Genomic DNA, 56,104 nt, shown 5'->3' with positions numbered 1-56,104 from the left:
AGCTATAAAGCTGCACAGCGACGCACTAACAGCCTTCACCTCTCAAGGTTATCCGCTACTTGGTGAGCGAGTAGGCAATGACTTTGTTTACTATCCAAGCCGTGGGCTTGCCTTTCTACAGCGTGGCGCGCCACGCTTTGAACTCCCCGGCTACCAAGGGTTGGATAAAGGCGAAGTGGTTCGTATCGCGCTCTGGCCCGGTTTGGCCGCTTGGCAACTGGAAGCCTGGCTTGGAGATTCACGCGTTAAAGGCGCTGTTATCCAGCTTTGGGGAGCGGGCAATCTGCCTAACGATCCAGCCTTATTGAGTGTATTGGCTAGCGCAGCCGGTGAGGGAAAATTGCTAGCGGCGATAAGCCTTTGCCCTGAAGGCAGCGTTCATATGGGAGCGTACGCTGCGGGCGAGGGGTTAACAGATGCAGGCGTGCTCTCAGGCGATGCCATGACACCAGAAGCCACCTTTACCAAACTGGTCCATCTTTTGGCTCAACCGCTTGATGTAGAGACACAGCGGCAACGCTTCCTCGCTTCATTAGTCGGCGAACGCTAATAACCGTGGTGATATCCATAATCTACGCTATGTTTAATCAATGCTAACCAATTGGCGGAGCGCGTAATTATGGAAAAACCGGTACATCTTTTTAGTGATCTTTTCGAACAACTGGGCCTGCTATCAGACGCTGAGTCGATTGAAGTTTTCATCAAGCGCCATCGCCCTTTACCCAAGGAGATGGTGCTTTCCGATGCGCCCTGTTGGAATGAAGGCCAAGCGGAATTTCTTCGTGAAGCCATTGAAGACGACGCTGATTGGGCAGAGCTAGTCGACCGGTTGGATGCCGCCATGCACCATGGAAGCTAACGCGCTGGCGCCGCTTTCGAGCGGCGCCTGACCCAAGCACCGGCAAGCAATAGTACCGTAAGAGCAACAAGCGGTAGCAGCACCTCAAACTGAAGTGCATTTTCTTCCTCTAACGCTTCAAGCGCCCCATAAATAGCGCTGCTGTATACGCCCCACTTAATCGATAGGCCTAGCGTTGCCGCAAGAAGAAAAATCGGCAGTGGAACACGGCTTAGCCCAGCTGCAAAATTGATCACCGCGTGAGGAAAACCCGGCAAGACACGAAGTGCGCACTGGGTTAATAAATCTCCCCTGTCCTGAAGCGTTTGCATGACCTTTAGGGTTAGCCCTTTGGGCTGCCATGCGGTACGGGTACGTGCCGCTAACTGATGGCCACCAAACGCGCCCGCCACGCTCCCAAGTGTCAGCATAATGGTGGCAACTATAGGTGGGTAAAAGGGTGCGATTAGCCAAAAGCCAATACTCCCGGGCAACCCTGCGGCCAGGGTAACGGCCATAAGAACAACCACCCCAACCACTACTGCAGGATGATGCGTCCATTCGTCAACGGTATGCCTGACCGCCATTAAATCCGGCGAGTGCCAAAACCACACACACGCCAGTACGGCTATAATGCCAACGGCTATCGCCAAACGCCACACAAGACGAAAGGCATTACGCATTCAGCCTGGCCTCAACACGCTCAAGAATTTGCCGGCTCACTTTACCTACGAGCGGTTTCGCTGCTTTATTAACGGCTTTTTCCATAAAGCGATTATGAATTTCATAACCAAGCGTGAGCGATACTTCCGTTCCTTCTGGCACTTCACTCAGCCGGTAGCGCCCCTGATTTTTCACCCCATCAAGCGACTCCCAAGCCAGCGTGTGGGGTGCTTGGATCTCAGTCACTTCCACATCAAATGCCCAGTCCATACCTACTGCACGAACATGCCAACGATAGCGATCGTCCCCCAATACATCAATGGAACGTATTAAATCAGAATAATCAGCAAAATCTTCCACGCGGCGCAATAACTCAAATACGCGCTCAGGTGATGCTTTAACAATTTCACTGTGCTCTATGGTGGCCATGATTCCCTCGAACCGCTGAAAACTAACTGTTAACCGCTAAGCTACCCGTAAACCGAAGCACCCTCTGTAACCGCTGGAAACGATAAGCTTAGCAAAACAATGAGCGTAGCATGCTGCTCAATTTATCGGGAATGACGAATAAAGAGAGACGATCATTCAGACTACGGCTGGTCAGATACGTTCTCATTGCGTAAACTGCCGCCCTCCCGGACCGGACCCCGGCACTCCGTGCAGCCTTATCGCGCACGAAAAATTCTCCGACAGCGAGCACTATTTTATGTCCAGTACGTCTTCTCTCCCTCCTGCGTCACCGACAGCGACCGTGGTTATCTATTCCGGCGGCATGGACTCCTATACGGTGCTTCACCGCGCACTGCGTGAAGGGCTGGAGGTCCACGCGCTATCTTTTGACTATGGCCAACGTCACGCGCGCGAGTTGGATGTGGCCACGCAGGTGTGCCGGCAGTTGGGCATTCCTCACCAGGTGGTCGATATTCGAGCCATTCACGGTTTGATCGACAATTCTGCGCTGACCAACGCCGACCAAGCCATGCCGACGGGTGACTACGCAGATGATAATTTGCGTGCCACTGTCGTTCCCAATCGCAATATGATTTTACTGTCTCTGGCGATTGCCAAAGCGGTCAACATAGGCGCTGAGCGCGTGGATTATGGCGCCCATGGCGGTGACCATGTTTTATACCCGGATTGTCGTCCCGAGTTTGTCGATGCCATGAACCACGTGGCGGGCATTGCCAACTTTGAGCACGTTACGCTGCACGCCCCTTACCTACACTCATCAAAAGCGGATATTTTACGCGATGGCTTATCCATGGGGCTTGATTACCAGCATACCTGGACCTGCTATGAGGGCCGCGCATTAGCGTGTGGTCAGTGCGGCAGCTGCCGAGAGCGCTTGGGCGCCTTTGCCGCTAACAATGCCCTTGACCCCTTGGCTTACGATGCGACAGCTCAGGTGAACCGCTGATGTATCACGTTAAAGAAGCCTTTTACACGCTACAGGGCGAAGGCGCACAAGCAGGTCGTGCCAGCATTTTTTGCCGTTTTAGCGGCTGTAATTTGTGGTCAGGCCGTGAAGTGGATCGCGCTCATGCAAAATGTACCTTTTGCGATACCGATTTTATCGGCACTGACGGACAAAACGGCGGGCGATTCGCGACAGCGGCCGAGCTGGCTGCGCATATTAATGCGCTCTGGCCAAAAGGTAGCGCGAATGCCACCCCTTATGTGGTGTTTACCGGCGGTGAGCCGCTGCTCCAACTGGATACACCGTTAATTGACAAGCTACACCAGCAGGGCTTTGAAGTAGCCGTTGAAACGAACGGTACGTTGCTTCCCCCTCCCGGTATTGATTGGTTGTGCGTTAGCCCTAAAGGTAGTAATCCTTTGGCCATTACTCAGGGAAATGAATTAAAACTTGTTTATCCGCAGGCTAATGCTCTGCCTCCTGCATTTGAAGACCTTGCGTTTACTCACTTCTTTTTGCAGCCCATGGATGTAAGCCCGTTAGGGCTGCAGTCCGACACCATCGCTCAGGCAACGGATTACTGTATGGCTAACCCACAGTGGCGCCTTACGCTTCAAATTCACAAAATCGCAGGGTTTGACTAATGGCTTTATTTGTAAATCAGTTAACCCATATGGATGTCTCTGTTTGGTGCCCAACGCGCGGACTCATCGGCTGCAGCTGGCAAGTAGATGCGCTCCTTGAAGGCGCCTTGGGTGAAGACGGCATGCTATTTGATTTTGGCGAGGTAAAGCCCTGGATCAAACACACCCTGGACAGCGGTCTCGACCATACGCTTCTGGTGCCCACGCAGGCACCCGGTGTAAGCATTACTGATTGCGAGGAAGGCCTCTGCGTTCGCACCGAAACACCTTACCCCATGGAAGTACGTGGGCCTGCCGAAGCCTTTAGCCTGCTTCCCTGGGCATCTATTACGCTTGAACAGGTAGCGGCGTATTTAAGTGGCGAGTTGACCGCGCAGCGCCCCGTCAACGTTGACCGTGTCACGCTAACGTTAAGTGATGAAGCTACGACCGGAGCAGCCTATGGCTATAGCCATGGCCTTAAACGGCACCAGGGCAACTGCCAACGTATTGCCCACGGCCACCGCTCCAGGCTCTCTGTTTGGCAATCGGGCACGCGCCAACCTGAGCTGGAAGCTCGCTGGGCACACTGGCTGGATAACCGCTACCTACTTGAGCAAGCGGATATTGAACACCAGGACGATGTGTTCTTGACCTGTCGTTACCAGGCAGCCCAGGGAGACTTCGCCATTCGCCTGCCAACAGACCGCTGCGCGGTATTACCAGGCCCCACTACCGTAGAGAATATCGCCATCTGGCTGGCACGTAGCATCGCCGATGAAAGCGGCCACGCAACACATGTTCAAGCATTCGAGGGGATTAACAAAGGCGCCTTTGCGGAATTTACGCCATGAGTGAGGCAGGCATTATCGTTAAGCAAAGCGAAGGCTGCCGAGCGGGTTGTGGGGCGTGCTGTATAGCGCCATCCATCAGCTCACCGATTCCTGGGATGCCTCAAGGCAAGCCTGCCGGGGTTCGCTGCATTCAGCTGGATGAGCAGAATCTATGTCGGCTTTTTGGCGATACAAGCCGCCCCGCCGTATGCGCCAACTTTAACTTTGATGCCAGCGTTTGTGGCGAGCACCGTGATCAGGCACTCGCCACCCTTGCGCACCTCGAAACAGAAACTGGATACCCCTAACCTTCTACGCCCGCAGGCTGGGTCAAACGACGATCCAGCAGGCTCACCCAACGTACCAGCACCGGCGCATCACTATGACTAACATCATTCAGCAAATGCCGGAACGCCTCTTTGGCGTTAAGGTCGCCCGGCTCAATGTGCATCAACCATAACTCAAGGGCCGCCAGCTCCTGGTGGCGGTTCCCATTTTCTCGGGACTGGCTGATGGCCATCTCGGCAAGCGCCCTAACCTCGTTCGCTGGATGTCCAAGCTGGTGCCGAACGCTCGCCAACAGCGTCGCTAGCTCAGGCAAAAACAGCGTAGTACGCTCACGGGCGATCACAAGGCATTGATCCAAATAGTCTTCTGCGACATCAAGCTCACCCAGCTCAATACAGGCATCGATATACCATAATGAGGGGCGCTGGTAGCGGTCGCTCCCTTTAAGCTCGGTCATCCGCTCAAGGCTTTCGCGTATTTGTGCAAGCCCCCCTTGATCACCTGCCAATGCGCGCTGCCATCCCAACACCGCCTGGGCCGAGATTTGCCATAATTGCAAGTCGGGCGTGACGGTCATGGCTGCCGCCCTCTCCGCCTGGCGCGCCGCCAAGTGCACATGCCCTAACTGACGATAGAGTGAAGCCGCGAATAACAGCGACATTGCCAGCGTGCCTGGATGGCCAATTTTTTCCGCCAACCGAAGCGCTGCCGATACTTGCCGCTCTGCACGCTGATAGTCGCCCCGTAAACAGAGCGCCCAGCCTTGAAAACACGCTGCCGTTACCTGCGGGTGATCAGAGAACGGTAACCACTCAATCATCATTTGCGCATTGAACGGATCAATTTCATCCAGATGATCGTGGGCCTGCTGGATACGCCCTGCCCAGTACTCGCATTGAGCGCGTGCATAATCCGCTAAACGGCGATAGCGCGGGTCTTCCAGTCGCTCCGCGATATCCGCAAGCGTCGAGGCAAGCGCAAACGCATCGGCATGCGCATAGCGCTGGCTGCGCCCTACCCAGAGCCCCCACTTAACCAGAAAGACCTGCTCAAGCTCTTCAGGGTCATCCAACATATCGCTGCCGGACTCACGCAGTAGCTCTCGGGCGCGAACAAAACTTTCATGAGCGATGGGTGAGCCGTGTCCTTCCAAGGAAAATGCGGCCTGCCCACGTACCGTAAGCAGGCTAACCTCGCGCTCTATCTCATGCTCAACATGGCGCAAGCTTGCCAACCCTGCGTCGGCCATCCGCAACGCCGTTCGGTTAGCACTGACCTTTAGCGCCTCGCGAGCAGAAAGCTCAAAATAGCGTGCGCCGCGCGCGTAATGACCGCTTCTACGCAAGTGCGCAGCAAAGTCGCCAGGATGGCGACTAATCCACATGGGGAAACGCTCTTCAATTAGCGTGACGACCTGCTGATGCAGTTTGACGCGTACATCGCGCGGGCAGGAGAGATAGGCAGCTTCCTGAAGAAGCTGATGGCTAAACTGGTACTCTTGCTCACCGACTTCTTTATTAACGGGCTCAATGATCTCGAGCTGACGCATATGCTCGAGCGCTTGCGTTAGTCGAGCGGGCTCCCAGCCACTGCACTCCAGCAAAAAATCCAGCCGGAAACGTTTGCCAAGTACTGCCGCCACGTGGGCAATAATGCGGTCGGCCTCCAACTGATCAATACGGCTGGCTAGCAAGCCCAGCAACCCCTTCGGCAGCTCATCAAATTGGACACTACGTCCTTCGCGACGGTCCATGTCCAGGCGTCGGCAAATTTCCTGCATGTAAAGCGGCACGCCATCGCACCGCTCTATGATCTGGTTACGCAGCCGGGGGCTTAAATGTATGCGGTAGCGGCGTGACAGCTGTGAAAGCAGGCGTGACGATTGCTGGACATCCAACTTGCCCAAATTGATCTGCTGGTCCCAGTGAAGCTTAACCGGTAAGGGTTCACGTCCATGGTGACTGGCAATCAGCATAAACGCCGTATTGATAGGCAAGCGCGCCTGAAGGCCTGCCAGCACTTTAAAGGAGGGTTCATCAACCCATTGAAGATCATCAATCATTAGCGCCAGCGTACGTTCACTGGATTGCTGCTCAATCAAGCGATGTAACAACTGTACGACCAGCTCCGCCGCCTCGCCATTTTGCGCAAGCTGCGCCACCTCTTGAACGTCCCTAACCCCAAGCGCTTCTTCAAGTAGGTGCTGTCGGCTCTTTTCTAAAAGACCCAAGCCCAGCGTTGTTTGCATGGCATGCAAGGTATCCAGTGCAGGTGGCGCATTTAGATGCCAGGCCACCAGGCTGCGGGCAATGCCGTAAGGTTCAAGTACAGATAATCGCGTCGTTGGCTGCCAACAAATCGCGGCATCGCGACTTAATTCAAGCTGACGAAAGCCCACCATGAGCGCAGATTTCCCCATGCCCGAAGCACCTCGGACAAGCACGCTTTGGCGCAGCCCAATTCCCGCCCGCGCCAAGGCATCGCGGAGCGTACGCAGCGCGGCCTCACGCCCGACTAAACTCGGCGGTAGCGCATCACGCCCCCCTTCATTTTGACCCAAGACCAGCGCGCGCAGGCGAATACGCCCATCGCTTGCCACCAGCCGAGACACCAGGCGTGGCTGTAGATCAAGCGCGGGGGGCATGTGCTGGCTGGCCTCCTGAGAGATGACCAGCTCACTGCCCTCTGCCGCACTCATTAGCTCCAAGGCAACTTGCGTCACCTGACCAAGAGGGTCCGCTAGCTGACGCTCTGCCAAATAGACGACCCGCCCGCTATTTAAACCGGCGGCAAGCTCAAAGGCGGGCGGCTCACCTTCCCTGTCCCAATGACGCGCCGACTCTTGCGGCAGCGCATGTTGACAGTGTTCGTAAAGCGCTACCAGCTCCGCAAGCTGGTGTGCGGGCCCATGTGTACCAAAACAGGCGAGCCCGAGTCCTCCGGTTGCCCCAGGTAACCAGAATCCCCCCAGATGATGACACTGCTGCTCTAACCAACGCAGTAACTCCAGCTGCAAGGCCAGACAGCTACGCACTGCTGCACGCTCCTGCCAGTCGCCCTTCAAGCGCAGCCGAATAGCCATCACGGAGAGCTGGCGCAGCTCGATTTCATCGTCGCGTAGCGGCTTGCTGTCCGCTGCCAATACGCGCGAAAAAGCGCCCTGAGGGGACATAGCACGAGGATCATGCGGCCCATCCGACCAATAGCTTGCGAGCTGTAAAAAACTGGGCTCAGGCTGCTGCCCCGAAAGTGCTAATAACTGTAAATAACCATTGTATTGCTCGTGAGCAGCAGCGATTTGGTTCTGCTCGGCAAGCTGGCGCACCAAGCGCTCATGAAAAGGTGCGTAACCAGAAAAGCGGCTTACCAAGCCTTCAAGCATTACATCTGGCGCATCCTCATGGGCTTCCAGGACCTGCTCAGCAAAGCGAATGACACGCTGACGCCATTCGTTGCGCACTTGTACGAACCACCGCTGAAATTCGCTACAGTTGGTTAGCTGGAGCTCCTCAACGAGGTCTCCCTGATAGCAGGTCAGCACCGCTTCGAGCGTTGCTAATTCGCGGGGGCCTTCCAGCAGTTGCTGCAGTTCATGTAAATCGATGCGCCAAGTCGATGGCAGGTTAAAAGCGATGGTTTGGCGCGACACATTCAAGACTTGATCAGCGTTATCCCCGAGCGAATGACGCAGGCAGTGCAGGGCATGGCGCAAGTTAGTCCTGCCTGATGAAAGCCCCTGGTCAGGCCATAACAGCTCGGCGAGCACCGCACGGTTCACCGGCTGGCGGTGAAGCAGTAAGTAGACTAACAGCGCTTTGACTTTGTCATAGCTAAAGTGGGTTAGTACACCATCCCCCTGAGAGAGGGAAAAATGACCAAAGAGGATTAGCTGATCAGACTCACGAGTATCGCGCATGCTACATATCCTGCCTGGGCTAGTGGTGTATTAAGCGGGTACACCACTATGAAAACGAAAAGCCGTATCGGGTGACGTTATCAGCTCTGCTTCCCGGGCCACAAAAAAAGCAATTCTTTCATCAATGGAAGCGTTAGTTTGCTGCTGCGCAAGCAGTAGGTAGTCTTCAAAATGACGCCCTTCGGACTTAACCAGCGTGCGATAAAATTTAGCCAACTCTTCATCCAGGTAAGGAATCAAGCGAGCAAAACGCTCGCAGCTGCGTGCTTCTATTAAGGCGCCAATAATGAGGATATCAATAAGACGCTCTGGATCATTGCTGCGCACATGACGTCGCAAGCCCTCAGCGTACCGGGAAGCGGTTAAATGCTTGTATTCAACGCCGCGCTTTTCCATTAAACCCACAACTTGCTCAAAGTGCAGCAATTCTTCGCGGGCGAGCTGAGACATTTTGCTCAATAAAAGAGGCTGGTCTACATAACGATACAGCAAGCTCATGGCCGTCGAAGCGGCCTTTTTCTCACACTGAGCGTGGTCAACAAGCAGTATTTCGGGGTTATCTAGCGCCCATTTAAGCCAGCTGTCCGGCGTTATACAGGCAAGAAATTCATTTAAACTTTCGGGCAACAAGTCATCTGCTTGAAGTTTATGGTCTGCGGGTGTTAATTCCGGCAATTGCATTGACATAACGTTCTTCCGAGCATTTTTTCACAATTGTACAATATTTAAACGCCGATAGCGTTCACCCCGTTCCCAAACCGCAAGAACAATGCCATGTCTCTTGGGTACATATTGCTGGCCACCGCTAATAGAAATAATGGCGCTCTACGCTTCGCTGTGAGGTTAGCTCAACGTGGAAAGCAACCGTAACGTTATAGCGTCCAAGCCATGGTAACGCGGCGCAACCGCGATCACACCTTTAGCATGCTCAGGCCCATCACACCCTGCCAGAAAGTGTCCCAAACGGCCAAAACACAGGCCTTTAAAGCGGTATTTTTTGTGTATCAACATAAAGTACAACACCTGCCTCTCGCCTTCTTCTTAACATTGTCGACAGTTTGCCGTAGAATCCGTGTCATCCAACCAGACGCTGTTTCCAAGCGTATGTCATGTGTCCGAGCGCACGCTCAAACACCGTGAAAATGTGTGCTCGCCACCATAAAGCAGATGAGAGGGCCCCAACGTGCTTGAAGCATATCGCCAACATGTCGAGGAACGCGCCGCTGAAGGCGTACCACCCAAGCCTCTAAACGCCGAGCAAGTTGCCGCCTTAATTGAGCTGCTAAAAACCCCACCGGCGGGTGAAGAGGAATTTGTTCTTGATCTGATCACCAACCGGGTTCCGCCGGGCGTCGATGAAGCCGCTTATGTAAAAGCGGGCTTTCTTACTGCAATCGCCAAGGGCGAAGCAACCTCTCCGCTGATCGATAAAATCCACGCGGTTAAGCTGCTGGGCACCATGCAAGGCGGCTACAACATCGTATCCATGGTAGAACTTTTGGATAACGAAGAGTTAGCGCGTGAAGCCGGCGAACAGCTCAAGCATACCCTGCTGATGTTTGATGCCTTTCATGATGTTGAAGAGCGTGCCAAAAAGGGTAACAGCGTTGCCAAGGACGTTATTCAGTCTTGGGCAGAAGCAGAGTGGTACCTTTCCAAGCCTGCTTTAGAAGAAAAAATCACCCTGACCGTCTTTAAGGTGCCGGGTGAAACCAACACTGATGATCTGTCACCAGCACCCGATGCTTGGTCGCGCCCCGATATCCCGCTGCACGCCAATGCCATGCTCAAAAACGAGCGTGACGGCATTGTGCCTGAAGTACCGGGCTCTATGGGTCCGCTCAAGCAAATTGAGGAAGTCAAATCCAAAGGCTTCCCGGTTGCTTATGTCGGTGATGTCGTGGGTACGGGCTCTTCACGTAAATCAGCCACTAACTCCGTGCTGTGGTTCTTTGGTGACGATATCCCTTACGTTCCCAACAAGCGCGCTGGCGGCTTCTGTTTTGGTAGCAAAATTGCTCCGATCTTCTTTAACACCATGGAAGATTCTGGCGCACTCCCGATTGAACTGGACGTATCAAAGCTGGAAATGGGCGATGTCATCGACGTCTACCCCTACGAAGGCAAGGTGTGCAAGCACGGTACTGATGAAGTGCTCACCACGTTTGCATTGAAAACTCAGCTGATCCTGGACGAAGTACGTGCTGGCGGCCGTATTCCTCTGATCATCGGTCGTGGCCTGACGGGCAAAGCACGTGAGTCTCTTGGCCTTGAGCCTTCTGACGTATTCCGCCTGCCGGATCAGCCCAAAGACACTGGCAAGGGCTTTACCCTGGCGCAGAAAATGGTCGGTAAGGCGTGCGGCCTGGAAGGCGTTCGTCCGGGCATGTACTGCGAACCTAAAATGTCCACGGTCGGCTCCCAGGATACTACTGGCCCGATGACCCGGGACGAGCTGAAAGACCTGGCCTGCCTGGGCTTCCAAGCGGACTTGGTCATGCAGTCATTCTGCCACACGGCGGCCTATCCGAAGCCGGTTGACGTGGACACTCACCACACACTGCCTGACTTCATTATGAACCGCGGCGGTGTATCGCTGCGTCCTGGCGACGGCATCATCCACAGCTGGCTGAACCGTATGCTGTTGCCAGATACAGTAGGCACCGGCGGCGACTCGCACACCCGCTTCCCGCTGGGCATCTCGTTCCCGGCTGGTTCTGGCCTGGTGGCCTTCGCTGCTGCCACCGGCGTTATGCCGCTGGATATGCCGGAATCCGTACTGGTGCGCTTTAAAGGCAAGCGTCAGCCTGGCGTTACCCTGCGCGACCTGGTTCACGCCATTCCGCTTTACGGCATCAAGCAAGGTCTTCTGACCGTTGATAAGGCCAACAAGAAGAATGCGTTCTCTGGCCGCGTGCTGGAAATTGAAGGGCTTGAAGACTTAACGGTCGAGCAGGCATTTGAGCTTTCCGATGCCTCTGCTGAGCGCTCTGCCGCTGGCTGTACTATTACGCTGTCTGATGAGAGCGTTACCGAGTACCTGAAATCCAACATCACACTGCTGAAGTGGATGATCGCTAACGGTTATGGCGATGAGCGTACGATTAGTCGTCGTATCGAAGGTATGGAAGCGTGGCTTGCCGACCCGAGCCTGATGCGTGCCGATGCGGATGCCGAATACGCCGAAGTCATCGAAATTGATTTGTCCGAGATTAAAGAGCCAGTACTTTGCGCGCCTAACGATCCTGACGATGCTCGTTTGCTGTCAGACGTAGCGGGCGAGAAGATTGATGAAGTATTTATCGGCTCGTGCATGACCAACATTGGTCATTTCCGCGCAGCGGGTAAACTACTTGAAAAGCAGCCTGCAGGCAGCCTCAAAACTCGCCTGTGGCTGGCACCGCCGACCAAAATGGACCAGCACCAGCTGACCGAAGAGGGTTACTACGGCATTTATGGTCGTGCCGGTGCGCGTATGGAAATGCCGGGATGCTCACTGTGTATGGGTAACCAGGCGCGCGTTGCTGCAAAAAGCACCGTTGTGTCTACGTCTACACGTAACTTCCCGAACCGTTTGGGCGATGGTGCCAACGTGTACCTTGCCTCGGCGGAACTCGCCGCGGTTGCCGCGGTGGAAGGTCGCCTGCCAACCGTTGAAGAGTATCAGCGTTACATGAGTGAATTTGACGCCATGGCAGGAGAGATCTATCGTTATATGAACTTCCACGAAATTGAGGAGTATCAGAAAATCGCCTCAAACGTGATTCCGGTTGCTCAAGAAGCGTAACCATCCTATCGCCGATGCTCGCACCATCACAGACTTAATGAAATTCCGTTAATTCTGAGACGATGACCGAACGCCCCGCAACCTCTCGTTGTGGGGCGTTTTTATTACCGCAAGATGTCGGCGACTTGCGAGGGCTTCCGGATACTGCCACTCTGTTAGTTCATCCTTATGATTTAAAAGACAATGCAGCCACTGACACATCTTGGCTCGGCCTTAATGAAGACACTGCGCGATCATCTACGCCCCTTGATCGCCTATCATTTGTTTTTTACCTTACTGGCCTCTGCCCTGTTATTACCCCTGATTGGGTGGATAACCCAAGGCCTGCTTGCCCAATTAAAACGTACAGTGATCACCAATGACGAGCTAATCAGCCTGCTGTTTAGCCCCTTGGGCCTTGCTTGCATGCTGGTCGGCCTGGTCTTTACTTTTCTTATACTTTACTGGCAACAGGCTGGCATGCTCCAGGTCGCCGTTCGGCCTCACGGCAATCATTACCGGCTTGCGTTTGATGCACTCTGGTTAAGCGTTCGTCGCCTCCCCGCACTGGCAGGGTTAGTCGTGTTACAGGTGGGCACGCACCTTTTACTGCTGGCCCCTTTCATGGCCGCACTTGCATGGCTTTATAGTGTTTGGCTAAGCGGCTTGGACCCTTACTATTTACAGCGTGTCATGCCGCCAGTGCTTTGGTATTTTATTGCCTGCGCGCTGCCGCTTGTGGTGATTTGGCTAAGCTTAGCGGCTTGGCTTTATCTGCGCTGGCTGTTAGCGCTTCCTTTAGTAGCGCTTGATAACTACAGCCCGTTACGCGCCCTGACGCACAGTTTTCATTTAGCCAAAGGCTGGCACCGCTCCATTGGCGCGGCCGTACTCATCCTGTTACTGCTCATTATTGCACTACCTGTTATCACCACCATCGCCTTTGATGCGCTGGTAACGCCGCTTCTCTGGTGGCTACCAGAACACAACACTTTTCTAATTCCCATCATGTTTGCCTATTTAACAGGCTATCTGCTGTTAACCCTCGCCGTTACCTTTATCGGTATTGCGGCTAACGCACTGCTTTCTGCTTGTTTGTACCTTCAGTTAGCGCATCACAAGGTGCGCCCTGCCCCTCCATCAAAAATCGTCCTCCCGGGCCGATTTGCCTGGGCGGTTGAACTTAGTGTATTGCTACTGGCCGCCTTACAAGCCTGGTGGATCCTGAACAGCTTTGAACTACGCGACAATGTAAACGTGTTTGCGCACCGTGGTAGTTCAATGGTCGCCCCCGAAAACACCCTGGCCGCGGTTAACCAGGCCATCATCGATAAAGCTGACGCCGTAGAGCTGGATGTTCGCTTGTCCGCCGATGGGCAGGTCATGATTTACCATGACCGAAGCCTGGCAAGATTAACCGGTGATAACAGAGAATTCGGCGACTTAACGCGTGAAGAGCTTAGTCAGTACGACATAGGCAGTTGGTTCGGTGATGCTTTTCAAAACGAGCCTATCGCAGGCCTGGATGAGGTACTTGAACGCGTACGTGGCCATGCCGGATTGATGATCGACATGAAGGCACTGCCCGGCGAGGAACAAGCACTTGCTGATGCAGTCATTGCCCTACTGCGTGCTGAGACCGATATGCGCTATGCCTGCTGGGCTAAAAGCAGTCATCCTATAACAGCTTATGGCGAGTGCGGCTTTCCCAACGCAATGCTGGAGATGCGGGTAGCCACGATGACGCCATCACTGTCTGCCCACATCAAACGCCAAGCGCCTGAACTACGCGTCACACTGCTGGCACAATTAATCCTGCCAGGCACGCTGGACCGCCGAAGCTTCGATGCCTTGGGACTTCGCCATAACCGTATTACAGCAGAGGAAGTGCGTCTTGCAGCGCTTTATGGCTATGAGATACACGCCTGGACAGTCAATGACCGGGCAAGAATGTCTACACTGATCGATTTAGGGGTTGATGCAATTATTACCGACTATCCCGCGCGTTTACGCGAATTGATTGAAGAGCGGCGAGCGTTAAGCGATGGGGAGCTTCTGTTGGTGAAGCTGCGCAATTGGCTACGTCAGTGACGTGTACTTAAACACGCCACTGACAGCTCATTTCGTAAAGCCAGTTAATGGGATCAATCGCCCATAACAACGCCTTCGCGACGCGGGTCGGCACCGCCAAACAGCGTCCCATCCTCCAGCCTACGGATGGCCTGAAGCCCACTGGTTAGCTCTCTTTCACTGATGGTATGCCCGTACTCCTCAAGCACTTCCAGGGTCGCTTCAGGGAAGCGCCCCTCTTCCAAATAAACATCGCCTCCCATGGTAATGGCGTGAGGCAAATTGAGCGCTTCTTGAGCACTCATCCCCCAATCACGCATCGCAACTAACGTGCGGGCGGTGTAATGAATAATAGCCGCGCCACCCGGCGACCCCAGGCTTGCCACCAGCTCGCCCGACTCTTTATCGAAGACGAGTGTTGGGCTCATGCTTGAGCGCGGACGCTTGCCAGGTTCAACCCGATTAGCCACCAGCTCGCCGTCCACCTCTGGGGTAAACGAAAAATCGGTCAACTCATTATTAAGCAAATACCCACCCGGCAGACCGGTTCCTCCATCGGCAAGGATGCGCGAACCAAACGCCTGCTCAATAGACGTGGTCATCGCCACGGCATTGCCTTCAGCGTCAATAATACTGATATGGCTAGTGCCGTATTCCGGCTGATCCGGCTGTGAGGCAAAGCTAACGTCAAGCTCACCGGGGTTCCCTGGCTCCGCACTATCGCCCATGCTGGTGTCGCCAATTAACTTACTACGCTCTGAAAGATAGTCTGGCGCCAGCATTAATGACCAGTCACCACCCGGCGCCTCTACGAACTCAGGGTCCGCTATATAACGTCCGCGATCAGCGAAGGCCAGCCGAGAAGCCTCCAAAAACTGATGCAGCCAACCGCTGCTGGATACGCCGTTATCCAAGGGTGCTTCCAACAATGGCTGCTGATCTAAAAGACCCAGTATTTGCATAATGGTAATATGCCCAGACGAAGGCGGAGGAAATCCGCACACTTCCCACTGCTGCCATGGCGTACACAGTGGTTCCCGCTCAATTGTCTGGTAGCTGCTAACATCCTCAAGGGTCATGCTGCCTGGCCGCACCGAATGGTTCTGTACACGGCTTACTAAATCCTCGGCAACGTCGCCTTCATAAAAGGCCGCGCTGCCGTTGGCCGCAATTTGACGTAATATGTTCGCCAACGCAGGATTTTTTAACGTGTCGCCAACGGCTAGCGGCTCGCCGTTTGGCTGGTAATAAAAGTTCTCGGCGAGCGGGTCACTACGTAACGCCTCATCATTGGCAAGGCTGGTGTGCAGCCGTTGGCTAACGGCGAACCCTTCCTCTGCAAGCGTAATAGCGGGTTCAAAAAGTGCCTCCCAAGCCAACTGACCGTGCTCTTTATGCGCTTGCTCCAACATTCGCACCGTGCCTGGCACACCAACAGAAAGTCCACTGGCTACTGCATCTGCAAAGGGCAGCGGCTCGCCATTCTCCATAAACAGCTCCCCTGTCACCGCACCAGGTGCTGTCTCTCGGCCGTCGTAAGCCTGAACATTTGAGCCATCATAGAACATTAAAAAAGCGCCACCGCCAATGCCGCTGGACTGAGGCTCGACAAGTGTTAATACCATTTGCACAGCGATAGCAGCGTCAATGGCATTGCCACCATTTGCCAACACTTGATAGCCCGCATCCGTTGCCAACGGGTTAGCCGCCGCGACCGCAAACGACGCCGTTGCCCAGCCGGGTTTTTCCTCATACCCCGACCCAACCTCCGGGGTTATGGAGGGGGCTTCATAGCTAAACCCAAAGCTATAAACCGGCACTAACAGCAACCCTGTTAGCGTTAACTTAATCCTTTTTGGGGACATTACAGTGCCCTCTCGCATCCTGGAAAATATCAAGTAAGTAACCACACAACAGAGTAGCCTATAAAACGCATGCGCCCGGCACAATGGCCGGGCGCAAAATAGCGGTTTACAGGTCGACGTTAGGTAATTTTCTCGCCTGCCAACATAAACCACGTCTCAAGTACTGCATCAGGGTTGAGGGATACCGAATCAATCCCCTGCTCCATCAACCATTTAGCTAATTCAGGATGATCTGAGGGCCCTTGCCCACAAATACCTACATATTTTCCTTGGGCTTTACAAGCCTGAATAGCCATTGCCAACAACTTTTTCACCGCCGCATTACGCTCATCAAACAGATGCGCCACGATGCCTGAGTCACGATCCAGCCCCAGCGTTAACTGCGTAAGATCATTAGAGCCGATTGAGAAGCCGTCGAAGTGTTCAAGAAATTCTTCAGCCAACAATGCATTAGCAGGTAACTCGCACATCATGATCACTTTCAGCCCGCTTGCATCGCCGCGCTTCAAGCCGTTTTCTGCCAACAGATCAACAACCTGCTTGGCTTCATCGGTGGTGCGTACAAAGGGCACCATGATTTCGACATTATCAAGCCCCATCTCTTCGCGAACGTATTTTAAGGCGCGACACTCAAGCTCGAAGCAGGGGCGGAAAGCTTCCGAGATATACCGCGAAGCCCCGCGGAAGCCCAACATGGGATTCTCTTCGCCCGGCTCGTAAAGCTTACCGCCAATCAGGTTTTCATACTCATTGGACTTGAAGTCAGACAGACGCACGATAACCCGCTGAGGATAGAAAGCCGCCGCCAGCGTGGAGATACCTTCCACCAGCTTGTCCACGTAGAAAGTTACCGGGTCGGCATAGCCCGCAGTACGTAGATCAATCACCTGCTGCAAGTCAGCCGGCAGCGTTGCGTAATCCAGCAGTGCCTTGGGATGGACACCAATCATACGGTTGATAATGAACTCAAGCCGGGCAAGCCCTACGCCTGCGTTAGGCAGGCTGGCAAACCCAAACGCGCGATCAGGGTTGCCCACGTTCATCATGATTTTGAAAGGAATTTCAGGCATGGCATCGACGCTTGACACCTTGCAGTCAAAATCCAGCAGGCCATCATAAACGTGGCCCGTGTCACCTTCAGCACAAGAAACGGTGACATCAATGCCTTCTCTAAGCTGCTGCGTGGCGTCACCGCAACCCACCACTGCAGGAATGCCTAACTCACGAGCAATAATCGCCGCGTGGCAGGTACGTCCACCACGATTGGTAACGATGGCAGACGCTCGCTTCATAATGGGCTCCCAGTCTGGATCCGTCATGTCGGTCACCAGAATGTCACCGTCATGAATCTTATCCATCTCTTCCGGGCTCATGACCACTTTTACGGTGCCGCGACCAATACGCTGACCAATCGCTCGGCCAGTAATTAGCGTACGGCCCTTCTCGCGCAGCTGGAAACGCTCTAACTTGCCTCCTTCCTGCTGCGAGACCACCGTTTCAGGGCGTGCCTGCACGATATAGAGCTTTCCGTCGTCACCATCAAGCGCCCACTCAATATCCATGGGGCGCTCATAGTGCTGCTCAATCGTCACCGCCTGACGGGCCAGATCCATCACCTGCTGGTCGCTAATACAGAAACGATTACGCTGATTAAGCGGCACATCAACGGTGTCGACGGATTTACCGGCGCTGGTTTCCTGGCCGTAAACCATCTTGATGAGCTTGGAACCCAGGTTACGCCGTAAAACCGCCGGGCGTCCAGCGGCTAAAGTGCCCTTATGAACATAAAACTCGTCAGGGTTAACGGCGCCTTGCACAACCGTTTCGCCCAGCCCCCACGAGGCCGTCACAAAGACAGCATCGCGGTAGCCTGATTCGGTATCCAGGGTAAACATGACCCCAGAGGCGCCCGTCTCAGAGCGCACCATTTTTTGGACACCCGCTGACAGCGCGACGTTTTCATGCGCATAGCCACGGTGAACGCGGTAGGAAATTGCGCGATCATTAAACAGCGAGGCAAACACCTCGTGTACAGCGCGCTTGATGTTATCGAAACCTTCGATATTCAGGAAAGTTTCCTGCTGGCCAGCAAAAGAGGCATCCGGCAGATCTTCCGCGGTTGCCGAGCTGCGCACCGCCACTTTCAGCTGAGGGTGTTGCTCCTGCAGTTGCCCATAGGCCTGACGCAACGCACTTTCAAAAGCGGGCGGCAGCGGCGTATCAATGACCCATTGGCGAATATTACTACCCGCTTCCGCCAGCGCTTTAACATCATCAACGTCCAGGCGCGATAGCGTGCTGTTAATGCGTTCGTTAAGCCCTTCATGAGAGAGAAATTCACGATAAGCGTGAGCCGTAGTGGCAAATCCACCCGGTACGGTTACCCCGGCACCTGACAGGTTGGAAATCATCTCGCCCAGCGAGGCGTTTTTACCACCCACGCGTTCGACGTCGGCCATACCTAGCTGATCGAACCACAGAATGTACTCTTCCACGCAACCCCCTCGCTTTAAGACGTTGATGCAATCTTTTAGATCGCCAGTCATTGATCGTGTCACCCTATCACCGTGCCACCCTATTCGCCATTGGTCTAATAGCGAAGGGAGTGGAGGATTTTTACAACATAAGGCGTATACGGGCGATTTATGTAGTCGCTTGGGGCGTTGTGCTTAGCGAATGCTCGGCACACAATAGCGTATCTATTATTTAATTGACGGGCGTGATTATGAAGCGGACAGCTTTCTTTATTTCCGATGGTACCGGTATTACGGCCGAGAGTTTAGGTCGAAGCCTGTTGGCTCAGTTCAGCGATATTGAGATCAACATGCTGACCAAGCCTTATATCGATACGCTTGAAAAAGCGGAAGCGCTTGCCCGGATTATTGAATCCACTGCCGCTCGAGATGGGCAACAACCGATCATTATCGATACCATCGTTGACCAGCAGATACGCGATGTGATTCGCAAAGCGCCGGGCTTCAAGGTGGATATCTTTTCTACCTTTTTGAAACCCCTGGAGCAGGAGTTAGGCACCCACTCTTCTTACAGCGTGGGAAGAACTCACTCGATTGGCAGTGACGATGTCTATATGGACCGGATTCATTCGGTACACTTCGCACTTGATAACGACGATGGCGCCCGTACGCATCAATACGACAAAGCCGATATTATTTTAGTGGGCGTATCGCGCTGCGGCAAAACACCCACGTCGCTTTATTTGGCGCTTCAGTTTGGCATTCGAGCGGCCAACTACCCGCTTACCGAGGACGACCTTGACGAAGACGGCACGCTCAAGCTGCCCAAGGTGTTAGCACCGCACCGGCACAAGTTGTTTGGGTTGACTATTGATGCTCGCAGGTTATCCGCCATACGCAATGAGCGTCGGCCGAACAGTCGCTATAGCTCAATGGATCAGTGTTTGCAGGAAGTCGAACAGGCCGAAGCGCTTTACCGAATTATGCATATTCCGTTTATTGATGCGACGCGCTTTTCAGTAGAAGAAATTTCGACACGAATGATTGCCGAGACAGGCTTAGCGAGGCGCTTCTCCCCCCGCTAAACCAGCATTAAATAACAAAGCTAAAAATTACATGCCTTTGGGGGCGAAGATACCCGGGGCGTTACGCCAGTAACCTTTGTAGTCCATACCAAAACCGAACACATAGCGGTCCGCGACCTCCAGGCTGCAGTAATCAGCTTTCAGGCCCGGCACCGCTTTTCGGTTATGTTGCTTATCCACCAGGACGGCAGTCGTAACGCTGGCTGCCTGAGCTTCTTTACAGTAAGCAAGAATCGCGGCGAGCGTCGACCCTTCATCCAAAATGTCATCCACGATAACGACGTGACGTCCGGCCATGGGAATTTCAGGCGATACACGCCAGAAAAGCTCGCCACCGCGCAACTCGTTGCGATAACGCGTGGCATGCAAATAGTCCACTTCCAGCGGAAACCCCAATCGGGTCAGCAGATGCCCGGTCGTAATCAAGCCACCGTTCATCACACAATAAAAAACCGGCAGTTTGTCACCCAGGTCTTCAGTAATTGCTTCCGCCATGCGATCCAGCGCCCGCTCGACTTCTTCCTGAGAGATCAGGCAGTCTGCTGTTTCCATTAGCTGGCGCATTGAGTCCAATGACTCAAGCGCTTCTTTATCCAATTTGGACATGGGGTAACTCCCAAAACATGTAGCAATATTGCGAAAAGAAAAATCAGGTGGGGCTAGGGCAGTCCGCCAGCGCTTCTAGCCTGGCATGCGTACGTCGCCAACGCCCCAGCGCGGTCAGCGCATCCAAATCAGGTCGTGCACGGCCATAGCGGAGTTTCGCGGGACGCTTATTGGCGATGCCTTGGCTGGCTTCAACAACCTCAAGCGCAGCGGTACGGTCGTTACACACCAGCAACATATCGCAGCCAGCGGCGAGTGCAGCAGCGGCACGCTCGCGTGGCTCACCCGCTTCGTGAGCACCTGCCATACTTAAATCATCTGAAAAAATACAGCCTTTAAAGCCCAGCGATTCACGCAGCATACCCAACCAACTGGGCGAAAAGCCCGCCGGGCGTGTATCAAACGCTCGATAAATGACATGCGCGGGCATGATGCCATCCAGCTGGGAAGCTAGCTGTGCAAAGGGGACAAGGTCGCGTTGTTTAATTGCCTCCATTGAACGCTCATCAATGGGCAGTGCGACATGGGAATCCGCGGCTACGCCGCCGTGGCCAGGGAAGTGCTTACCCACAGCGGCCATGCCCGCCTGATGCAAGCCCTCAACAAAAGCGGCGCCTAATTGAGCAACGTGCTCTGGGTCACCACTGAAACTACGGTCGCCAATGACGCTAGAAATCCCGCTATCCACATCAAGCACTGGCGCAAAGCTGATATCCAGCCCACATGCGGCCATTTCCATGCCAAGCAACCAACCTGCGTCTATGGCGAGAGAGCGGCCTTCTTCCGGGTCTTGGGCATAACGCTCGCCAATCCGGGCCATGGCTGGTAAGCGGGTAAGCCCTTGTTTGATACGCTGTACGCGGCCACCCTCTTGGTCAACCGCCAATAAAAGATCGCCCCGTATGCGCCTTATATCGCTACACAGCTTGCGCACCTGGTAGGCGTCTTCCACATTACGGGCAAACAAAATCACGCCACCGACAGCGGGTTCAAGCAGCAAGCGCTTTTCAGCATTGGATAATTCAGGCCCTTCCAGGTCGAGCATGACCGGGCCAATAGGTTGAGTCATTAGCAGGGATCCAACAAAAGGGCCGATGATTTTAGACGATCAACGCACAGAGTCAAAAAAGCCTCTGCATAAGGCCACTACGGACGGCTGCCATGTAGCCAAACAGGCGTTCCAGGCACGGCGCGCTCAAAGATATAAAGCAGGTCCTCATTGCGCATACGAACACAGCCATGTGAAGCAGGTTTGCCCATCGGTTGGTCGGGCGGCGTTCCGTGTACATAAATATAGCGGCGCTGAGAGTCGACGGAACCTGCGCGGTTAAATCCTCGCTCTAACCCACAAAGCCATAAAATTCGCGTCAAAATCCAGTCACGTGTCGGATGAGCGTCGGCCAAGTCACTTGAGAAAATTTCACCGGTAAAACGCCTGCCTCTAAATACGGCATTGACCGGCTGTTCGTGGCCAATTGCCGCGCGAACATAGTGCCAGCCATGCGGTGTTTGGCCGCTTCCATCTTGCTGGCCAACGCCAGCGCGTCCAGTAGAGATAGCGCACTCAAAGCCTGGTGTTTGACCCTGCCACCAGCGCAGGATTTGTGCGCTGGTATCAATTTCGATCCAGCCGTCTTTTTTAGGTGGCAACTCAGCTAACAGGGGCGTTCGCATGCTGCGCTCCTTCAACCTCTTGCGGCAGTGGAGCATTCATGGCGGCAACGACCACAGGACGCAGGCGCCGCACTAAATCACGCACAGTCACCTGCTCCTGATAGTCCTTGGAGGCGATATCACGTAGCGCATCCAGCCCTGACAAGGTGAATATGACCGTACCCAACATAAAGTGCAGCCGCCAAAAACGCTCGGCATCGGGTAAATCAGGGGTCGCCTTACGCACAAGCCCGGTAAAACGGGTAAACACATCCCCATATTGCTCTTGAATATGGCGCCGTAAATGCCCTTGCGCTTGACTATAGGCTAACCCCAATAAGCGCATAAAGACTTTCAAACTATTGCGTTCAGCAGGCACCGCTAGCACCGTGGTGGCCATTGTTTCAAGCAGCTCTTCCAGGGGGATGGGGCTATCGACATAGCGGGCTTCAAGCTCATCGAGCGCACCATGAAAACGCTGAGTAAACGGGTCTAGATAGCGTGAGAATACGGCTTGGATGAGGGCTTTCTTGGAACCAAAATGATAATTAACGGCCGCCAGGTTTACCCGCGCTTTACTGGTGATGTTACGCAGTGACGTTTCAGCAAAGCCACGCTCTGCAAACAGCACCTCAGCGGTATCCAGGATGCGCGACACCGTGTCAGATTGTGCCATTATGGCCTCCGAAGAAACGAGTGTTTAAAACATGACAGAATAGTAAGTCATATCTTAATCAGGCTCAATCACCCTTATTAGCCGATTTTTTATTTGGTTACCCTGCGCATTAGCGTTAATTCAAACGTCTTACCGGTGACAGTCAGTGTTTTAACAAGCTGCTTTTTTAACCATGTACTGGATAGAGCAACATACTGTATACTTAAACACATACTGATCAAGCAGACAGATACCGACTGTCTTTTATTGTTTATGGAGTTTGGTATGTCGCGGCCACTCACAGCACGTCAGCAACATGTTTTTGATTTTATAGTAAAAACCATGGGTGAATTCGGCTACCCTCCCACCCGCGCCGAAATTGCCAAGGCCTTGGGCTTTAAGTCCCCCAATGCCGCTGAAGAGCATTTACGTGCTCTTGAGCGTAAAGGCGTGATCCGGATTATTCGCAATACGTCGCGGGGAATTCGCCTCCCCAACCAGGAAGCGCAGGACGTTAGCGAATTACCCGCCACCGCTGCGGCCAACAACAATGATCTTCCGCCGATGGGCTTGCCGGTTATTGGTGAAGTTGCCGCTGGCAGCCCGATCCTTGCAGCGGAGCATATTGACCGTTACTGCCCGCTACCCGCGGAATATTTCACCCCTAAAGCCGACTATCTCCTGCGGGTACGCGGTTTATCCATGAAGGATGTGGGTATCCTGGAAGGCGATTTACTAGCGGTGCACCGCACTGATCGTGTACGTGACGGGCAAATCGTCGTTGCGCGGCTGGAAGATGAAGTAACCGTAAAACGCTTTCAACGCCAAGGGCATCAGGTAATGTTGATTGCAGAAAACGCTGATTTTGCACCGATTGAAATCGACCTGCGAACCCAATCACTGGATATTGAAGGCGTAGGTGTAGGCGTCATCCGTGGCGGTAATGGCCAAGCGCTGGGCTAATAATCCGTTTGCGTAAAATCGGATTTTAAAAGCATCAAGGGGGTGGCCCTTTTCATGACCACCCCCTTGTTTTGTTACTGATTCAGCTTCAACAGTTTTTAAAACGCTTAGCTAAAGACCACCGTCTTATTGCCGTGGATCAAAACGCGGTCCTCCAGATGCCAGCGCAGGCCTCGCGCCAGTACGGCTTTTTCTACATCGCGTCCAAAGCGAACCAGGTCGGTTGGCGTATGGCAATGACTCACGCGATGAATATCCTGCTCAATAATCGGCCCTGCATCCAACTCCTCCGTCACGTAGTGACACGTCGCGCCAATCAGTTTTACACCGCGCTCATAGGCCTGATGATACGGTTTGGCACCGGCAAATGAAGGCAAGAAGCTGTGGTGAATATTAATCACCTGCCCAGCATAGCGCTCACACAACGACGGGGGCAGAATCTGCATGTAGCGCGCCAATACAATACAGTCCGCTCGCGCGTTATCGATAAGCTCCTGCACCTGAGCAAACGACGCTTCCTTATTATTCGGGTCCACCGGCACATGGTGATAAGGAATTCTGTACCACTCAGCGATTGAACGCATGTCTTCGTGATTAGAAATCACACCGGCTATGTCGCAATCCAGCTCACCTGCCTGCCAACGGTAAAGCAAATCCACCAGGCAGTGAGACTCACGAGAGACCATGAGTATGACTCGCCGACGCTTTTGGGTATCCATCAGCGCCCACTGCATGGAAAACTCTTGAGCAATTGGCTCAAAGGCGCTGCGTAATGTTTCAACGGACATGCCAAGCGAATCGGCCAATATCTCATAACGCATAAAAAAGCGGCCTGTTTGCAAGTCAGAATGCTGACTGGCTTCAGTGATAGAGCCGCCTTGTTGAGCAATAAAACCAGACACACGGGCAACAATACCCACCTGATCGGGGCAGGAAACGACTAAACGATAATAATGAGACATGTGAAGTACTCTTGACGAACTACGAAATACGAGTGACTTAGCGTAATGGCGCAGCAAATAGCGGCTAAATAGCAACGTCGTAAATAACGGCCGCCTAGTGTACCGGAACCCCGTTAACGAAGCACCGTTATCTAATGTCGGGGGTCATTGTTAGCCGCCCCTGCCTTCCCGTATAGTTAAGACATTACTTTTTAGGCTTTTCATAACCGATGCATCCACCACGCGTTCAACTTCGCCCTCGCCGCCGCCCTCCCCTGCGCCTACTACCGCTGGGTGGGTGTGGTGAAATTGGCATGAATCTAACGCTGTATGGATACGACGATCACTGGATCGCGGTCGACTGCGGCATGATGATTCGCCAGGATTTGCCTAACTCGCCCCTTCAGGTACCTAACCTGGGCACCGCCGAGACGCTGGGCATAACACCCCAAGCGTTATTTATAACGCATGGCCATGAAGATCACATTGGCGCGGTTGCTTGGCTATGGCCCAAGTGGAACTGCCCTATCTATGCCACCCCACTTGCGGCAGGCCTCTTACGCGCAAAATTCGCTGAACACCAACTAAGTAGCGCCGCGATTAAGATTATCGAGCCGGGCGAAGCAATGGAAACGGCGCCCTTTTCGGTGCGCTATTTGCCGGTTACCCATTCGATCCCTGAAAGCTGCGCACTGGTCATTGTGATGGGCGACTACCGCATAATGCACACAGGGGATTGGAAGCTGGACCCAGAGCCGCTGATTGGCACGCCCATCAACGCGGCGCAATTTCGAGCGCTTGCCCCGATTGATTTAGTAGTAGGTGATTCAACCAATGCCCCTCTGCCTGGCCACTCCAGCAGTGAAGGCGATGTGGCTAAAGCGCTCTCTAAAACACTGAATGAATGCAAGGGCCGCGTCGTGGTCTCCTGCTTTGCAAGCAACCTGGCACGCGTATTAGCCATTGGCCGGGCGGCTCATCAATGCGGCCGTCGGGTCAGTTTGATGGGACGATCCATGGAGCGCATGGTGAGCATTGCACGCGGGCTTGGCTACATGGATGACTTTCCAGCGCTTGTCCCCCCTCATGATTTGGGCTATTTGCCCCCCGATGAAGTGGTGATTATCGCCACAGGTAGCCAGGGTGAACCTCGTGCAGCACTGCAACGACTTGCTCAAGGGCGCCATCCGTTTATTGACCTTGAGCCTGGCGATAACGTCATTTTCTCTGCCAAAGCTATCCCCGGCAATGAACGCCCCATTGATCAGCTCAAAAAACGTTTGGTCCAACTTGGGGTCACGATCTTTGATGAGGTTAATCATCCTGAGCTGCACGCCACCGGCCACCCTTCGCAAGAAGAACTCGTCAAATTCTACCAGTGGATCAGACCCAAATATTTGATCCCCGTGCACGGCGAGGCGCGCCATCAGCAGGCCCACCAAGCGATTGCAGACTCCTTGGGCATCAGCGCACCTTTAGCACCCGTTAATGGCGACATGATCGTTATGGACCACTTGGGACTGCGCTGCGAAGCCCGCCACCCTCAACCGCCCTGTATCGTTAATCAGAATAGCGTTGTGCCGCATCCAGGCCTGGATGCCACCAAAACCACGACGCGTCGAGGCAGTTTATTTCTCGCCTTGCCTGTTGCGGCCAGCGATACAGGATGGTGGCGCATCGGTCGCTTGATGCTGGATAGCAGCAACGCCAGCCCACTCGATGAAGATAGCTTTAGCGAATGGCTGGACAATCAGTTGGAGGAGATTAAAGCGGATACGCTGGCTGATTTGCGCTTTGCGCTACAGCCACGCTTGATTCATTGGTTGGCGGACCACATGCAGCACATGCCCGAGGTTCACTTACAAATAATGGCCGCGGAAGCGCCTCTATAAACGAAACGAGGCGTAACCGCATCCTTTAGAACGCAGCACACTCGCTAGGCGGGTACTGTAATCGTCTTATGCCCAGCGCTCGGCATCTTGCCAATCGGTAGCGCGTTCTTTCACCCAATACTCACCCTGTGTGGAATGCTCCTTTTTCCAGAACGGCGCTTGGGTTTTTAAAAAATCCATAATAAAGTCACACGCTTCAAATGCTTCGCGCCGGTGAGCGCTCGCCACCAGCACCCTAACGATGGGATCACCCGGCGCCAGGTAGCCCACCCGATGAACAATATAAACCGCTTGGAGCGCCCAGCGCTGCCACGCCTGTTCACCTATCTGCTCCAGCGTACGCTCTGTCATGCCGGGGTAGTGTTCCAGGGTAAGTCCGGTGACATCAGGCGACTCGTTAAAGTCCCGAACCAACCCTGTAAAACTGACAACCGCGCCAATATCGGTTCGCTGAGTGAGCGTAGATGCATAGCCATCGCCTAATGAAAAAGGCGCTGACTGGATTCGGACCTGGATATTCATCAATTAACCCCCTGTCACGGGTGGAAAAAAGGCGACTTCATCCTCGTCTGTAATCCGTGCGCTATCGTTAGCCATCACCTGGTTAATCGCACACAGCGTCCGCTGGTCGGTGAGCACGCTAAATCGCGTATCACGCTGGCTCAGCGCAGCCTTCAAACCCGCAATATCACGGCTCGGCACCTGGTCCAAGTCAAGCACCGTATCACTCACACCGACACGTTCACGCAGCTCGGCTAAAAACTTCACCCGAACACAGGGCGAGGCGCAGCGTTCGCCTAGTGTCACTTCGCCTGCCGTCCCTTCTCCCGTCACAATGGGGGCTTGCGGGCGAGCACTGCGCTGATAATCACCACGTACGCCGCCGCGTTTGCTTTCAAGCTGAACAGCGTCGATACACATATCCTTATCGACGGCTTTACACATATCGTAGAGCGTTAAACACGCGACCGACACCGCGGTAAGCGCCTCCATCTCAACACCCGTACGCCCATTTAATCGACACAGTGCCGTCACGTGGACACAGCCCTGCGCAGGGTCGATATCAAATTCAATGGAGACTTTGGAAAGCGCCAACGAATGACATAAGGGAATCAATTCATGGGTACGCTTCGCGGCCTGAATACCGGCAATACGGGCCGTTGCAATGACATCGCCCTTGGGTAACTCGCCATCACTTAGCAGCTTCAGCGTTTCTGGCTGCATTAAAATCCGCCCCGAGGCGACGGCCTCACGACGTGTTTCGTGCTTATCACCCACATCGACCATATTAGCTTCACCACGCGTATTGAGGTGGGTTAGCTGCATGTTTATCACCTATGTTTTAAAAATGTGCCATTGGGTTGAGTGCTCGCCCACGTACGCACCCAGTGAGTAATTGCATCGATATCATTAAGGTTTAGCAGGGTAATCCGGGGGTCAAGCTCAACCGGTGGTTGGTCATCAAGTGCCACCGCCTGAATCGTCGCATCATGAAGAATAGACGGCTCTCCAATTCCCTTACGATACAGCACAAGTTTGGGAATGGGCCATGCTTTGAATCCTTCGACGATAACAAGGTCTGGCTCATGGTAAGCCATCATCGCCAGCAACGCTGCCAGGTCTGGCTCATCCTGCCCCGGCGTTTCCTGCATCAGCGCAAAACGTTCCCGTGAGGCGACCAGCATCGGTGCCGCCCCGGCGCTACGCAGCTCATAGCTATCTTTACCGGGTTTATCCACTTCAAAGCTGTGATGGGCATGCTTTATGACAGCTACCTTTAGCCCTGCCTGGCGCAACCGTGGCAGCAACTGCGTTAGTAGCGTCGTTTTTCCCGTTCCACTCCAAGCGACAACGCCGAGTACGGGAAATGCAGTGGCTACATTACTTACCATATACATGTCTCCTTCCCTGGTAATGAATCCTGATAAGGACGAGGGAGCTGTTACTCCCCTTCGCGCTCACGAGGCAATAGCCAATTCAATACGATTCCTACGAGAGCCGCCAAGCTTACGCCCTGCAGGGTAAACTGACCTCCCCCAAATTGCATGCCGCCAATACCAAACACTAAAATCAACGACACCACCACCAGATTGCGTGGCGCAGTTAGCGACTGACCCGCACGTACTAGCGTATTCATTCCGACGACAGCAATCGAGCCAAACAGCAGCGTCATAATGCCGCCCATTACCGGACCTGGAATCGTTTGCAACAGTGCGCCCAGCTTGGAAATAAAGGCCAGCAGAATGGCGATGATCGCCGCGACAATCATATAAACAGGGTTAAACGCCCGCGTCAGTGTTACGGCACCGGTTACTTCGGAATACGTCGTGTTGGGTGGGCCGCCAAACAGTGCTGCCACCATGGTCGCCAAACCATCACCCAGCAATGTACGGTGCAGGCCCGGTTTTTCGAGATAATTTTTACGCGTTACCGAACCAATCGCCACCATATCTCCGATATGCTCAACCGCAGGCGCAATTGCCACAGGAATCATGAATAAAATAGCCGCCCAATGAAAGCTAGGCGCGGTAAAATTGGGTATTCCAAGCCAGGCCGCTTCATGTACCGGTGTAAAATCGACAACCCCCATCACCAGGGAGAGTGCATAACCGGTAACAATACCCCCCATAATGGGAATCAAGCGCAGCAGGCCACGCCCAAATACCGCTAATACCAGCGTCACCAGCAGGCTGGCCATGGATAAAAAGATCGCTTGACCATAGCTGATATTGTCGCTGGTTTCCCCGGTTGCCATGCTAACGGCCACCGGCGCTAACGCGAGGCCAATCACCATGATGACCGGGCCAACCACCACCGCCGGTAACAAACGATTTAACCAACCGATACCACGTACGCGTATGATCTGGGAAATAACGACATACACAAGACCGGCTACCATTAAACCGCCAAGCGTCGCGGAAACACCAAAACTGGCAATAGACCCCTGGATAGGCGCGATAAACGCAAACGAGGACGCCAAAAACACCGGCACCGACTGCTTAGTAACCGCATGAAATATTAGCGTCCCCGCACCGGCAGTAAAAAGTGCAACACTTGGATCCAGGCCCGTTAACAGCGGAACCAGCACCAACGCGCCAAATGCGACAAACAGCATTTGTGCTCCGGTCAGCAGTACCTTCGGCCAAGACTCGGACCGGCTGCCAGCATTACTCATCACTCAACTCCCAGGAATCAATTTATATCGAAAAGGCAAAAAAATGCCCCCAACGCGAAGCGTAAGGGGCACCGTTAGGCAAAACGCTTAACGCGTTCCAAATATCTTATCGCCGGCATCTCCCAATCCCGGCACGATATAACTATTCTCATCGAGTCGATCGTCTACCGAGGCCGTATAAATTTCCACGTCTGGGTAAGCATCCTGCACACGCTTGATGCCTTCGGGAGCAGCGACAAGAACAATGATTTTCATATGCTCACAGCCCCGCTCACGCAGCATGTCCAGTGTGGCGATCATGGAACCACCGGTTGCCAACATCGGGTCAATCACCAGCGCCATGCGCTCTTCAATATCGTTGGCGAATTTCGCAAAATACGGCACAGGCTGCAGCGTTTCTTCATCGCGATACAGGCCGACAACGCTGACGCGCGCACTGGGAATCAAATCCGTAACGCCTTCCAGCATGCCTAAACCAGCCCGTAGAATGGGTACAACCGTTACTTTTTTACCTTTAAGTCGGCGCGTGGCGATAGGCTCGCCATTCCAACCTTGAATTTCGTGATCCTCAAGCTCCAGGCCTTTCGTGGCCTCGTAAGTCAAGAGCTTGGCCACTTCACCTGCCAGTTCACGAAAGCTCTTGGTGCTCAAATCAACTTCGCGCATCAGTCCCAGCTTATGTTGAACAAGCGGATGGTTAATGGCGTAGACACTCATGGGGCTTCCTCACTGCAGTGTGATATCAGGATAACGACTCAGGCCGCATCTTCAGGCATACAAAATTGCGCGCATTCTACCTGCATCTGTCCATCAGGTTAAGCGCTTTCGGGCAGTTGCCATTCAACGGGCGAACGTCCTTGCCCCAGCAGGAACTGGTTCGCTTGAGAAAACTGGTGATTGCCAAAAAAGCCACGATGGGCAGACAGCGGCGAAGGATGGGGCGACTCCAGCACTAAATGGCGCCGCTGATCAATCAACGCTTTTTTCTGGCGCGCATGACTACCCCATAACAAAAACACGCACGGCGGAGCATGCTGGCTTACCGTTTCGATTGCTCGATCGGTAAACGGCTCCCAACCTTTGCCGCGGTGCGACGCGGCATTGCCTTGCTCAACGGTTAACGCCGTGTTTAACAGCAAAACGCCTTGTTTGGCCCAGCTAACCAGGCTGCCATGCGGCACCGGTTTAACGCCCACATCGCTTGCCAGTTCTTTATAAATATTGGCAAGCGACGGGGGGATTTTCACCCCCGGCTGAACAGAAAAGCTTAACCCATGCGCTTGACGGGGGCCGTGGTACGGGTCCTGACCTAGAATAACGACTTTCACTTCTTCCAATGGCGTCAGTTCAAACGCACGAAACCAATCAGAAGAGTGAGGGTAAATAACCTTTTTAGCCGCTTTTTCCTGAGCCAAGAACTGTTTCAACGCCTTCATATAGTCGGCTTGAAATTCATCACCGAGCCACCGGCCCCAGTCGTTCGTTAATGGATTAGTCATAAGTCCTTTTAACTTGATCAACGAGAGGCTCAACATAGGCAACTCCCATATCCCAAGGGAATTGAATCCAGCACTGCTGGGCCACTTCAGTGAGATATTGGTCAACCAAAGGGCGCCCTTCTGGCTTGGCATAGATAGTGACAAAATGCGCTTTAGGCATCATTTCACGTACCGCACGCGCGGTTTTACCGGTATCCACCAGATCATCGACCAACAGCCAGCCTTCGCCATCATGGTCAACGCCCTTCATGATATTCAGACCGCCCTGGTCCATATGGTCATAGCTTTTAATACAGATCGTATCAATCAGGCGTACGTTAAGCTCACGTGCAATAAGTGCCGCCGGGATTAACCCGCCACGGGTAATCGCCACAATACCCTTGAAGTCCCGCTCCATCATTTGGTGGCAAAGCTGACGCACATCTCGGTGCAGCTGGTCCCAGGAAATAATGAAGTGTTGGTGATAGCGTTCGCTGCTCATGAGAGGCGTTACTCGTCTTCGTTGAAAGAACATACCGCGAATACGCTGAAGCCAGCATCGCGAATTTTCTGAGAACCGCCCAACTCGGGTAGGTCAATAATGGTGGCGGTTTCTACGACATGCCCACCACAGCGCTGAATAAGATTTGCAGCGGCCAGCATAGTGCCGCCGGTGGCAATCAGGTCATCCATCAGCAGTATCCGGTCATCTTTCTGGAATGCGTCAGAGTGCAGCTCAACTTCCGAATGGCCGTATTCCAGCTTGTAGGTTTCACTGACCGTTTTAAAAGGCAGTTTGCCTTTTTTTCGTACGGGCACAAAGCTACAACCTAGCTCATAGGCGAGCGGCGCACCGATAATGAAACCACGCGCATCAATCGCGGCGATGGCATCCAGGTTCATTTCCTGATAGCGATGCACGAAACTGTCGATCAGCTTGCGAAACGCCGCACTGTTTTGTAGCAAGGGAGTAATGTCACGAAAATTCACTCCCTGCTCGGGCCAATCAGGAACGGTGCGAATAACCGACTTAATGTAGTCACCGTAGATGCTCATCGCGTCTCTCATAGATTAATAATAAATAGCCTGGGTAATTAACCCAGGAATAGAAACTTCGCTGCAAACAGCAAGGCCAGAATCACGACAGCAGGATTCAGGTCGCTAAACCGGCCTGAAAGCGTTTTAATTCCTACAAAGCTAATAAAGCCCAATGCAATACCGTCAGCAATTGAAAACGTCAGCGGCATTGCCAATGCTGCAATTAATACCGGAGCAGCATCGGTTGGGTCTTCCCAGTTCGCATGGGATAAACTGCCCGCCATGAGTACCGCAACGTACAGCAGCGCACCGGCAGTGGCGTAAGCCGGGATAGAGCCTGCTAACGGCGCAAAGAAAAGACTGATTAAAAACAGTACACCGACCACGACGGCTGTTAGGCCTGTTCGCCCACCCGATGCAATACCCGCCGTTGATTCGATATAGCTCGTGGTGGTTGAGGTACCGAGTGCCGCGCCTGCCATGGATGCTGTGCTATCGGCCATCATGGCGCGCCCGATACGAGGCAGTTTGCCATCCTTGTCGAGTAGGTTACCCCGATGAGCAACCCCTACCAGCGTGCCAGATGTATCGAACAGATCAACAAACAGGAACGCAAAAATAACGCTAAGCATCGCCACATCAAGGGCGCCCATCAGGTCCATCGCCATAAAGGTAGGCGCGATAGAGGGCGGCATCGACATCACACCGTTGTATGCATTATGGCCCAACAGCATCGAAATGAGAGTAATGCCCAAGATACCAATTAATACCGCGCCTTTGACCCGCAGGTACGCCAACGCCGTAATCACAAAAAAGCCCAGCAATGAATAAAGAGCCGCTGGCTGTGAAAGATCTCCCATCGCGACCAGAGTCGCCGGATTAGCGACCACAATACCTGCGTTTTTAAGCGCAATCATGGCCAGGAAAAGCCCAATCCCTGCCGCAATCCCTAAGCGTAGCGAGAGTGGAATCGAGTTGATAATCCACTCACGGATTTTAAAAACACTCAGTACGAAGAATATCAAACCCGAGAAGAAGACCGCACCAAGCGCGGCTTCCCAGGTATATCCCATACCTAGCACCACGCCGTAAGTGAAGAAGGCGTTAAGCCCCATCCCCGGTGCTTGCGCAATGGGGTAATTAGCCCAAATCCCCATCACGAAGCAGCCAATCGCTGCCGCCACACACGTCGCGACAAAGACGGCACCGTAATCCATACCCGCTTCCGACAGGATGCTAGGGTTTACGAAAATGATATAGGCCATCGTCAGGAACGTTGTGATCCCGGCGACAACCTCTGTTTTCACATTCGTATTTAGCTCAGTGAGCTTGAAATACTTATCCAGAAGTTTCATGTATGTTTTTATCCTACGCGCAAACGCAGTATGCGTCCGTATGCGTCCCCTTGGAGCGAGAAAAGCCGCACATGTTACCGAAAGCTCCCGCGTGATGCGAGTACCTAACACACAGCCGGACACAGCCGGTTTAAGCGGAGCCACCTCCGCTGACACTAACGCTAGCAATCTTCAGGCCATCAGCTAACCAACAGGTCAACCAACCACCCGCTGCTTTCTTATAATCGTTTAGCCAGCACGCGCTCGACCGTTTCGACAATCACCTGCGTTTGCGGATCAATTTCAATATTGACCTTATCGCCAGGCAGACGCTCTTTGAGCATGGTGCGTGAGAGCGTTTCGGGTATCAGATTTACACTGAACTCAATGCCGCTATCATCTGCCGCGCGACGCACATCTCCGACCGTCAAACTGATACCATCAACGCCGATATACCCCTTTTCAAACACAAAACGGCCAATCGTGTCGGGTAGAGAAAACCAAAGCCGACGGTTATTGGGAGCTTCTTCTATATCGACGACGTTGGCCATACAGATAATATGGCCGGACATCGAATGCCCCCCAATCTCGTCGCCAAACCGTGCAGCACGCTCTATATTGACGCGCCCACCCGGCTCAAGTGCACCAAGATTAGTCAAGCGCAGGGTTTCTCGCATCAAATCAAAGCTAACGTTATCGCCATCAATAGCGGTAACCGTTAAACACACGCCGTTATGGGACACAGACGCACCAATTTCCAACCCCTCACGCATTTCGGACGGCAATGCCACTACATGGGTTCGAAACGCGTCAAGTTCATGCACCTCTACTATACTTGCGGTGCCCTGCACGATGCCGGTAAACATAATCAACCCTTATTACGTCACTTTGAAAACGCCTATTCAAACACGAAATCAACACGGCGCAAGTTTATCCTTGTGAAGTTAACAATGCGCACACCGCACCCGGGAAAGTTTGATGGACACCATGCTTGACGCAAATCAAATGCCTTGATTGACGCAATGCAAAGAGCAGTACGTTTAAAAACATACGACTGCGCCTAATCAAGCGGCCACACGCGTATAAAGCAGCCGGTTTCAATTGACAAAGAGGAAGGGGCTGCTTAGACTTTCGGCCCATGTAATGGCGCCGATTTGTACCCATATTGCGGGCGCCCACCAAGCCATAGGCTTGGTGAAGTGCAGCTAAAAGGGTGTGTCCAGCGTTGATGGCCACCCGAAAGGGTGGCCTTTTTTTTATTCCTCGCCCTACGCTTGCTCCCTTGCACTCCGTCTTTGGCCTCCTATTAAGGCAGACGCTATGATTGAACTTAGCAACGTCAGTAAAACTTATGGCAGCGGCAATAACGCCGTTCACGCCTTGAAAGATGTTAATTTGCACATACCTAGAGGCACTATTCACGGTGTTATCGGCCTATCCGGCGCTGGAAAATCCACGCTAATCCGTTGCGTTAACTTACTTGAGCGGCCAACCAGTGGCAGCGTGACCGTGGATGGCCAAGAGATGACTCGCTTAAACGGCGGCGCCCTAAACCAGGCACGTCACCGCATTGGCATGATTTTCCAGCACTTCAACTTGCTTACTACGCGGAACGTGTTTGATAACGTTGCTCTACCGCTTGAACTGATGGGTGAAAAACGTAGCGCCATTCAACGCCGCGTACTCCCGCTACTGGAAATGGTCGGGCTGGCTGACAAAGCCAAACAGTATCCCGCCCAGCTCTCGGGTGGCCAAAAACAGCGTGTTGCTATCGCCCGCGCTCTGGCCAGCCAACCCAATGTGCTACTGTGTGATGAAGCAACATCGGCGTTAGATCCACAAACTACCGGCTCTATTCTTGAGTTGCTGCGTGATATTAATCACCAGTTGGGTATCACTATTTTGTTGATTACCCATGAAATGGAAGTGGTTAAGTCAATTTGCCACCGCGTAAGCCTTATTTCCAACGGCACACTCGTGGAAGACGCAGAAGTCGGCGACTTTTTCACGGCCCCCAACACTCAGCTTGGCCGCGAATTTTTGAACGACTTTCTCCAACTTACCCCCCCTAAAGAGCTGATCGAACGCTTAAACGATACGCCAGGAGAGACCACTCACCCCGTCGTACGCCTAACGTTTTCTGGCGATGCCGTCTCAACACCGCTTATCTCCCGCTTAGCCCGTGAGTGCAATGTGGATGTCAGCATTTTACAGGCCAAAGTCGAGTCCATTCAGGATCGCACCTTAGGGCTTATGATTGCAGAACTGCTCGGCACGACAGAGCAGACGCAACAGGCAATGGATTATCTTCAGTCTCACCAGTTAGAAGTCGAGGTACTTGGTTATGTCCAGCGCAATGTTTGACCTTATTTTACAGGCCACGCTGGATACGCTGTATATGGTGGCCATCTCCGGCGTCATTTCGACACTGCTCGGCCTACCGTTAGGCGTATTGTTGTACGCGACACGGCCAAGACAAATTCTAGCCCAGCCAGTGCTTAATCAGGTATTGAGCATTATTACTAATATTGGCCGTTCGATTCCTTTCATTATTTTGATGGTGGCCATCATCCCGTTCACACGAATGCTGGTAGGCACCTCGATAGGCATCAACGCCGCATCAGTTCCCCTAACCATTGCGGCCATCCCCTTTGTGGCGCGTCTGATAGAGGGCGCACTCAATGAGGTGTCGCCAGGCCTGGTTGAATCTGCTCAATCCATGGGCGCGACCCCTTGGCAGATTATACGCAAGGTACTTGTACCAGAGGCGCGGGGCGGCATCATTACAGGACTAACCATTACGCTGGTAACGCTAGTCAGTTACTCCGCGATGGCGGGCGCAGTAGGTGGTGGCGGCTTGGGAGACCTGGGCATCCGTTATGGATACAACCGTTTTAACCCCACTATTATGCTGATTACCGTGATTATTTTGGTGGTCATGGTGCAAGGCTTTCAAAGCCTGGGCGACTATCTGGTGCGCAAAAGTGATCGTAAATAGTGGTCGCAATTGGCCATGCTCACTTATAACAAAAAAACATTAGAATTATTTTTATTATTCCAATATTATTAAAAAATGACGATACAACGCATTAGGAGACTTATCATGCAAAAACTAATAATTGGTAGCCTGACAGCCTTGGCACTGGCCGTTAACGTTGCCAACGCAGAAACCCGCACGCTGAAAATGGGCACCGTTGCCGGCCCCGAAACTGAAGTCATGGAAGTGGCGGCGCGGATTGCCAAAGAAGAGTACGACCTTAATGTCGAAATTATCGAATTTACCGACTATGTAACGCCCAACGTTGCGCTGGCCGACGGTAGCCTTGATGCCAATGCCTACCAGCATGCCCCCTACTTGGATGCAATGGTTAGCGATCGCGGCTATGATCTTGCCGTTGCAGGCTATACCTTTGTTTATCCGATCGGTGCTTATTCAGAAAAATTCGACAGTATTGAAGATCTGCCCGACGGTGCACAGATTGCACTGCCCAACGATCCTTCTAATGAAGGTCGTGCGCTAATTTTGATGCATAACGAAGGCCTGATCACCCTGAACGATCCGGAGAACCTGGAAGCGACGCCGATCGATATTGCCGAGAATCCGCGCAACTTCCGCTTCCGTGAAATTGAAGCCGCCCAGTTGCCCCGCGTATTACGCGATGTCGACATGGCGTTTATCAATAACACGTTCGCCCAGCCAGCAGGCTTAAAGCTTGACGACGCCCTGATCAAAGAAGGCCCTGAGTCCCCCTACGTGAACCTTATTGCTGTGCGCGGCGGTGACGAAGAGCGTGAAGACATTCGCCAACTGGTGGATGCCTATCAGCGCGACGAAGTAGCAGCCAAAGCTGAAGAGCTGTTTAAAGGCGCTGCCGTACCGGGCTGGACTGAATAACCCCTTCAGCAAGCACCTCATCAGGCCGACCTTAGTGTCGGCCTGATGCGTTTATGATGAGATAATGATGCCAACCATTAATTACACGCTACTCAACCGCCAGCTTGAAGCCTTGCTTGATACACGCGACTGGCTTACCAACAGTGCTCAAATGTGCGCTTTTATTCAGCAGGAAGTACCTGACCTAAACTGGACGGGGTTTTATCTTCAGCGTCAACCTGAGGTTCTGGGGCTAGGGCCTTTTCAGGGCAAGCCCGCCTGCCATCCTATCCCTTTTAGCAAAGGCGTATGCGGAGCCGCAGCGCGCCAGCAGCAAACACAGCGGGTCGATGACGTACACGCCGTCGCAGACCATATTGCCTGTGATGCCGACTCACGCTCCGAGCTGGTCATTCCCATCGTGATAGAAGGTTATCTATGGGGTGTTCTAGACTTGGACAGCCCTCTACCTGCGCGCTTTACCGCAGACGATCAGGCAGGAATCGAAGCGCTAATAGCGACTTTTCAGCGCCAAACAGATCTACCGACCCGCTAGTGGTAAGCATGTAGATGAATCGTGCAGTAAGCGCGAAAAATAACGTCACTCATGGATAGTTCAGAGCGGCGGCGCGCTTTTCTTAGCGTTTGGTTGAATATTTCTTCTGCCTTATAGCGGCTCAACCCTAGCTCTTGAGCCGTATGAAAATACTTATCAAGCTCCACACTCTCAATATTATCGCTCACTAGCGGCGGTTTGTTTGCAGATTTAAGGCCTAACTTTAAGCCGCCAAAAACAGAGGCCCAACGGGGCAATAAATTAAGATACATATCTTCATCCTTGAATTATGTTCATGGATAGAGTTGTTCATCACGGCACGAATTCCCGCATACTGCCACGCCAATAGCTATACACATATTGTACTTCATGAAGCATGACGTTATCGTGACAGACACCATCTCACGTAAAAAGATACCGCCTGGGGGCGTGATGCTAGCCAAGGCGACACAGTGTACCAAGCACCCTAATCGCTGGGCGTTACACCCGACAAAGTAAGCTGTATGAATAAAAATGCTGCGCGAAATAAACGTGCACGGTATGAAAACGACGCTAAACGAAAAAACCCCGCGCTTAAAAAAGCACGGGGCTAACAATTTGGTAGGACCAGGCGGATTTGAACCGCCGACCTCCACGATGTCAACGTGGCGCTCTAACCAACTGAGCTATGGTCCTAAATAGAAAAGGTTGCGATGATGGTAGGACCAGGCGGATTTGAACCGCCGACCTCCACGATGTCAACGTGGCGCTCTAACCAACTGAGCTATGGTCCTGTCGTGCAACGGATGCGTATTCTACTTATTTATCACTGCATTGCAAGCTAATTTTTTCTTTCTGAACAACCCATTCACGCACTATCTCGCTATAAAATCGCTACGTAAGTGAGTATTTAAATTTTCAGCGTTTTAAACAATCCAACCCTCTTTCTAATGCAGGAAACCAATAATGCTCGCCCCTCTTCTTGTGTGCATGGCGTTAATACCACTGCTTGCAACACTGATTGCACGCATCCCTCTTCACTGGTGGTGGATCCGCTGTTTTGAATTCCCTCGCGTTCAAATAGCAACTCTGTCGCTGCTTTGTGGGGTATCCGCTCTCGTCTTTCTATCGCCTGGCAATTGGCATACCGCGATTTGGCTTATCGTTCTCATCACCATCGCTTTACAAAGCCAATATATCTTGCCTTGGACCCGGCTGTGGCCAGTGGACGTTAAAAACGCATCCAAGCAGTCTCCCAGCAAACAGCACATTACGCTTTTAATTGCCAATGTGCTGACGCCTAATCGGCACACGGAAGGATTACTGGGGATGATCCGGCAACACCAGCCGGATATCATTTTAACCCTTGAGTCAGATCAGTGGTGGCAGGATAAGCTCGACCCCGTGCTAGCAGAACAGTGGCAATATAACGTTAAAGTGCCTTTAGATAACTTGTACGGCATGCATCTTTATTCGCGCTTGCCGCTGAAAGATGCCTCCGTTAAATGGCTGATCCAGGAGGATATCCCTTCCATTCATACTCAGGTTCAGCTTGAAAGCGGAGACCATATTCGTCTATATGCCGTCCACCCTCGTCCACCTGCACCATCAGAAAGCGAAAAGTCGCTATGGCGTGATGCCGAACTTTTATGGGTGGGCCAAGAGGTGCACCAAACGCCCCAGCCTACCCTGGTCGCTGGCGATCTTAATGATGTAGCCTGGTCACGTACCACGCGACTATTTTGCCGGGTTAGCGGCATGCTTGACCCCAGGCGCGGCCGGGGCATGTTTAGCACCTTCCACGCCAAGAACCCCTTATTACGCTGGCCTCTTGATCACATTTTTGTGACCAACCATTTTACCTTGGTCAACATGCAGCGCCTTGACGCCTTTGGGTCTGACCACTTTCCTATTCTCGCTACCTTATGCTATCAACCTTCTCGCCAAAATGAGCAGGAGCGACCCGAAGCCGACAGCGAAGAGCGTCAACAAGCCAGCGAAACTATTCAAAAAGGCAAAACCGAGAAGCAACAAACCTGATCGACTGGTTACTCCGGAACGCCTCCCTGGGTCAATACGGTTGGATCCAAAAGGCGTTCCAGCGTTTTACGATCCAGATCCGTCTCTTCCTCAGCAACATCAATGATAGGCCTACCTGCCTGGTAGGCTTTTTTAGCCACTGCCGCCGCGGCGTTATAGCCAATCACGCTATTCAGCGCGGTCACGAGAATCGGATTTCGAGCCAAGGGACCTTGCAAGTTATCTTCTCGCACCTTGAACGTTGCAATTGCCCGGTCCGCCAGTAGCCGTGACGTATTACTCATTAGCGTAATCGCCGTGAGCAAATTAGTTGCCACCAGTGGCAGCATGACGTTCAACTGAAAATTACCGCTCTGGCCTGCCACGGTAATGGCGGCATCCAACCCAATCACCTGGGCTGACGCCTGCGCTGCCGACTCAGGAATCACAGGGTTAACTTTGCCCGGCATGATGGAACTACCTGGCTGAAGTGCCTCAAGCTCAATTTCGCCGAGCCCAGCCAAGGGGCCTGAGTTCATCCAGCGTAAGTCGTTGGCAATCTTCATAATGACGCACGCGAGGCCTTTTAACTGCCCGGATAGTTCAACGGCGGCATCCTGAGATGAAAGGCTGGCAAAAAAGCTGTCGTTGGGTGCAAAACCAAGCCCTGTTTGCTCACTTAGCTCTTTGGCCACCTGCTCAGCAAAACCATTCGGAGCATTAATACCCGTACCGACCGCCGTACCACCTTGGGCCAAACGGCATAGCCTGCTCATCGCGCTGTCGAATCGTTCAATGGCCTGCCCCAATTGGCTCGACCAGGCCCCGAGCTCCTGGTCCATACGTAACGGCATCGCATCCATTAAATGTGTACGACCCGTTTTAACAACACCTCTTAGCTCTGTGGCACGCTGATCAATACAGGCCTTTAAGTGCCCAAGGGCTGGCTTGAGAGACTCATTAACCGCAATCGCTGCTGACACATGTATGGCTGTTGGGATCACGTCATTGCTTGATTGCCCCATATTCACATGATCATTAGGCGTCACGTCGACACCTTCACGGCTTGCCAGCGTAGCCAATACTTCATTCACGTTCATATTGGTAGAAGTGCCCGAGCCCGTTTGATAAATGTCGATCGGGAACTGGTCGTCGTGCTGCCCGTTAATCACAGCCTGTGCTGCGTTTTGAATAGCCGTGGCTCTAGCATCATCCAACAGGCCTAACTGCTGATTAGCCCGCGCTGCAGCCAGCTTTATCCGCGCTACGGAATGGATAAACGCGGGGGGCATAGGTGTGTGAGACACCGGGAAATTATTAATGGCCCGCTGCGTTTGAGCGCCATAAAGCGCGGAAGAAGGCACTTCAAGCTCACCCATGCTATCGCGCTCGATACGAGTATCCATATGATTCTCTCCTTTGAGTGGTAATCAACCTTATCTACAAGCGATCACGTGGGCAAATCCCTTCTCAACCGCTGCCGCTATTCAAGCTAGACGCTCCAACCGGCCAGGTAAACCGTCATGTCCTATCATGCCCACATAAGGCTTGCCTCTTTATATTGCAGCGCACAAAAACCACTGCTATGCTGCACTGCAGATAAGCTAAACTAATGACATTTTTATTGTTCAGGCAGGAGTTTCATAATGAATGCATTCAACACAAATGAAATGAACCAGCAGTTTGATAACGTCTTTATGGCCCCTGCACGCGCTTATGCTGCGCTAACGATTGATTATGCCGAAAAGATGCTGAACGCTCAGGTGGAGGCAAACCAGGCTTATGCTGAGACGGGTATTAATCAATTGCGCCAGCTAACCAGCGTTAAAGATCCGCAAGGATTGCGTAATTATATGGAAGGCCAACAGCAGGTTGTTAAGCAGCTAGCGGAACGTGTGAAAGGCGATGCCGATAAAGTGGTTTCGCTTCAGCAAGATTATTTCAAGAAAAGCCAGAAGCTAACCGAAGAAAACGTGAAACAAGCACAGGCTGCTGCTGGCAAGATGCGTCAAACTACCTAATTTTTAAGTTCTGAACAATTAATCGTTATATGCCCGCTGATCCAATCAGCGGGTTTTTGCTTACCAGCCAAGTGCAGACTTAACAAACGGGATTGTCAGTTTACGCTTAGCCGACAAGGAAGCCTGATCCAGAGTTTCAATCGCCTTGCATAAATCGCCTAATTCACGAGGCCCGCGGTGCAAAATATAGCGCCCTACATCATCGGGTAGCTGCATTCCTCTGACATTGGCGCGCAGCCTAAGCGCGGCCAAACGGCTTTCGTCATCCAAGGGGTGTAAATGAAACGTCACTCCCCAGGTAAGCCGCGAAGCAAGATCTGGAAGCACAACCTCAAGCTGGCGCGGAGGTGTGTTAGAGGCGATAACAAGCTGTTTGCCAGCATCGCGCAAGCGATTAAACGCATGAAACAGGGCTTCTTCCCACCGTTTTCGGCCAACGACATACTCAAGATCATCAATCGCGACTAAATCCAATCGCTCTATATCTTCAAGCATCAGGGGCGGAAAATGCCCCAGGTCAGCTAACGGCAAATACAAGGCCCGTAGATCAGCATCGGAAGCTGCATGGCAGGCGGCCTGAAGCAGGTGGCTTTTCCCGCTGCCTTGCGCGCCCCATAAATAGATAAACGGCTCTGCATTCGGTTGAAATTGTTGTGTCAGGTGTTCAACCAGTGGAGCATTCGCGCCTGAAGCGTAATAGTTATTGAAGGTTGCATCATCGCGCAACCCCACTCCTAACGGCAGCTGTGCCGGCACTCGGCTCATGATGACTCCCTTTCGTCGTGACGACCCTGCCCATTATGGTGGTTTAAAGGCGTTAGCGAGCCTTGTTCAGCATTATAAAAGGTGCTGTGCTTATAACGATCATTAAGCTCTCTAAGCAGCACCATAAAAACAGCCGCAACGGGTAACGCTAGCAGCACACCGGTAAACCCAAATAAATTCCCACCCGCCAGTACGGCAAAAATAACGGCGACAGGATGCAAACCAATTTTATCGCCCAGTAGTTTGGGCTGCAGTATGACACTTTCTGCAGCTTGACCGATACTAAATACCACGATCACACCGAGCACCGCCCACCACGTACCGAATTGAAATAATGCAACAATTAAGGCGACGGCAATGCCAACAATAAACCCCAAAAAGGGTACGAAACTTACCAGTCCGGCAACAAATCCTATCAACAAACCAAAATTAAGCCCCATTACGGTAAGACCGGTCGCGTAAATAACGCCCAGGCACAACATCACCAATAGCTGACCGCGTAAAAAAGAGGACAACACTTCATCACAGCGCCGCGCTAAGCGAAAGGTATCGTCAGCCCATTGCCTTGGTACCAGGCTTGCAAAGTTACGCAGCATCCGCTTCCAGTCGAGGAGTAAATAAAACGTCACGACGGGAATCAAAGCGATATAAGTAATCCATGTCATAAAGGCCATACCTGAGCGACCAATTTGACCTAACGCTTGAGCCAAATACCCTCCCGCATCACGCCAGTTTTCAACCAATACTTCACGCACATTGGTTAACTCGGCACGCAAATCGTAGCCCGTCCACTCCTGAACCTGTGGCGCCAGCACATTTTCAACCCACATGAACATATCAGGCATCACTTCCCCTAGCTGCTTGATTTGTTGAATCACCAGCGGAATAAAAATCAGCAGGCTCGCCGTTAATACGATAAGCAGCACTAGAAATACCAAGCTGACGGCTAATGGACGCTTCATTCCCAGCCGCTGAAAGTAGTTAGTGAGCGGGTCAGCTAAATAGGCTAATACCATGCTGGCAATAAAGGGCATCAACATCGAATTAAGTACATACACCAGCCCAATGAAAATCGCGAGGAGGCCAACCCCCAACCATGAATTTCGCATTACATGACTCTCCTTCCTGGATCCATCAATAGCGCTTTGTACGCTTAATAATAACAAAAGTTGGAGGAACACTGACCCAACATGTATACCGGCGATGCGACCCACGCCGCTGGGTGTTACAATCTTCTGCAGTTATTGCCCAGCACTGGCCATTTCGCCAGCACTACCCCGTACTGCTATAGGCTTCACAGGAACTGTCATGACCGAGACTTCCACTTCTCCGGCTACTCCTTCACTCAGCTATAAAGATGCAGGTGTCGATATTGATGCCGGAAATGCCCTAGTTGACCGCATTAAACACGTTGCCAAACGTACCACACGCCCCGAAGTAATGGGCGGCTTAGGCGGCTTTGGCGCACTATGCGAGCTACCCGCAGGCTATAAGCAGCCTGTATTGGTGTCTGGCACCGATGGCGTAGGCACCAAGCTGCGTCTCGCCATGGACCTTGGCAAACATGACACTATCGGCATCGACTTGGTAGCCATGTGCGTTAACGATTTGATTGTTGCAGGCGCTGAGCCGCTGTTATTCCTTGACTACTATGCCACGGGCAAGCTGGATGTGGATATCGCGGCAGATGTTGTCACGGGTATTGGGGCGGGGTGTGAACTGGCAGGCTGCGCTCTGGTGGGTGGTGAAACCGCCGAAATGCCAGGCATGTACGAAGGCAGTGACTATGATCTAGCCGGTTTTTGCGTTGGTGTGGTGGAAAAATCCGAAATTCTTGATGGTAGTAAAGTGGCAGAAGGCGATGTTCTTCTTGGGCTTGCCTCCTCAGGCCCTCACTCCAATGGCTATTCACTGATTCGTAAAATCCTTGACGTCACCAATGCCTCACTCGACACCCAAGTGGATAATGCCCCGTTGGGTGATGCGTTAATGGCGCCAACTCGTATCTACGTGAAATCATTACTTTCACTAATGCGTGGCACCTCTATTCCGGTTCATGCGCTTTCCCATATTACCGGTGGCGGCCTGCTGGAAAACATTCCGCGCGTACTACCTGATACGTTAGCAGCGCATATTGATATTAATACATGGCAGCGCCCCGCGGTTTTCGATTGGCTTCAGGCCCAAGGCAATGTTAACGAAGTCGAAATGCACCGCGTGCTTAACTGCGGCATCGGTATGGTACTCGTGATTCCTGCGGCTGAAGCTGACCAGGCCATGGCTCACCTTCAAGCTCAAGGTGAAACGGTTTATCGTATCGGTCATATTACCCAACGTCAGGAAGAAGCGGTGGTGCTGGAGAACCTGTCAGCATGAGTGGTACCGAATATCCCAGCGACACGATGACCGACATGACGCCAGAACCTACCGGGCCACGGCGGGTCGTTGTGCTGATTTCAGGCAGCGGCAGTAATCTTCAAGCATTGATTGATGCGCAGTCGCATGACCGTTTAGGCGGAGAGATTGTGGCGGTGATCTCCAACGTGGCTGACGCTTATGGTTTGAAGCGCGCCCACGAGGCTGGCATCGAGGCCGTCGCCCTGCCTCATCGCGAATATGACAACCGCGAGGCTTACGACGGCGCGCTGATTAAGGTGATTGAGCGCCATGAACCCGACTTGATTGTGCTGGCTGGCTTTATGCGTATTTTAACGCCGCGCTTTGTACAACGCTTTTTGGGTCGGATGCTGAACATTCACCCCTCACTGCTGCCCGAGTACCAAGGGTTAAATACTCATGCGCGGGCGCTGGCCGACAAAGTAACCAGCCACGGCTGCAGTGTGCATTTTGTTACCGAAGAGTTGGATGGCGGCCCCGTAGTTCTGCAAGCAGAATTAGCGGTCACTCCTGAAGATAACGCAGAGACGCTTAAAGAGAAGGTCCACGCCCGCGAGCACCTGATTTATCCAATCGCCGTGCAGTGGTTTCTAGAGGGGCGGCTGCAATACAGCGCGGAAGGCGCCAAAATGGACGGTCATCTTCTACCTGAACATGGTATGCGCCTTTCTCATGCCGATGCCGCTGAAGAGCTTGACGAAGAGTTGGATGAAGACACTGACGTGTAGTTGATCGACCTGTCGGTTACTGTTCGCAGAAACGCGCATAGTAAATAGCAAGCAAGGCCTTACGGGAAACCGTAAGGCCTTGCTTTTAGGGCTACTTAACAGGCGTATCTATTACGTGCGCGGTAACGTAACACCACGCTGCCCCATGTATTTCCCGCCTCGATCTTTATACGACGTTTCACACACCTCGTCGGACTCTAAAAACAGCATTTGCGCCACACCTTCGTGAGCATAAATCTTGGCTGGCAAATTGGTCGTATTAGAGAACTCAAGCGTTACGTGCCCTTCCCATTCCGGCTCAAGCGGCGTGACGTTCACGATAATACCGCAACGCGCATACGTTGATTTGCCCAGGCAAATAGTCAGCACGCTGCGCGGAATACGAAAATACTCAACCGTTCTAGCTAACGCAAACGAGTTAGGCGGAATAATGCAAACATCACCTTTTACGTCCACAAAGCTTTTTTCGTCAAACGCTTTAGGATCAACAATGGCCGAATGAATATTGGTAAACACCTTAAATTCATCGGCACAGCGGACATCGTAGCCATAGCTGGATGTGCCGTAAGAGATCACTCGCTGATCATTAACATAGCGAACCTGCTCCGCTTCAAACGGTTCAATCATGGCATCGCTTTGTGCCATGCGACGAATCCACTTATCTGATTTGATACTCATGTGTTACTTCATCACTCGCTAAAAGAAATAGTGGGCCCATCGCTCTCGCTGCCATTTACTGACTGGGCAACTTGCCTGGCAATCTCTGCAAACGTTTGGCTTACCGAGCTATCAGGCTCTGAGATAACGCTTGGAGTACCCGAGTCTGCCAGCTCTCGAATGGACAACGTCAATGGTAGCCGTCCCAGCACGGTTGTTTGGTACTCTTCGGCAATGCTATCCCCTCCTCCTGTACCAAAAATTGCGGCCTCATGACCACAGTTTTCACAGTGGTAAAGGCTCATGTTTTCAACCACACCAAGCACCGGGACATTCACCTTGCGGAACATTTCGATACCTTTACGCGCATCCAACAGCGCGATATCTTGCGGGGTGGTCACAATTACCGCCCCCGTTACTGGCACTTTTTGCGCCAGTGTCAGCTGTATATCGCCAGTGCCGGGGGGCATGTCAATCAGTAGGAAATCAAGATTATCCCACTGTGTTTGTGTGAGCATCTGCTGAAAAGCCCCCACCACCATTGGCCCGCGCCAGACCATCGCTTCACGCGTATTAACCAAAAAGGCCATCGACATGGCTTGAAGGCCATGGGCGCTCAACGGTAAAAACTGGTTGTTGTCAGTCGCTTCAGGACGGACACCCTCCTTCACACCAAGCATTTGTGCCTGGCTTGGACCATAAATATCCGCATCCAGTACGCCCACACGATAACCCTGGGCAGACAGTGCCAGCGCCAGGTTAACGGTGACGGTCGATTTACCAACCCCACCTTTTCCCGAGGCCACTGCGACAATATGTTTAACGCCGTCCATTAGTCGCGCTCCTATAATCCAGGCAAACTATTCACGTTGCGCCAAATGATACTCTTTGGCCACGTATTCATAAACCAACAAACAAAAACGGATGCTGGGGCTACCAGCATCCGCCTGTCAATTCGTCTGGTTGATTCAGACGAATACGCTTAATTATTGCTTTGCTGTTGGCTCTGTGATTGGTTGTTATCGCTTTCGTTGGCAGGCGCCTGATCCGTTGCGCCGCCCTCAGATGAAGCGTCATTTGCTGCATCATCGGCGCTACCTAAACGCTGATCAAGGGAAGAAAGCTCGTCTCGCCAACTACTTAGCTGAGACTCCAGTTGAGATAAGGTTTCTTCACGCGCTTCAATATCGCTATTAATGTTAGCGACTTCATTACGACCAAGATCAAGCGCAACCATCAAGTCTTCCATTTCGCCACGCACCTGCTCCAGGCTCTGCGACTCCTCTTCACGAAGCTCAACCAATGAATCGACTTCGTTTTGAAGCTCATCACGCTCAGAGGTAAGGGAGTCACGCGTCTTTTCCAACTCATCCAGTTCACTTTGTGCCGAAGCCACCAGCTCCTCAAGACCAGTGAGCGCTTCATTAGCTTGACGGCTCTTCTCTTCAAGTTCAGCAAAATCATCTTCAGCGCTACTTAGTGCTTCAACCGCTTGCTGACGCTGCTCTTCAGCCTGTTGGCGTGCGGTTTCAGCCTGTTGCCGCGCTTCATCAGCGCTCTGCTGGGCTTCTTCTATCTGCTGAAGTGTCGTCTCAGCATTATCACGGGTCGTTGTGATTTCATCGCGCTCATCGCGCAGTGACTGCATATCGCCTTGGGCGTTTTCCAGCTCCTGGTTTAAAGCATCCACTTCATTTTGAAGTTCATCTCGTTGAGTTTCTAATTCTTCAAGACGCGTCTGAACAGCAGTCACGTCATTTTGTGCACTTTCCAACACAGAACTGGCCTCATTGCGCTGCTCTTCAAGCTGCGCCATCTCTGCCTGCATGTCCGCTAAATTGGTTTCTGCCTGATCTATTTCCTGGATACGGCGGCTATAACGACGATTGTCCTGTTCAACACTTGCAAGCTGCCCTTCAAGCGCTTCAACACGCTCTTTATGAGTGCCTGCGTTGGACTGCGCCATGATCGCCCAAATAACGGCAATGGCGGCGATACCCGCGATAGCCCTGACTCGGTTATCTTTAAATAGTGTTTTGGCATCCTGCCTGCTCGCAGGCGTCTGATGATCCGAATGGTGTTCTTCTGACATTCTGCGTCCCTCTCTCTACCAGGCTGCCGATATCAGCAGCGTTAATGGTGCATTTAGCGCATATCGTTCTTTACAAGGATACACAGCAAATGGCATCTAGCCAGTCTATTAGCAGATTCAATGCATTACGCTAAGCCCACCTTCTACTGTAGATCATTATGAACAGGAGCTTCGCTTGGATGAGCATTTTTGAACCACGCAAGCTTTTTGTGGAGTGAAACCACACCACCAATAATTAAAAGCGCCGGTGATTGAATACGGCCTGTCGTCAAGGCCTCAGGCAGCAATGCCAATGTTCCCGCATGGATTTGCTGTTTAGCCATCGTCCCTTGCTCAATCAACGCCAGTGGCGTATCACTCGACATCCCATACGCCATCAACTTTTGGCTAATCACACCAACGCTGTTTAGCCCCATATAGAAAACCAGTGTTTGGCCTGGCTTTGCTAACGCTTCCCACTCCATTGCCTGCTCATCATCCGCCCAATGCCCCGTTACAAAATGGACAGCCTGTGCATGATCACGGTGGGTAAGCGGAATGCCAGCATAAGCGGAGCATCCTGAGGCGGCGGTGATACCGGGAATAACCTCCACCGCTACTCCATGAGTGATTAGCGCCTCCAGCTCTTCACCGCCGCGACCAAAGATGAACGGGTCACCGCCTTTAAGCCTTACGACTTTTTTGCCCTCAATGGCCCAGTCGACCAAGCGTTGATTAATCTCCTGTTGAGGAACACTATGCTGTGACCGAACCTTTCCAACATAGAAGCGCTGCGTATTGCTCGGCAGTAGCGCTAAAATAGCGCTACTAACCAAGCGGTCGTAAAGCACGACATCTGCTTGCTGAAGACGCTTGTAGGCTTTTAAGGTTAATAACTCTGCATCGCCAGGACCTGCGCCCACCAGGCTAACAAAACCACTCATTCCACCTCCTGACAAAATTCATACCTATATTGTTGCTTACGCGTAATCATGCCAATGATAATTGGCCGTGATTGCGTTTGCCTGCTTTCATGACCAGTGTTATGCCGATTTTATGAGGGAATGTATATGCTCAGGCTTGCACAAACCATCTGTGAACCCTGCTCGAAAGATACCCCGCCGCTAGATAAAAGCGAGTGTCAGGCTTATCTTGAGCAATTACCGGAGTGGCGGATTGTCGAGCACGATGGCATCATAAAGCTGTCACGAAGCTTTTCGTTTTATGACTTTGCCAAGGCGCTGACATTTACCCAGCGTGTTGGCGAAATAGCAGAGCAGGCCGGACACCATCCCATGTTAATCACCGAATGGGGTAAAACCACCGTAATGTGGTGGACACATCGTATTAATGGCCTGCATCTTAATGATTTCATTCTTGCCGCCAGAACCGACGAGGTAGCTGAGTAAATGTTTGAGCATATTGAGCGAGTCCCTGGAGATGCCATTCTCGGGCTGATCGAAGCTTTCAAAAAAGATACCAATCCGCAAAAGGTTGATTTGGGCGTAGGGGTTTACCGCGATTCAAAGGGTAATACACCGGTAATGCGCGCTGTCAAAGAAGCTGAAGCTCGCCTGCTCAAGAATGAAGCCACCAAAACCTATATCGGTTCGCACGGGGCGCCCGCCTACAGCAATGTCGTATTGCCCATGGTGCTGGGTACCGACTCCCCCGTACTGGAAGCCAAGCGCGCCAGCGCTACTCAATCCCCCGGCGGTACCGGTGCGTTACGCTTAGCGGCTGACTTTATTGCGACTCAGCTGCCCCATAAAGGTATTTGGGTAAGTGACCCGACGTGGCCCAATCACCACGGTATTTTTACTTCTGCGGGCATAGCGCTGCATAAATATCCGTATGTAGATGCTGATAACCGCCTCGATTTTTCAGGCATGCTGGCCGCGCTGAAAAAAATTCCTGAAGGCGACGTTGTGGTGCTGCATGCGTGCTGCCATAACCCGACCGGTTTCGATCTATCCCAAGAGCAGTGGCAGAAAGTGCTGGACGTTCTACGGGAACGCAAGCTCCTACCACTCGTTGACTTCGCCTACCAAGGGTTTGGTGAAGGACTGGACGAAGATGCCTATGGCGTACGCCTACTAGCCGAACAGCTGGACGAAGTGATTATCACCAGCTCCTGCTCGAAGAATTTCGGTATCTACTGCGAGCGCACTGGCTGCCTTATCATGGTCGCTAAAGACGCGGAACAGATGGAGAATGTGCGTTCTCAGGTGGCAATTGTGGCCCGGGAAAACTACTCCAACCCGCCTGCTCACGGCGGCGCCATCGTAAGCGAAATTTTAAACGATGCCGAACTGACCACCATGTGGCGTGAAGAACTCACCGAAATGCGTGACCGTATTAATACGCTGCGCCGTGATTTTGTGGAAGCCCTGAAACCCTACGGCTTGGATCAGAAATATGCTTGTGTTGCTGAACAGCGCGGCATGTTCTCCTACACCGGGCTAACGCCTGACCAGGTAGATCGCTTACGCGATGAGTTTGGCATTTACATGGTCCGCTCTGGGCGCGCCAACGTTGCGGGCTTCTCTCATGAAAATCTCCCTTACCTTGCCAAAGCGATTGCAGCGGTTAACGACTAGCCGCGTTGCCTAATGCTTTACTCAGCGCCCAGGCTTTGCCTGGGCGTTTTTGTATCTTGGGAATGGTTGTATTGTTGTGTACAATTGCGCGCTTGCCGCCAGAGCCAGGGCCGCCCGTGCGGCGTCCTGTTCAGCGCCAACCTGACCGATCAGTCAACCCCACCTGGGTCTATCTGCCTAACGGCTTGCACTGTTAAACTCTTTCATTAACGAGGCTTTCCATGGCGGCAGCCAGCACACATTACCCTTGGTATAAAAAAGAAGACACCGATGCCTTCTTTGCTCTCTTCCAAAACAACATCGCCAACTTTATCGTTATCGCGATTACCATGCTGGGCATGGGCTTCCCTTCCTCGATCGTCTATGGTCAGGTGCTACCAGGAGCGGCCATTGCCGTTATGGTCGGCAACTTCTATTACGCCTGGAGCGCTGCACGCTTAGCCAGGAAAGAGAGCCGTACCGACGTCACCGCCCTTTCATACGGCATTTCTACTCCGGTTATGTTTGTATTTTTATTTGGCGTACTGTTACCCGCCAAGCAACTGACCGGTGATACCGAGTTGGCCTGGAAGGTTGCGGTGGCTGCCTGCTTTATTAGTGGCGCTATTGAAGCGGCGATTAGCCTGATTGGCCGATGGGTGCAGTATCACCTGCCACGGGCTGCCATGCTGGGGGCTGTCGCGGGAGTAGCACTAACGTTTATTGCCGGTGAGATGTTATTTAAAACACTGGAAGTACCGGTCATTGGCCTTCTCGTGCTGGCTATTATTATCGTTGGCCTGGTAGCCCGGGTCAGCATGCCCTTTAAACTACCTACCTCGCTGTTCGCGATTATTGTTGGCACGGCGATGGCTTACTTGATTGGTGATGCTGGCAGTGAGCGCTTCAGCGATGCATTTACGCACCTAGGCTTTTACCCGCTACTTCCCAACCTGGCCTGGTTTGAAGGTCTGGGGTTGCTATTTACCGGTATGCTCGCTGTTCTAACCGTTGTTCTTCCCATTACGCTTTATAACGCCATTGAGACCATGAACAACGTTGAAGCGATGGAGGCAGCTGGCGACAAATACGACGTCCGCGAATGTCAAGCGGTTGACGGCGTAGGTACCATGATCGGCGCACTATTTGGCGGCGTTTTTCCTACTACCGTGTATATCGCCACGGTAGGCGCAAAGTGGATGGGCGCCGGGCGCGGTTACAGCTTATTGAACGGTGCTGTTTATGCGCTGGCCACCATGACAGGATTAATTGCGGCCTTGGCCGCCATTATTCCCGTCTCGGTGGTAGCGCCCATATTAGTCTTTGTGGGCATGTCGATGATTGCCACGGCATTCCAGGCCAACGATACGCGCTACTATCCCGCCGTCGCACTCGCCATGCTGCCCTACTTTGCTAACTATATAATGACGCGCTTTAGCCGTGGCGCAGGCGAAGTGGTTAGCGATATTTCCAGTGCCATTGTGGTGATGGGCCAAGGGGCCATGTTTATGGCTATTTTGTTGGGCGCCATGACGGTGTCGGTGATTGATCATCAGTTTCGGCGCGCTGCTGTGTTTGCCTTGATTGCAGCAGGCTTTTCATTTGTGGGTTTAATGCACGCACCTCAACTTGCATTGAACGCCGCGCCGCAATTTGTACTCGGCTACTTGGCAATGGCGCTCCTATTTGCCTATTTCTCGTTCCAGGAAGCACCGCACAAGCGTTAATTGCCTATGTATTAATTACCCATTTATGAATCACCTTAGCCGTTATATCCCGCCTGCCGTTGCGGGCGGGATAATATACGTACCAATACGGCCCATGCAGTTAAACCCGCCAACAGATTGCCTATTGCGGCGCCAGCAGCCAGCCCCCACCAGCCAAAGAGCAGAGAGCCTACCCACAGGCAAGGCAAATAGCAGACAAAGAGCCGTGCACTGGAAAGCAGCATGGCGCGCAGTGGCCAGCCCAACACATTTCCCGCCGATACCACCAACATACATACCCCTAGCGCAGCATAACTTGGCAGCAAGAAGCGAATCAGTAGTGTGAGTTCGCTTTGCACGTTAGGCGTTCCCGCCAGAGCCATCGCGAGCCAAGGCGCACCCAAGGCAAGTATCACGCCAAGACCTAGCTGCCATATAACAGCCACTTTAAGCGCCAAGCGTATTAACTGCTGAATTTGCCCCCAATCCCCGGCCCCATAACAGCGTCCCAACCAAGGCGGAAGCGACATAGTCATCGCCAATATGACCATCAGCGAAAGCGTTTCCAGGCGGCTTGCCAGTCCCCACGCTGCCACTTGGGTATCGCCAAGCCCAGCGACAACGGCAATGGTTAACATGCTGGCAAGAGGTGGCATCAATTGGCTCACCATCGCGGGAGCGGCAATGCCCACATAAGGGCGCCAGGAGTGCTTGGCCTCATCCAAGAGCCCAACGTTAGACACCCATTGCTTACGTATCAGCGCCTGGCTCGTAATCACTAACCCCAAAGTGAATGCGATACACGTTGCCCAGGCAGCCCCAGGCAGCCCCAAGCCCTCCCAGGAGCCAACACCAAAGATCAGCAGTGGATCGAGCACCAGGTTGGCCACACTGCTAAGCACCATCATCTTACCCGGCAGCTTGGTATTACCGTGGGCACGAAATACGCTATAGATAAAATAAAGCACCGCACCCAGCCATGCTGAACAAAGCTGCGGCCCCCAATAAATACGGATGTAAGAAAGCGCCGTGTTATCTGCACCTAACAGACGAAAAACAGGCTCATGGAAAAGCCATAAGCCTATGCTCAGCACGCCAATCACGGCTCCCCCGGCAAGCAATACCAGGCTGGTTAAGCGCTTTGCTCTCGCATGCTCATCAGCTCCCAAGGCTCGAGAAATAAGCGCCGCAATAGCAATGCCCATCCCCACTTGGATCCCAATAATTAAGAAGGAGAGTGGAAAGGTAAACGATTGCGCTGCCAAAGGTGCAGTGCCAAGGCGAGCGACAAAAGCACTATCAACAAGCTGAAAACCCAATAACGCCAGTACCCCGATGGCCATTGGCCAGGTTTGGCGCCATAGAGTTATTGCCAACTTGCGCTGACTCAATACAGTGCTCAAACCGGTAGCTCCTTAATTTGCAATGTTTATAACCAAAAGCGCCATCGCCCCTTGGGGCGATGGCGCTTTTTAACACGGATGACTTACTGACGGATACCTTCAAACGTCACATAAAGCTCTAGCTCGTGCATGGGCTCGGGGAAATCGCTCAGATCGATACCATAATCGCCCAGATTAAGCATTGTGCTGCCTTCAAAACCGGCACGGTAATTACCCCATGGATCTTCACCCTGACCGATTAACGTCACAGGCATTTCAATTTCTTGCGTCTCGCCGTGTAACGTTAAATCACCCGTCACAACACCTTCGTTGTCGCCTGTTGATTCAAAGCTCGTCGAGACAAATGAAGCGGTTGGATATTCGCTTGCATTCAGGAAATCACTGCTCAGAATGTGACGGTCACGCTCAGCATGGTTAGAGTTCAAGCTATTCACCTGAACCTCGAACTCAACAGCAGAAGCGTCTGCATCGTCTTCGTCGTAAGAGAGTTGGCCATCAAATTCTTCAAAACTACCCAGAATATAAGACATACCAAGATGGTTAATTTTAAACTGTACGAAAGCGTGCTGGCCTTCGGTATCAACGTTATAATCAGCTGCCTGAGCCTGGCTTAATGGCACCAATGCAGCCGCGGCAATAGCAGATGCAACAACACTTTTCTTCAACATCATGGTTATCTCCTCTCTTTCCTTAGTAGACACAGAGAATTTTTTATTTTCTCCATGCTTGAAAACGCGATTCCAGCCAGTATTTACGAGTTTGCTCACCAAGCTCGAAGTACTTTTTAATGAGTACTTTTCAATTAGTACTTATGTATTAGCATTTATCGCTTATGAATGCTCAGATCGGCGCACCGGATTAACCATACGCACCAGTGTAGCGTGTCGATCAATCCAGTGATGTTTAAATGCGGCTAACGCATGTCCTACTGCCAAAACTACCAATGTTAATGCGCTGTACCAATGAATATCACCGGCGATGCTGGCCTGATTAGGAAGGCCATGCAGTAATGCAGGCACATCAAACCAACCGAAAATGCTAATACCCCGGCCATTAGCCGTAGAAATCATATAACCGCTAAGCATGACAAGAAGCAAAACGATGTAGAGCGCGATATGGCCCAGATGAGCCGCCAAGACTTCGAAACGGCTGCCTTCACCTGCCGGCGTCGGCTGCAGTAAGCGCCACGCTATGCGTGCAACCGTGGCTATCAACAGTAACATGCCAATTGAGCGATGCACCCATGGCCCCAGATTGTACCAACTATCGTAGTAACCAAGCCCCGTCATCCACCAGCCCAATATAAACAGGCCAATAATTGCTATGGCGCTAAGCCAATGAAACAGAATACTCACGAGACCCCAAGTGCGCTGTGTGTTCCGCCACATTCTTTTCTTCCTCGTTACTACCACACAAACGCTATGCTGACTCGCCTTCCTGTCAAGCATGCTCAAGTGGTGGCATTTCGCTCATGGCTATCGCAGGCCTGTTCTTATCGAAGTCAAGACAGTACGAGAGCGCCCGTTAATCACAGCGGAGCACCCATCAAAGCACTCAGCTGAACACTATCATCAAACATCAAAACGACATTCAGTTTCTCAAGCCGCCGAAAGAGCGACTCTTGCGCGGCTACCGTCATGAATATCAGGAGCATACTGGCTGGCGCTTTAAAAGACTGCTGAAAAAAGCAGAATACACCATTCGTAAAAACCATTGATTAACGTGCTAACAGCTTTCATGGACCGCACAATCAGCACCTTATAAGCGGTTCCTACT

54 protein-coding genes and 2 tRNA genes (1 of these 56 cut by a window edge) are annotated in these 56,104 nt (G+C 52.6%); 22 read left to right on the top strand and 34 right to left on the bottom strand.

The genetic code is table 11. From position 1 onward, the window contains the following. Positions 1 to 550, top strand: partial view of an asparaginase gene (locus ACT3RU_RS15640; RefSeq protein ID WP_192528295.1) — the 3' portion only. 521 nt of this gene lie to the left of the window's left edge; the window shows 550 of its 1,071 coding nt (coding positions 522-1,071); the start codon falls outside the window, past its left edge; it ends in the stop codon at positions 548 to 550. 69 nt (positions 551 to 619) lie between these two features. Beyond that, the gene (locus ACT3RU_RS15635; protein WP_087107336.1) at positions 620 to 859 is read left to right on the top strand and encodes a DUF2789 domain-containing protein; all 240 of its coding nucleotides are present in this window, start codon (positions 620 to 622) and stop codon (positions 857 to 859) included. Here ACT3RU_RS15635 and ACT3RU_RS15630 read toward each other — a convergent pair. Both ACT3RU_RS15630 and ACT3RU_RS15625 read right to left on the bottom strand, forming a co-directional pair. Beyond that, positions 856 to 1,521 (bottom strand): VTT domain-containing protein, encoded by a 666-nt coding sequence (locus ACT3RU_RS15630; protein WP_192528296.1) that lies wholly within the window; start codon positions 1,519 to 1,521, stop codon positions 856 to 858. The two genes, ACT3RU_RS15635 and ACT3RU_RS15630, sit on opposite strands and share 4 nt — an antisense overlap. Next, positions 1,514 to 1,930 (bottom strand): SRPBCC family protein, encoded by a 417-nt coding sequence (locus ACT3RU_RS15625; protein ID WP_192528297.1) that lies wholly within the window; start codon positions 1,928 to 1,930, stop codon positions 1,514 to 1,516. The genes ACT3RU_RS15630 and ACT3RU_RS15625 overlap by 8 nt, the downstream gene beginning before the upstream one ends. A 277-nt stretch (positions 1,931 to 2,207) precedes the next feature. On the opposite strand from ACT3RU_RS15625, the gene queC reads away from it, so the two are divergent. The 4 genes from queC to ACT3RU_RS15605 are packed head-to-tail and all read left to right on the top strand — an operon-like array spanning position 2,208 to position 4,682. Beyond that, entirely contained in the window at positions 2,208 to 2,918 is a 711-nt protein-coding gene (gene queC / locus ACT3RU_RS15620; RefSeq protein WP_087107341.1) for a 7-cyano-7-deazaguanine synthase QueC, read from the top strand. Beyond that, positions 2,918 to 3,562: a 7-carboxy-7-deazaguanine synthase gene (gene queE / locus ACT3RU_RS15615; RefSeq protein ID WP_192528298.1), complete on the top strand. Its 645-nt coding sequence runs from the start codon at positions 2,918 to 2,920 to the stop codon at positions 3,560 to 3,562. The genes queC and queE overlap by 1 nt, the downstream gene beginning before the upstream one ends. Then, on the top strand, positions 3,562 to 4,395 hold the full coding sequence (locus tag ACT3RU_RS15610) for a 6-carboxytetrahydropterin synthase (protein ID WP_192528299.1): 834 nt from the start codon (positions 3,562 to 3,564) through the stop codon (positions 4,393 to 4,395). Before queE ends, ACT3RU_RS15610 begins: the two co-directional genes overlap by 1 nt. Further along, positions 4,392 to 4,682, top strand: coding sequence for a YkgJ family cysteine cluster protein (locus ACT3RU_RS15605; protein ID WP_192528300.1), 291 nt, complete (start codon positions 4,392 to 4,394; stop codon positions 4,680 to 4,682). Before ACT3RU_RS15610 ends, ACT3RU_RS15605 begins: the two co-directional genes overlap by 4 nt. On the opposite strand, the gene ACT3RU_RS15600 is transcribed toward ACT3RU_RS15605, so the two are convergent. Both ACT3RU_RS15600 and ACT3RU_RS15595 read right to left on the bottom strand, forming a co-directional pair. Further along, the gene (locus ACT3RU_RS15600; protein WP_192528301.1) at positions 4,679 to 8,578 is read right to left on the bottom strand and encodes an ATP-binding protein; all 3,900 of its coding nucleotides are present in this window, start codon (positions 8,576 to 8,578) and stop codon (positions 4,679 to 4,681) included. The two genes, ACT3RU_RS15605 and ACT3RU_RS15600, sit on opposite strands and share 4 nt — an antisense overlap. A 30-nt stretch (positions 8,579 to 8,608) precedes the next feature. Continuing rightward, entirely contained in the window at positions 8,609 to 9,265 is a 657-nt protein-coding gene (locus ACT3RU_RS15595; protein ID WP_087107350.1) for a MiaE family protein, read from the bottom strand. Positions 9,266 to 9,761: 496 nt separating this feature from the next. Between ACT3RU_RS15595 and acnB the strand changes: the two genes are divergently transcribed. Both acnB and ACT3RU_RS15585 read left to right on the top strand, forming a co-directional pair. After that, a complete protein-coding gene (gene acnB, locus ACT3RU_RS15590) occupies positions 9,762 to 12,365 on the top strand; it encodes a bifunctional aconitate hydratase 2/2-methylisocitrate dehydratase (RefSeq protein WP_087107353.1) in 2,604 nt (867 codons plus the stop codon). Between the two features lie 183 nt (positions 12,366 to 12,548). Continuing rightward, entirely contained in the window at positions 12,549 to 14,435 is a 1,887-nt protein-coding gene (locus ACT3RU_RS15585) for a glycerophosphodiester phosphodiesterase family protein (protein WP_192528302.1), read from the top strand. Positions 14,436 to 14,488: 53 nt separating this feature from the next. Here the strand turns inward: ACT3RU_RS15585 and ggt are convergent, their stop codons facing one another. Then, positions 14,489 to 16,279 carry a gamma-glutamyltransferase gene (gene ggt / locus ACT3RU_RS15580; protein WP_192528303.1) on the bottom strand — a complete coding sequence of 597 codons (1,791 nt, stop codon included), beginning with the start codon at positions 16,277 to 16,279 and terminating at the stop codon, positions 14,489 to 14,491. A gap of 119 nt (positions 16,280 to 16,398) precedes the next feature. Beyond that, positions 16,399 to 18,774 (bottom strand): phosphoenolpyruvate synthase, encoded by a 2,376-nt coding sequence (gene ppsA, locus ACT3RU_RS15575; RefSeq protein WP_192528304.1) that lies wholly within the window; start codon positions 18,772 to 18,774, stop codon positions 16,399 to 16,401. Between the two features lie 230 nt (positions 18,775 to 19,004). Between ppsA and ppsR the strand changes: the two genes are divergently transcribed. Next, positions 19,005 to 19,838, top strand: coding sequence for a posphoenolpyruvate synthetase regulatory kinase/phosphorylase PpsR (gene ppsR / locus ACT3RU_RS15570; protein WP_192528305.1), 834 nt, complete (start codon positions 19,005 to 19,007; stop codon positions 19,836 to 19,838). A 27-nt stretch (positions 19,839 to 19,865) separates the two neighbouring features. Here the strand turns inward: ppsR and ACT3RU_RS15565 are convergent, their stop codons facing one another. The 4 genes from ACT3RU_RS15565 to ACT3RU_RS15550 form a co-directional block, all read right to left on the bottom strand. Then, positions 19,866 to 20,444, bottom strand: coding sequence for a hypoxanthine-guanine phosphoribosyltransferase (locus ACT3RU_RS15565; protein ID WP_087107361.1), 579 nt, complete (start codon positions 20,442 to 20,444; stop codon positions 19,866 to 19,868). A 43-nt stretch (positions 20,445 to 20,487) separates the two neighbouring features. After that, the gene (nagZ, locus tag ACT3RU_RS15560; protein ID WP_192528306.1) at positions 20,488 to 21,513 is read right to left on the bottom strand and encodes a beta-N-acetylhexosaminidase; all 1,026 of its coding nucleotides are present in this window, start codon (positions 21,511 to 21,513) and stop codon (positions 20,488 to 20,490) included. 77 nt (positions 21,514 to 21,590) lie between these two features. Further along, positions 21,591 to 22,118, bottom strand: a complete 528-nt coding sequence (locus ACT3RU_RS15555) for a L,D-transpeptidase (protein WP_087107365.1) — start codon at positions 22,116 to 22,118, stop codon at positions 21,591 to 21,593. Continuing rightward, positions 22,096 to 22,773: a TetR/AcrR family transcriptional regulator gene (locus ACT3RU_RS15550; RefSeq protein WP_192528307.1), complete on the bottom strand. Its 678-nt coding sequence runs from the start codon at positions 22,771 to 22,773 to the stop codon at positions 22,096 to 22,098. Before ACT3RU_RS15550 ends, ACT3RU_RS15555 begins: the two co-directional genes overlap by 23 nt. Before the next feature lie 264 nt (positions 22,774 to 23,037). On the opposite strand from ACT3RU_RS15550, the gene lexA reads away from it, so the two are divergent. Beyond that, positions 23,038 to 23,715, top strand: coding sequence for a transcriptional repressor LexA (gene lexA / locus ACT3RU_RS15545; RefSeq protein ID WP_192528308.1), 678 nt, complete (start codon positions 23,038 to 23,040; stop codon positions 23,713 to 23,715). Between the two features lie 107 nt (positions 23,716 to 23,822). Here the strand turns inward: lexA and purU are convergent, their stop codons facing one another. Beyond that, a complete protein-coding gene (gene purU, locus ACT3RU_RS15540) occupies positions 23,823 to 24,677 on the bottom strand; it encodes a formyltetrahydrofolate deformylase (RefSeq protein WP_192528309.1) in 855 nt (284 codons plus the stop codon). 293 nt (positions 24,678 to 24,970) lie between these two features. Here purU and ACT3RU_RS15535 point away from each other — a divergent pair, with 293 nt between their 5' ends. Continuing rightward, a complete protein-coding gene (locus tag ACT3RU_RS15535) occupies positions 24,971 to 26,548 on the top strand; it encodes a ribonuclease J (RefSeq protein ID WP_192528328.1) in 1,578 nt (525 codons plus the stop codon). 66 nt (positions 26,549 to 26,614) lie between these two features. On the opposite strand, the gene moaE is transcribed toward ACT3RU_RS15535, so the two are convergent. The 10 genes from moaE to ACT3RU_RS15485 all read right to left on the bottom strand — a co-directional run bounded on the left by moaE (position 26,615) and on the right by ACT3RU_RS15485 (position 34,439). Next, a complete protein-coding gene (gene moaE / locus ACT3RU_RS15530; RefSeq protein WP_192528310.1) occupies positions 26,615 to 27,070 on the bottom strand; it encodes a molybdopterin synthase catalytic subunit MoaE in 456 nt (151 codons plus the stop codon). Between the two features lie 3 nt (positions 27,071 to 27,073). Next, positions 27,074 to 27,874: a cyclic pyranopterin monophosphate synthase MoaC gene (gene moaC / locus ACT3RU_RS15525; RefSeq protein WP_172118439.1), complete on the bottom strand. Its 801-nt coding sequence runs from the start codon at positions 27,872 to 27,874 to the stop codon at positions 27,074 to 27,076. Between the two features lie 5 nt (positions 27,875 to 27,879). After that, the gene (gene mobB / locus ACT3RU_RS15520; protein ID WP_192528311.1) at positions 27,880 to 28,440 is read right to left on the bottom strand and encodes a molybdopterin-guanine dinucleotide biosynthesis protein B; all 561 of its coding nucleotides are present in this window, start codon (positions 28,438 to 28,440) and stop codon (positions 27,880 to 27,882) included. A 50-nt stretch (positions 28,441 to 28,490) separates the two neighbouring features. After that, positions 28,491 to 29,723 (bottom strand): uracil-xanthine permease family protein, encoded by a 1,233-nt coding sequence (locus ACT3RU_RS15515; protein ID WP_192528312.1) that lies wholly within the window; start codon positions 29,721 to 29,723, stop codon positions 28,491 to 28,493. Between the two features lie 87 nt (positions 29,724 to 29,810). Further along, positions 29,811 to 30,440 carry a uracil phosphoribosyltransferase gene (upp, locus tag ACT3RU_RS15510; protein ID WP_087107382.1) on the bottom strand — a complete coding sequence of 210 codons (630 nt, stop codon included), beginning with the start codon at positions 30,438 to 30,440 and terminating at the stop codon, positions 29,811 to 29,813. Positions 30,441 to 30,538: 98 nt separating this feature from the next. Continuing rightward, positions 30,539 to 31,222 carry a uracil-DNA glycosylase gene (ung, locus tag ACT3RU_RS15505; RefSeq protein WP_192528313.1) on the bottom strand — a complete coding sequence of 228 codons (684 nt, stop codon included), beginning with the start codon at positions 31,220 to 31,222 and terminating at the stop codon, positions 30,539 to 30,541. Then, entirely contained in the window at positions 31,215 to 31,703 is a 489-nt protein-coding gene (gene gpt, locus ACT3RU_RS15500) for a xanthine phosphoribosyltransferase (protein ID WP_087107385.1), read from the bottom strand. Before gpt ends, ung begins: the two co-directional genes overlap by 8 nt. A gap of 8 nt (positions 31,704 to 31,711) precedes the next feature. Beyond that, complete coding sequence (locus ACT3RU_RS15495; RefSeq protein WP_087107388.1) at positions 31,712 to 32,257, bottom strand: adenine phosphoribosyltransferase; 546 nt, start codon at positions 32,255 to 32,257, stop codon at positions 31,712 to 31,714. A gap of 38 nt (positions 32,258 to 32,295) precedes the next feature. Further along, positions 32,296 to 33,594, bottom strand: a complete 1,299-nt coding sequence (locus ACT3RU_RS15490) for an NCS2 family permease (protein ID WP_087107390.1) — start codon at positions 33,592 to 33,594, stop codon at positions 32,296 to 32,298. Positions 33,595 to 33,812: 218 nt separating this feature from the next. After that, positions 33,813 to 34,439, bottom strand: coding sequence for a riboflavin synthase subunit alpha (locus ACT3RU_RS15485; RefSeq protein WP_192528314.1), 627 nt, complete (start codon positions 34,437 to 34,439; stop codon positions 33,813 to 33,815). Between the two features lie 454 nt (positions 34,440 to 34,893). On the opposite strand from ACT3RU_RS15485, the gene ACT3RU_RS15480 reads away from it, so the two are divergent. From ACT3RU_RS15480 to ACT3RU_RS15465, 4 genes are all read left to right on the top strand, one after another. After that, a complete protein-coding gene (locus ACT3RU_RS15480) occupies positions 34,894 to 35,937 on the top strand; it encodes a methionine ABC transporter ATP-binding protein (protein ID WP_192528315.1) in 1,044 nt (347 codons plus the stop codon). Next, complete coding sequence (locus ACT3RU_RS15475) at positions 35,918 to 36,571, top strand: methionine ABC transporter permease (protein WP_087107396.1); 654 nt, start codon at positions 35,918 to 35,920, stop codon at positions 36,569 to 36,571. Before ACT3RU_RS15480 ends, ACT3RU_RS15475 begins: the two co-directional genes overlap by 20 nt. 105 nt (positions 36,572 to 36,676) lie before the next feature. Continuing rightward, entirely contained in the window at positions 36,677 to 37,468 is a 792-nt protein-coding gene (locus ACT3RU_RS15470; protein WP_087107398.1) for a MetQ/NlpA family ABC transporter substrate-binding protein, read from the top strand. A gap of 67 nt (positions 37,469 to 37,535) precedes the next feature. Then, positions 37,536 to 38,003: a GAF domain-containing protein gene (locus ACT3RU_RS15465; protein ID WP_192528316.1), complete on the top strand. Its 468-nt coding sequence runs from the start codon at positions 37,536 to 37,538 to the stop codon at positions 38,001 to 38,003. On the opposite strand, the gene ACT3RU_RS15460 is transcribed toward ACT3RU_RS15465, so the two are convergent. The 3 genes from ACT3RU_RS15460 to ACT3RU_RS15450 form a co-directional block, all read right to left on the bottom strand. Continuing rightward, positions 38,000 to 38,275, bottom strand: coding sequence for a hypothetical protein (locus ACT3RU_RS15460; protein WP_087107401.1), 276 nt, complete (start codon positions 38,273 to 38,275; stop codon positions 38,000 to 38,002). The genes ACT3RU_RS15465 and ACT3RU_RS15460 overlap by 4 nt on opposite strands. 326 nt (positions 38,276 to 38,601) lie before the next feature. Continuing rightward, positions 38,602 to 38,678 (bottom strand) — tRNA-Val (locus tag ACT3RU_RS15455). Between the two features lie 21 nt (positions 38,679 to 38,699). Beyond that, positions 38,700 to 38,776 (bottom strand) — tRNA-Val (locus tag ACT3RU_RS15450). Between the two features lie 172 nt (positions 38,777 to 38,948). Here ACT3RU_RS15450 and ACT3RU_RS15445 point away from each other — a divergent pair. Beyond that, positions 38,949 to 40,022: an endonuclease/exonuclease/phosphatase family protein gene (locus tag ACT3RU_RS15445; RefSeq protein WP_192528317.1), complete on the top strand. Its 1,074-nt coding sequence runs from the start codon at positions 38,949 to 38,951 to the stop codon at positions 40,020 to 40,022. An 8-nt stretch (positions 40,023 to 40,030) separates the two neighbouring features. On the opposite strand, the gene ACT3RU_RS15440 is transcribed toward ACT3RU_RS15445, so the two are convergent. Further along, positions 40,031 to 41,407: a class II fumarate hydratase gene (locus ACT3RU_RS15440; RefSeq protein ID WP_192528318.1), complete on the bottom strand. Its 1,377-nt coding sequence runs from the start codon at positions 41,405 to 41,407 to the stop codon at positions 40,031 to 40,033. 240 nt (positions 41,408 to 41,647) lie between these two features. On the opposite strand from ACT3RU_RS15440, the gene ACT3RU_RS15435 reads away from it, so the two are divergent. Further along, a complete protein-coding gene (locus tag ACT3RU_RS15435) occupies positions 41,648 to 42,022 on the top strand; it encodes a phasin family protein (RefSeq protein WP_087107407.1) in 375 nt (124 codons plus the stop codon). Positions 42,023 to 42,082: 60 nt separating this feature from the next. Here the strand turns inward: ACT3RU_RS15435 and hda are convergent, their stop codons facing one another. Together hda and ACT3RU_RS15425 are read right to left on the bottom strand one after the other, a co-directional pair. Next, entirely contained in the window at positions 42,083 to 42,787 is a 705-nt protein-coding gene (hda, locus tag ACT3RU_RS15430; protein ID WP_192528319.1) for a DnaA regulatory inactivator Hda, read from the bottom strand. After that, positions 42,784 to 43,896 (bottom strand): AI-2E family transporter, encoded by a 1,113-nt coding sequence (locus ACT3RU_RS15425; RefSeq protein WP_087107411.1) that lies wholly within the window; start codon positions 43,894 to 43,896, stop codon positions 42,784 to 42,786. Before ACT3RU_RS15425 ends, hda begins: the two co-directional genes overlap by 4 nt. A 199-nt stretch (positions 43,897 to 44,095) precedes the next feature. Between ACT3RU_RS15425 and purM the strand changes: the two genes are divergently transcribed. Further along, positions 44,096 to 45,163, top strand: coding sequence for a phosphoribosylformylglycinamidine cyclo-ligase (gene purM / locus ACT3RU_RS15420; RefSeq protein WP_192528320.1), 1,068 nt, complete (start codon positions 44,096 to 44,098; stop codon positions 45,161 to 45,163). Beyond that, positions 45,160 to 45,912, top strand: a complete 753-nt coding sequence (purN, locus tag ACT3RU_RS15415; RefSeq protein WP_192528321.1) for a phosphoribosylglycinamide formyltransferase — start codon at positions 45,160 to 45,162, stop codon at positions 45,910 to 45,912. Before purM ends, purN begins: the two co-directional genes overlap by 4 nt. Before the next feature lie 111 nt (positions 45,913 to 46,023). Here purN and dcd read toward each other — a convergent pair whose 3' ends face one another. The 4 genes from dcd to cobA form a co-directional block, all read right to left on the bottom strand. Beyond that, positions 46,024 to 46,590 carry a dCTP deaminase gene (gene dcd / locus ACT3RU_RS15410; protein WP_087107418.1) on the bottom strand — a complete coding sequence of 189 codons (567 nt, stop codon included), beginning with the start codon at positions 46,588 to 46,590 and terminating at the stop codon, positions 46,024 to 46,026. Between the two features lie 11 nt (positions 46,591 to 46,601). After that, on the bottom strand, positions 46,602 to 47,402 hold the full coding sequence (apbC, locus tag ACT3RU_RS15405; protein WP_087107420.1) for an iron-sulfur cluster carrier protein ApbC: 801 nt from the start codon (positions 47,400 to 47,402) through the stop codon (positions 46,602 to 46,604). A gap of 149 nt (positions 47,403 to 47,551) precedes the next feature. Beyond that, complete coding sequence (locus ACT3RU_RS15400; RefSeq protein ID WP_192528322.1) at positions 47,552 to 48,661, bottom strand: coiled-coil domain-containing protein; 1,110 nt, start codon at positions 48,659 to 48,661, stop codon at positions 47,552 to 47,554. 143 nt (positions 48,662 to 48,804) lie between these two features. After that, positions 48,805 to 49,584: a uroporphyrinogen-III C-methyltransferase gene (gene cobA, locus ACT3RU_RS15395; RefSeq protein WP_192528323.1), complete on the bottom strand. Its 780-nt coding sequence runs from the start codon at positions 49,582 to 49,584 to the stop codon at positions 48,805 to 48,807. Between the two features lie 126 nt (positions 49,585 to 49,710). Here cobA and ACT3RU_RS15390 point away from each other — a divergent pair, with 126 nt between their 5' ends. From ACT3RU_RS15390 to ACT3RU_RS15380, 3 genes are all read left to right on the top strand, one after another. Beyond that, the gene (locus tag ACT3RU_RS15390) at positions 49,711 to 50,049 is read left to right on the top strand and encodes a 4a-hydroxytetrahydrobiopterin dehydratase (RefSeq protein ID WP_172118416.1); all 339 of its coding nucleotides are present in this window, start codon (positions 49,711 to 49,713) and stop codon (positions 50,047 to 50,049) included. Continuing rightward, positions 50,050 to 51,240, top strand: coding sequence for an amino acid aminotransferase (locus ACT3RU_RS15385; protein ID WP_192528324.1), 1,191 nt, complete (start codon positions 50,050 to 50,052; stop codon positions 51,238 to 51,240). Between the two features lie 221 nt (positions 51,241 to 51,461). Continuing rightward, entirely contained in the window at positions 51,462 to 52,946 is a 1,485-nt protein-coding gene (locus tag ACT3RU_RS15380) for an NCS2 family permease (protein WP_483392885.1), read from the top strand. Positions 52,947 to 52,981: 35 nt separating this feature from the next. On the opposite strand, the gene ACT3RU_RS15375 is transcribed toward ACT3RU_RS15380, so the two are convergent. The 3 genes from ACT3RU_RS15375 to ACT3RU_RS15365 form a co-directional block, all read right to left on the bottom strand. Beyond that, positions 52,982 to 54,268 carry an MATE family efflux transporter gene (locus tag ACT3RU_RS15375; protein ID WP_412767844.1) on the bottom strand — a complete coding sequence of 429 codons (1,287 nt, stop codon included), beginning with the start codon at positions 54,266 to 54,268 and terminating at the stop codon, positions 52,982 to 52,984. Positions 54,269 to 54,411: 143 nt separating this feature from the next. Then, positions 54,412 to 54,996, bottom strand: a complete 585-nt coding sequence (locus tag ACT3RU_RS15370) for a YceI family protein (protein ID WP_192528329.1) — start codon at positions 54,994 to 54,996, stop codon at positions 54,412 to 54,414. 162 nt (positions 54,997 to 55,158) lie between these two features. Next, positions 55,159 to 55,716: a cytochrome b gene (locus ACT3RU_RS15365; protein WP_087107432.1), complete on the bottom strand. Its 558-nt coding sequence runs from the start codon at positions 55,714 to 55,716 to the stop codon at positions 55,159 to 55,161. Between the last annotated feature and the right edge of the window lie 388 nt (positions 55,717 to 56,104).

It is taken from the genome of Halomonas sp. TP35 (assembly GCF_052375975.1).
In the GTDB taxonomy this organism is placed as follows: Bacteria; Pseudomonadota; Gammaproteobacteria; order Pseudomonadales; family Halomonadaceae; genus Vreelandella; species Vreelandella citrativorans.
Note: the sequence above shows the minus strand (reverse complement) of the source record. Positions and strands in the feature narration are given on the sequence as shown.

What these genes read in the sequence shown, in the direction of transcription:
- lexA (WP_192528308.1), top strand. Translation starts at nt 23,038, where the DNA reads ATGTCGCGGCCACTCACAGCACGTCAGCAACATGTTTTTGATTTTATA.
- gpt (WP_087107385.1), bottom strand. Translation starts at nt 31,703, where the DNA reads ATGAGCAGCGAACGCTATCACCAACACTTCATTATTTCCTGGGACCAG.
- ACT3RU_RS15630 (WP_192528296.1), bottom strand. Translation starts at nt 1,521, where the DNA reads ATGCGTAATGCCTTTCGTCTTGTGTGGCGTTTGGCGATAGCCGTTGGC.
- ACT3RU_RS15485 (WP_192528314.1), bottom strand. Translation starts at nt 34,439, where the DNA reads ATGTTTACCGGCATCGTGCAGGGCACCGCAAGTATAGTAGAGGTGCAT.
- purN (WP_192528321.1), top strand. Translation starts at nt 45,160, where the DNA reads ATGAGTGGTACCGAATATCCCAGCGACACGATGACCGACATGACGCCA.
- apbC (WP_087107420.1), bottom strand. Translation starts at nt 47,402, where the DNA reads ATGGACGGCGTTAAACATATTGTCGCAGTGGCCTCGGGAAAAGGTGGG.
- ACT3RU_RS15475 (WP_087107396.1), top strand. Translation starts at nt 35,918, where the DNA reads ATGTCCAGCGCAATGTTTGACCTTATTTTACAGGCCACGCTGGATACG.
- ACT3RU_RS15585 (WP_192528302.1), top strand. Translation starts at nt 12,549, where the DNA reads ATGCAGCCACTGACACATCTTGGCTCGGCCTTAATGAAGACACTGCGC.
- ACT3RU_RS15390 (WP_172118416.1), top strand. Translation starts at nt 49,711, where the DNA reads ATGCTCAGGCTTGCACAAACCATCTGTGAACCCTGCTCGAAAGATACC.
- ACT3RU_RS15425 (WP_087107411.1), bottom strand. Translation starts at nt 43,896, where the DNA reads ATGCGAAATTCATGGTTGGGGGTTGGCCTCCTCGCGATTTTCATTGGG.
- ACT3RU_RS15490 (WP_087107390.1), bottom strand. Translation starts at nt 33,594, where the DNA reads ATGAAACTTCTGGATAAGTATTTCAAGCTCACTGAGCTAAATACGAAT.
- ACT3RU_RS15605 (WP_192528300.1), top strand. Translation starts at nt 4,392, where the DNA reads ATGAGTGAGGCAGGCATTATCGTTAAGCAAAGCGAAGGCTGCCGAGCG.
- ACT3RU_RS15400 (WP_192528322.1), bottom strand. Translation starts at nt 48,661, where the DNA reads ATGTCAGAAGAACACCATTCGGATCATCAGACGCCTGCGAGCAGGCAG.
- ACT3RU_RS15375 (WP_412767844.1), bottom strand. Translation starts at nt 54,268, where the DNA reads ATGGCCATCGGGGTACTGGCGTTATTGGGTTTTCAGCTTGTTGATAGT.
- moaC (WP_172118439.1), bottom strand. Translation starts at nt 27,874, where the DNA reads ATGCAGCTAACCCACCTCAATACGCGTGGTGAAGCTAATATGGTCGAT.
- ACT3RU_RS15435 (WP_087107407.1), top strand. Translation starts at nt 41,648, where the DNA reads ATGAATGCATTCAACACAAATGAAATGAACCAGCAGTTTGATAACGTC.
- ACT3RU_RS15515 (WP_192528312.1), bottom strand. Translation starts at nt 29,723, where the DNA reads ATGAGTAATGCTGGCAGCCGGTCCGAGTCTTGGCCGAAGGTACTGCTG.
- ACT3RU_RS15385 (WP_192528324.1), top strand. Translation starts at nt 50,050, where the DNA reads ATGTTTGAGCATATTGAGCGAGTCCCTGGAGATGCCATTCTCGGGCTG.
- ACT3RU_RS15470 (WP_087107398.1), top strand. Translation starts at nt 36,677, where the DNA reads ATGCAAAAACTAATAATTGGTAGCCTGACAGCCTTGGCACTGGCCGTT.
- ACT3RU_RS15635 (WP_087107336.1), top strand. Translation starts at nt 620, where the DNA reads ATGGAAAAACCGGTACATCTTTTTAGTGATCTTTTCGAACAACTGGGC.
- ACT3RU_RS15460 (WP_087107401.1), bottom strand. Translation starts at nt 38,275, where the DNA reads ATGTATCTTAATTTATTGCCCCGTTGGGCCTCTGTTTTTGGCGGCTTA.
- ppsR (WP_192528305.1), top strand. Translation starts at nt 19,005, where the DNA reads ATGAAGCGGACAGCTTTCTTTATTTCCGATGGTACCGGTATTACGGCC.
- ACT3RU_RS15440 (WP_192528318.1), bottom strand. Translation starts at nt 41,407, where the DNA reads ATGGATACTCGTATCGAGCGCGATAGCATGGGTGAGCTTGAAGTGCCT.
- ACT3RU_RS15365 (WP_087107432.1), bottom strand. Translation starts at nt 55,716, where the DNA reads ATGTGGCGGAACACACAGCGCACTTGGGGTCTCGTGAGTATTCTGTTT.
- cobA (WP_192528323.1), bottom strand. Translation starts at nt 49,584, where the DNA reads ATGAGTGGTTTTGTTAGCCTGGTGGGCGCAGGTCCTGGCGATGCAGAG.
- ACT3RU_RS15480 (WP_192528315.1), top strand. Translation starts at nt 34,894, where the DNA reads ATGATTGAACTTAGCAACGTCAGTAAAACTTATGGCAGCGGCAATAAC.
- ACT3RU_RS15370 (WP_192528329.1), bottom strand. Translation starts at nt 54,996, where the DNA reads ATGTTGAAGAAAAGTGTTGTTGCATCTGCTATTGCCGCGGCTGCATTG.
- ACT3RU_RS15625 (WP_192528297.1), bottom strand. Translation starts at nt 1,930, where the DNA reads ATGGCCACCATAGAGCACAGTGAAATTGTTAAAGCATCACCTGAGCGC.
- ACT3RU_RS15465 (WP_192528316.1), top strand. Translation starts at nt 37,536, where the DNA reads ATGCCAACCATTAATTACACGCTACTCAACCGCCAGCTTGAAGCCTTG.
- purM (WP_192528320.1), top strand. Translation starts at nt 44,096, where the DNA reads ATGACCGAGACTTCCACTTCTCCGGCTACTCCTTCACTCAGCTATAAA.
- moaE (WP_192528310.1), bottom strand. Translation starts at nt 27,070, where the DNA reads ATGAATATCCAGGTCCGAATCCAGTCAGCGCCTTTTTCATTAGGCGAT.
- ACT3RU_RS15555 (WP_087107365.1), bottom strand. Translation starts at nt 22,118, where the DNA reads ATGCGAACGCCCCTGTTAGCTGAGTTGCCACCTAAAAAAGACGGCTGG.
- queE (WP_192528298.1), top strand. Translation starts at nt 2,918, where the DNA reads ATGTATCACGTTAAAGAAGCCTTTTACACGCTACAGGGCGAAGGCGCA.
- ung (WP_192528313.1), bottom strand. Translation starts at nt 31,222, where the DNA reads ATGACTAATCCATTAACGAACGACTGGGGCCGGTGGCTCGGTGATGAA.
- ACT3RU_RS15535 (WP_192528328.1), top strand. Translation starts at nt 24,971, where the DNA reads ATGAATCTAACGCTGTATGGATACGACGATCACTGGATCGCGGTCGAC.
- ACT3RU_RS15565 (WP_087107361.1), bottom strand. Translation starts at nt 20,444, where the DNA reads ATGTCCAAATTGGATAAAGAAGCGCTTGAGTCATTGGACTCAATGCGC.
- hda (WP_192528319.1), bottom strand. Translation starts at nt 42,787, where the DNA reads ATGAGCCGAGTGCCGGCACAGCTGCCGTTAGGAGTGGGGTTGCGCGAT.
- purU (WP_192528309.1), bottom strand. Translation starts at nt 24,677, where the DNA reads ATGTCTCATTATTATCGTTTAGTCGTTTCCTGCCCCGATCAGGTGGGT.
- ACT3RU_RS15550 (WP_192528307.1), bottom strand. Translation starts at nt 22,773, where the DNA reads ATGGCACAATCTGACACGGTGTCGCGCATCCTGGATACCGCTGAGGTG.
- ACT3RU_RS15610 (WP_192528299.1), top strand. Translation starts at nt 3,562, where the DNA reads ATGGCTTTATTTGTAAATCAGTTAACCCATATGGATGTCTCTGTTTGG.
- ACT3RU_RS15595 (WP_087107350.1), bottom strand. Translation starts at nt 9,265, where the DNA reads ATGTCAATGCAATTGCCGGAATTAACACCCGCAGACCATAAACTTCAA.
- ACT3RU_RS15495 (WP_087107388.1), bottom strand. Translation starts at nt 32,257, where the DNA reads ATGAGCATCTACGGTGACTACATTAAGTCGGTTATTCGCACCGTTCCT.
- mobB (WP_192528311.1), bottom strand. Translation starts at nt 28,440, where the DNA reads ATGGTAAGTAATGTAGCCACTGCATTTCCCGTACTCGGCGTTGTCGCT.
- dcd (WP_087107418.1), bottom strand. Translation starts at nt 46,590, where the DNA reads ATGAGTATCAAATCAGATAAGTGGATTCGTCGCATGGCACAAAGCGAT.
- ggt (WP_192528303.1), bottom strand. Translation starts at nt 16,279, where the DNA reads ATGTCCCCAAAAAGGATTAAGTTAACGCTAACAGGGTTGCTGTTAGTG.
- ACT3RU_RS15445 (WP_192528317.1), top strand. Translation starts at nt 38,949, where the DNA reads ATGCTCGCCCCTCTTCTTGTGTGCATGGCGTTAATACCACTGCTTGCA.
- nagZ (WP_192528306.1), bottom strand. Translation starts at nt 21,513, where the DNA reads ATGACTCAACCTATTGGCCCGGTCATGCTCGACCTGGAAGGGCCTGAA.
- ACT3RU_RS15600 (WP_192528301.1), bottom strand. Translation starts at nt 8,578, where the DNA reads ATGCGCGATACTCGTGAGTCTGATCAGCTAATCCTCTTTGGTCATTTT.
- upp (WP_087107382.1), bottom strand. Translation starts at nt 30,440, where the DNA reads ATGAGTGTCTACGCCATTAACCATCCGCTTGTTCAACATAAGCTGGGA.
- queC (WP_087107341.1), top strand. Translation starts at nt 2,208, where the DNA reads ATGTCCAGTACGTCTTCTCTCCCTCCTGCGTCACCGACAGCGACCGTG.
- ACT3RU_RS15380 (WP_483392885.1), top strand. Translation starts at nt 51,462, where the DNA reads ATGGCGGCAGCCAGCACACATTACCCTTGGTATAAAAAAGAAGACACC.